Source organism: Paenibacillus glycanilyticus (genome assembly GCF_023715145.1).
Taxonomy (GTDB): Bacteria; Bacillota; Bacilli; order Paenibacillales; family Paenibacillaceae; genus Pristimantibacillus; species Pristimantibacillus glycanilyticus_A.
Map to the genome: position 1 here is coordinate 1 of NZ_JAMBNP010000022.1, position 57,671 is coordinate 57,671.

General features: G+C 50.7%; 59 protein-coding genes, 2 tRNA genes, 1 rRNA gene, 1 other RNA gene and 1 riboswitch (1 of these 64 running past the window's edge). Of the genes, 43 read left to right on the plus strand and 20 right to left on the minus strand.

Annotated features, from left to right (window positions below; genetic code table 11):
* Positions 1-9: 9 nt before the first annotated feature.
* From rrf to M3194_RS30095, 14 genes are all read left to right on the plus strand, one after another.
* Positions 10-126 (plus strand): 5S ribosomal RNA (gene rrf, locus M3194_RS30030).
* A gap of 125 nt (positions 127-251) precedes the next feature.
* Complete coding sequence (locus M3194_RS30035; RefSeq protein ID WP_397334396.1) at positions 252-1,442, plus strand: enhanced intracellular survival protein Eis; 1,191 nt, start codon at positions 252-254, stop codon at positions 1,440-1,442.
* A 166-nt stretch (positions 1,443-1,608) separates the two neighbouring features.
* Positions 1,609-3,066, plus strand: coding sequence for an IMP dehydrogenase (guaB, locus tag M3194_RS30040; RefSeq protein WP_132312688.1), 1,458 nt, complete (start codon positions 1,609-1,611; stop codon positions 3,064-3,066).
* Between the two features lie 237 nt (positions 3,067-3,303).
* Positions 3,304-4,590, plus strand: coding sequence for a D-alanyl-D-alanine carboxypeptidase family protein (locus M3194_RS30045; protein WP_251657803.1), 1,287 nt, complete (start codon positions 3,304-3,306; stop codon positions 4,588-4,590).
* Between the two features lie 178 nt (positions 4,591-4,768).
* Entirely contained in the window at positions 4,769-5,650 is an 882-nt protein-coding gene (gene pdxS, locus M3194_RS30050) for a pyridoxal 5'-phosphate synthase lyase subunit PdxS (RefSeq protein WP_251657804.1), read from the plus strand.
* A 31-nt stretch (positions 5,651-5,681) separates the two neighbouring features.
* Positions 5,682-6,269, plus strand: a complete 588-nt coding sequence (pdxT, locus tag M3194_RS30055) for a pyridoxal 5'-phosphate synthase glutaminase subunit PdxT (protein ID WP_251657805.1) — start codon at positions 5,682-5,684, stop codon at positions 6,267-6,269.
* 35 nt (positions 6,270-6,304) lie between these two features.
* Positions 6,305-7,588, plus strand: a complete 1,284-nt coding sequence (serS, locus tag M3194_RS30060) for a serine--tRNA ligase (RefSeq protein WP_251657806.1) — start codon at positions 6,305-6,307, stop codon at positions 7,586-7,588.
* A 79-nt stretch (positions 7,589-7,667) separates the two neighbouring features.
* A tRNA-Ser gene (locus M3194_RS30065) sits at positions 7,668-7,756 on the plus strand.
* A 247-nt stretch (positions 7,757-8,003) separates the two neighbouring features.
* Positions 8,004-8,348 carry a hypothetical protein gene (locus M3194_RS30070; protein ID WP_251657807.1) on the plus strand — a complete coding sequence of 115 codons (345 nt, stop codon included), beginning with the start codon at positions 8,004-8,006 and terminating at the stop codon, positions 8,346-8,348.
* A 12-nt stretch (positions 8,349-8,360) separates the two neighbouring features.
* Positions 8,361-8,537, plus strand: coding sequence for a hypothetical protein (locus M3194_RS30075; RefSeq protein ID WP_251657808.1), 177 nt, complete (start codon positions 8,361-8,363; stop codon positions 8,535-8,537).
* Positions 8,538-8,559: 22 nt separating this feature from the next.
* Positions 8,560-8,709 carry a small acid-soluble spore protein P gene (locus M3194_RS30080; protein WP_251657809.1) on the plus strand — a complete coding sequence of 50 codons (150 nt, stop codon included), beginning with the start codon at positions 8,560-8,562 and terminating at the stop codon, positions 8,707-8,709.
* Positions 8,710-8,840: 131 nt separating this feature from the next.
* Positions 8,841-9,905 (plus strand): hypothetical protein, encoded by a 1,065-nt coding sequence (locus M3194_RS30085; protein WP_251657811.1) that lies wholly within the window; start codon positions 8,841-8,843, stop codon positions 9,903-9,905.
* A 34-nt stretch (positions 9,906-9,939) separates the two neighbouring features.
* Positions 9,940-10,665 (plus strand): DsbA family oxidoreductase, encoded by a 726-nt coding sequence (locus M3194_RS30090; RefSeq protein ID WP_251657812.1) that lies wholly within the window; start codon positions 9,940-9,942, stop codon positions 10,663-10,665.
* 42 nt (positions 10,666-10,707) lie between these two features.
* Positions 10,708-11,133 carry a NucA/NucB deoxyribonuclease domain-containing protein gene (locus tag M3194_RS30095; protein ID WP_285889657.1) on the plus strand — a complete coding sequence of 142 codons (426 nt, stop codon included), beginning with the start codon at positions 10,708-10,710 and terminating at the stop codon, positions 11,131-11,133.
* 56 nt (positions 11,134-11,189) lie between these two features.
* On the opposite strand, the gene M3194_RS30100 is transcribed toward M3194_RS30095, so the two are convergent.
* Positions 11,190-12,518 carry a nucleotide sugar dehydrogenase gene (locus M3194_RS30100; protein ID WP_251657813.1) on the minus strand — a complete coding sequence of 443 codons (1,329 nt, stop codon included), beginning with the start codon at positions 12,516-12,518 and terminating at the stop codon, positions 11,190-11,192.
* Between the two features lie 132 nt (positions 12,519-12,650).
* Between M3194_RS30100 and M3194_RS30105 the strand changes: the two genes are divergently transcribed.
* The 3 genes from M3194_RS30105 (at position 12,651) to M3194_RS30115 (ending at position 14,964) form a co-directional block, all read left to right on the plus strand.
* The gene (locus M3194_RS30105) at positions 12,651-13,418 is read left to right on the plus strand and encodes a glycosyltransferase family 2 protein (RefSeq protein ID WP_251657814.1); all 768 of its coding nucleotides are present in this window, start codon (positions 12,651-12,653) and stop codon (positions 13,416-13,418) included.
* Positions 13,419-13,523: 105 nt separating this feature from the next.
* On the plus strand, positions 13,524-14,309 hold the full coding sequence (locus tag M3194_RS30110) for a methionine ABC transporter ATP-binding protein (RefSeq protein ID WP_251657815.1): 786 nt from the start codon (positions 13,524-13,526) through the stop codon (positions 14,307-14,309).
* Positions 14,299-14,964, plus strand: coding sequence for a methionine ABC transporter permease (locus tag M3194_RS30115; RefSeq protein ID WP_251657880.1), 666 nt, complete (start codon positions 14,299-14,301; stop codon positions 14,962-14,964). Before M3194_RS30110 ends, M3194_RS30115 begins: the two co-directional genes overlap by 11 nt.
* 4 nt (positions 14,965-14,968) lie before the next feature.
* Here M3194_RS30115 and M3194_RS30120 read toward each other — a convergent pair whose 3' ends face one another.
* The 3 genes from M3194_RS30120 to M3194_RS30130 form a co-directional block, all read right to left on the minus strand.
* Entirely contained in the window at positions 14,969-15,490 is a 522-nt protein-coding gene (locus M3194_RS30120; protein ID WP_251657816.1) for a DinB family protein, read from the minus strand.
* 379 nt (positions 15,491-15,869) lie between these two features.
* The gene (locus M3194_RS30125) at positions 15,870-16,133 is read right to left on the minus strand and encodes a hypothetical protein (protein ID WP_251657817.1); all 264 of its coding nucleotides are present in this window, start codon (positions 16,131-16,133) and stop codon (positions 15,870-15,872) included.
* A gap of 455 nt (positions 16,134-16,588) precedes the next feature.
* Positions 16,589-16,918, minus strand: a complete 330-nt coding sequence (locus M3194_RS30130; protein WP_251657881.1) for a low molecular weight protein tyrosine phosphatase family protein — start codon at positions 16,916-16,918, stop codon at positions 16,589-16,591.
* A gap of 171 nt (positions 16,919-17,089) precedes the next feature.
* Here M3194_RS30130 and M3194_RS30135 point away from each other — a divergent pair, with 171 nt between their 5' ends.
* Positions 17,090-17,812, plus strand: a complete 723-nt coding sequence (locus M3194_RS30135) for an MBL fold metallo-hydrolase (RefSeq protein ID WP_251657818.1) — start codon at positions 17,090-17,092, stop codon at positions 17,810-17,812.
* A 109-nt stretch (positions 17,813-17,921) separates the two neighbouring features.
* Here M3194_RS30135 and M3194_RS30140 read toward each other — a convergent pair.
* Positions 17,922-17,999: transfer RNA gene (locus M3194_RS30140), tRNA-Arg, on the minus strand.
* Positions 18,000-18,283: 284 nt separating this feature from the next.
* On the opposite strand from M3194_RS30140, the gene M3194_RS30145 reads away from it, so the two are divergent.
* Positions 18,284-18,475, plus strand: coding sequence for an aspartyl-phosphate phosphatase Spo0E family protein (locus tag M3194_RS30145; RefSeq protein WP_251657819.1), 192 nt, complete (start codon positions 18,284-18,286; stop codon positions 18,473-18,475).
* On the opposite strand, the gene tadA is transcribed toward M3194_RS30145, so the two are convergent.
* Positions 18,476-18,946, minus strand: a complete 471-nt coding sequence (tadA, locus tag M3194_RS30150) for a tRNA adenosine(34) deaminase TadA (RefSeq protein WP_251657820.1) — start codon at positions 18,944-18,946, stop codon at positions 18,476-18,478.
* Between the two features lie 214 nt (positions 18,947-19,160).
* Between tadA and M3194_RS30155 the strand changes: the two genes are divergently transcribed.
* From M3194_RS30155 to rluF, 3 genes are read left to right on the plus strand one after another with little or no spacing between them, the layout of a single operon-like run.
* Positions 19,161-21,035, plus strand: coding sequence for an ATP-binding protein (locus tag M3194_RS30155; RefSeq protein ID WP_251657821.1), 1,875 nt, complete (start codon positions 19,161-19,163; stop codon positions 21,033-21,035).
* A gap of 17 nt (positions 21,036-21,052) precedes the next feature.
* The gene (locus M3194_RS30160; protein WP_251657822.1) at positions 21,053-21,799 is read left to right on the plus strand and encodes an NAD-dependent epimerase/dehydratase family protein; all 747 of its coding nucleotides are present in this window, start codon (positions 21,053-21,055) and stop codon (positions 21,797-21,799) included.
* Between the two features lie 6 nt (positions 21,800-21,805).
* A complete protein-coding gene (rluF, locus tag M3194_RS30165) occupies positions 21,806-22,507 on the plus strand; it encodes a 23S rRNA pseudouridine(2604) synthase RluF (RefSeq protein ID WP_251657823.1) in 702 nt (233 codons plus the stop codon).
* Positions 22,508-22,615: 108 nt separating this feature from the next.
* Here the strand turns inward: rluF and motB are convergent, their stop codons facing one another.
* Entirely contained in the window at positions 22,616-23,434 is an 819-nt protein-coding gene (motB, locus tag M3194_RS30170) for a flagellar motor protein MotB (RefSeq protein WP_251657824.1), read from the minus strand.
* On the minus strand, positions 23,421-24,218 hold the full coding sequence (motA, locus tag M3194_RS30175) for a flagellar motor stator protein MotA (protein ID WP_251657882.1): 798 nt from the start codon (positions 24,216-24,218) through the stop codon (positions 23,421-23,423). Before motA ends, motB begins: the two co-directional genes overlap by 14 nt.
* A gap of 167 nt (positions 24,219-24,385) precedes the next feature.
* On the opposite strand from motA, the gene M3194_RS30180 reads away from it, so the two are divergent.
* Both M3194_RS30180 and M3194_RS30185 read left to right on the plus strand, forming a co-directional pair.
* Positions 24,386-24,679, plus strand: a complete 294-nt coding sequence (locus M3194_RS30180; RefSeq protein ID WP_251657825.1) for a hypothetical protein — start codon at positions 24,386-24,388, stop codon at positions 24,677-24,679.
* A gap of 24 nt (positions 24,680-24,703) precedes the next feature.
* The gene (locus M3194_RS30185; protein WP_251657826.1) at positions 24,704-25,942 is read left to right on the plus strand and encodes an EAL domain-containing protein; all 1,239 of its coding nucleotides are present in this window, start codon (positions 24,704-24,706) and stop codon (positions 25,940-25,942) included.
* Between the two features lie 5 nt (positions 25,943-25,947).
* Here the strand turns inward: M3194_RS30185 and M3194_RS30190 are convergent, their stop codons facing one another.
* Complete coding sequence (locus tag M3194_RS30190; RefSeq protein ID WP_251657827.1) at positions 25,948-26,466, minus strand: GNAT family N-acetyltransferase; 519 nt, start codon at positions 26,464-26,466, stop codon at positions 25,948-25,950.
* A gap of 104 nt (positions 26,467-26,570) precedes the next feature.
* On the opposite strand from M3194_RS30190, the gene M3194_RS30195 reads away from it, so the two are divergent.
* The gene (locus tag M3194_RS30195) at positions 26,571-27,788 is read left to right on the plus strand and encodes an MFS transporter (protein WP_251657828.1); all 1,218 of its coding nucleotides are present in this window, start codon (positions 26,571-26,573) and stop codon (positions 27,786-27,788) included.
* 120 nt (positions 27,789-27,908) lie between these two features.
* Here the strand turns inward: M3194_RS30195 and M3194_RS30200 are convergent, their stop codons facing one another.
* The 3 genes from M3194_RS30200 to M3194_RS30210 all read right to left on the minus strand — a co-directional run bounded on the left by M3194_RS30200 (position 27,909) and on the right by M3194_RS30210 (position 31,908).
* Complete coding sequence (locus M3194_RS30200) at positions 27,909-28,376, minus strand: C40 family peptidase (RefSeq protein ID WP_251657830.1); 468 nt, start codon at positions 28,374-28,376, stop codon at positions 27,909-27,911.
* Between the two features lie 5 nt (positions 28,377-28,381).
* Positions 28,382-28,540: riboswitch (cyclic di-AMP (ydaO/yuaA leader) on the minus strand.
* A 310-nt stretch (positions 28,541-28,850) separates the two neighbouring features.
* The gene (locus M3194_RS30205) at positions 28,851-29,672 is read right to left on the minus strand and encodes a hypothetical protein (protein WP_251657831.1); all 822 of its coding nucleotides are present in this window, start codon (positions 29,670-29,672) and stop codon (positions 28,851-28,853) included.
* 229 nt (positions 29,673-29,901) lie between these two features.
* Positions 29,902-31,908, minus strand: coding sequence for a M1 family metallopeptidase (locus tag M3194_RS30210; protein WP_251657833.1), 2,007 nt, complete (start codon positions 31,906-31,908; stop codon positions 29,902-29,904).
* A 104-nt stretch (positions 31,909-32,012) separates the two neighbouring features.
* Between M3194_RS30210 and M3194_RS30215 the strand changes: the two genes are divergently transcribed.
* The 5 genes from M3194_RS30215 (at position 32,013) to M3194_RS30235 (ending at position 35,631) form a co-directional block, all read left to right on the plus strand.
* Entirely contained in the window at positions 32,013-32,534 is a 522-nt protein-coding gene (locus tag M3194_RS30215; protein ID WP_251657835.1) for a YwhD family protein, read from the plus strand.
* Positions 32,535-32,637: 103 nt separating this feature from the next.
* Positions 32,638-33,252, plus strand: a complete 615-nt coding sequence (locus M3194_RS30220) for an RNA polymerase sigma factor (protein WP_251657839.1) — start codon at positions 32,638-32,640, stop codon at positions 33,250-33,252.
* A complete protein-coding gene (locus tag M3194_RS30225; protein ID WP_251657840.1) occupies positions 33,249-33,818 on the plus strand; it encodes a zf-HC2 domain-containing protein in 570 nt (189 codons plus the stop codon). Before M3194_RS30220 ends, M3194_RS30225 begins: the two co-directional genes overlap by 4 nt.
* 35 nt (positions 33,819-33,853) lie before the next feature.
* Positions 33,854-35,002: a hypothetical protein gene (locus M3194_RS30230; RefSeq protein ID WP_251657841.1), complete on the plus strand. Its 1,149-nt coding sequence runs from the start codon at positions 33,854-33,856 to the stop codon at positions 35,000-35,002.
* Positions 34,999-35,631 (plus strand): hypothetical protein, encoded by a 633-nt coding sequence (locus M3194_RS30235; protein WP_251657842.1) that lies wholly within the window; start codon positions 34,999-35,001, stop codon positions 35,629-35,631. Before M3194_RS30230 ends, M3194_RS30235 begins: the two co-directional genes overlap by 4 nt.
* Positions 35,632-35,676: 45 nt before the next feature.
* Here M3194_RS30235 and M3194_RS30240 read toward each other — a convergent pair whose 3' ends face one another.
* The 7 genes from M3194_RS30240 to M3194_RS30270 form a co-directional block, all read right to left on the minus strand.
* Positions 35,677-36,399, minus strand: coding sequence for a peptidylprolyl isomerase (locus tag M3194_RS30240; protein WP_251657843.1), 723 nt, complete (start codon positions 36,397-36,399; stop codon positions 35,677-35,679).
* A 123-nt stretch (positions 36,400-36,522) separates the two neighbouring features.
* Entirely contained in the window at positions 36,523-36,855 is a 333-nt protein-coding gene (gene cyoD / locus M3194_RS30245; RefSeq protein WP_251657844.1) for a cytochrome o ubiquinol oxidase subunit IV, read from the minus strand.
* Position 36,856: 1 nt separating this feature from the next.
* A complete protein-coding gene (qoxC, locus tag M3194_RS30250; protein WP_251657845.1) occupies positions 36,857-37,483 on the minus strand; it encodes a cytochrome aa3 quinol oxidase subunit III in 627 nt (208 codons plus the stop codon).
* Positions 37,484-39,460, minus strand: coding sequence for a cbb3-type cytochrome c oxidase subunit I (locus tag M3194_RS30255; RefSeq protein WP_251657847.1), 1,977 nt, complete (start codon positions 39,458-39,460; stop codon positions 37,484-37,486).
* A gap of 30 nt (positions 39,461-39,490) precedes the next feature.
* Positions 39,491-40,453 carry a cytochrome aa3 quinol oxidase subunit II gene (qoxA, locus tag M3194_RS30260; protein ID WP_251657849.1) on the minus strand — a complete coding sequence of 321 codons (963 nt, stop codon included), beginning with the start codon at positions 40,451-40,453 and terminating at the stop codon, positions 39,491-39,493.
* Positions 40,454-40,674: 221 nt separating this feature from the next.
* Entirely contained in the window at positions 40,675-40,983 is a 309-nt protein-coding gene (locus M3194_RS30265) for a hypothetical protein (protein ID WP_251657850.1), read from the minus strand.
* Between the two features lie 127 nt (positions 40,984-41,110).
* Positions 41,111-43,204 (minus strand): transglycosylase domain-containing protein, encoded by a 2,094-nt coding sequence (locus M3194_RS30270; protein ID WP_251657852.1) that lies wholly within the window; start codon positions 43,202-43,204, stop codon positions 41,111-41,113.
* 152 nt (positions 43,205-43,356) lie between these two features.
* On the opposite strand from M3194_RS30270, the gene speE reads away from it, so the two are divergent.
* The 4 genes from speE (at position 43,357) to argS (ending at position 47,120) form a co-directional block, all read left to right on the plus strand.
* On the plus strand, positions 43,357-44,184 hold the full coding sequence (gene speE, locus M3194_RS30275) for a polyamine aminopropyltransferase (protein WP_251657853.1): 828 nt from the start codon (positions 43,357-43,359) through the stop codon (positions 44,182-44,184).
* A gap of 177 nt (positions 44,185-44,361) precedes the next feature.
* A complete protein-coding gene (locus tag M3194_RS30280) occupies positions 44,362-44,892 on the plus strand; it encodes a DNA-deoxyinosine glycosylase (protein ID WP_251657854.1) in 531 nt (176 codons plus the stop codon).
* Between the two features lie 96 nt (positions 44,893-44,988).
* The gene (locus M3194_RS30285) at positions 44,989-45,429 is read left to right on the plus strand and encodes a YwiB family protein (protein WP_251657855.1); all 441 of its coding nucleotides are present in this window, start codon (positions 44,989-44,991) and stop codon (positions 45,427-45,429) included.
* Positions 45,430-45,434: 5 nt separating this feature from the next.
* Complete coding sequence (argS, locus tag M3194_RS30290) at positions 45,435-47,120, plus strand: arginine--tRNA ligase (RefSeq protein WP_251657856.1); 1,686 nt, start codon at positions 45,435-45,437, stop codon at positions 47,118-47,120.
* Between the two features lie 551 nt (positions 47,121-47,671).
* On the opposite strand, the gene M3194_RS30295 is transcribed toward argS, so the two are convergent.
* On the minus strand, positions 47,672-48,802 hold the full coding sequence (locus M3194_RS30295) for a S8 family peptidase (RefSeq protein WP_251657857.1): 1,131 nt from the start codon (positions 48,800-48,802) through the stop codon (positions 47,672-47,674).
* A 366-nt stretch (positions 48,803-49,168) separates the two neighbouring features.
* Between M3194_RS30295 and rpoE the strand changes: the two genes are divergently transcribed.
* From rpoE to ffs, 9 genes are all read left to right on the plus strand, one after another.
* The gene (gene rpoE / locus M3194_RS30300) at positions 49,169-49,747 is read left to right on the plus strand and encodes a DNA-directed RNA polymerase subunit delta (RefSeq protein ID WP_251657858.1); all 579 of its coding nucleotides are present in this window, start codon (positions 49,169-49,171) and stop codon (positions 49,745-49,747) included.
* A gap of 372 nt (positions 49,748-50,119) precedes the next feature.
* Positions 50,120-51,724 carry a CTP synthase gene (locus tag M3194_RS30305; RefSeq protein ID WP_251657863.1) on the plus strand — a complete coding sequence of 535 codons (1,605 nt, stop codon included), beginning with the start codon at positions 50,120-50,122 and terminating at the stop codon, positions 51,722-51,724.
* 133 nt (positions 51,725-51,857) lie between these two features.
* The gene (locus M3194_RS30310; protein WP_285889669.1) at positions 51,858-52,256 is read left to right on the plus strand and encodes a response regulator; all 399 of its coding nucleotides are present in this window, start codon (positions 51,858-51,860) and stop codon (positions 52,254-52,256) included.
* A gap of 339 nt (positions 52,257-52,595) precedes the next feature.
* Complete coding sequence (locus tag M3194_RS30315; RefSeq protein ID WP_251657868.1) at positions 52,596-53,849, plus strand: UDP-N-acetylglucosamine 1-carboxyvinyltransferase; 1,254 nt, start codon at positions 52,596-52,598, stop codon at positions 53,847-53,849.
* Between the two features lie 111 nt (positions 53,850-53,960).
* Entirely contained in the window at positions 53,961-55,325 is a 1,365-nt protein-coding gene (gene rho / locus M3194_RS30320) for a transcription termination factor Rho (RefSeq protein WP_251657871.1), read from the plus strand.
* Between the two features lie 24 nt (positions 55,326-55,349).
* Positions 55,350-56,603, plus strand: coding sequence for a radical SAM family protein (locus M3194_RS30325; RefSeq protein WP_251657872.1), 1,254 nt, complete (start codon positions 55,350-55,352; stop codon positions 56,601-56,603).
* A 109-nt stretch (positions 56,604-56,712) separates the two neighbouring features.
* Positions 56,713-56,910, plus strand: a complete 198-nt coding sequence (gene rpmE, locus M3194_RS30330) for a 50S ribosomal protein L31 (RefSeq protein ID WP_091190789.1) — start codon at positions 56,713-56,715, stop codon at positions 56,908-56,910.
* Positions 56,911-56,991: 81 nt separating this feature from the next.
* On the plus strand, positions 56,992-57,414 hold the full coding sequence (locus M3194_RS30335) for a hypothetical protein (RefSeq protein WP_251657873.1): 423 nt from the start codon (positions 56,992-56,994) through the stop codon (positions 57,412-57,414).
* 61 nt (positions 57,415-57,475) lie between these two features.
* Positions 57,476-57,671: signal recognition particle sRNA large type (gene ffs, locus M3194_RS30340), an RNA gene on the plus strand; it runs 72 nt beyond the window's last position.

Sequence of the window (57,671 nt, forward strand, 5' to 3'; positions counted from 1 at the left end):
ACGCTTACGTTTGGTGGCGATGGCGGAGGGGAACCACGCGTTCCCATACCGAACACGACCGTTAAGCCCTCCAGCGCCGATGGTACTTGGACCGCAGGGTCCTGGGAGAGTAGGACGTCGCCAAGCACGAAGAGCCTGTCGCATGATTGCGGCAGGTTTTTTTGTGTTTATTTGTTTTCTAACGTTGCTCTGTCTTGCTCGGCTATGCCATAATGTGAATATTTACAAGCTAATTCGAGAGGAGCATGTTGGTGAAGAAGGAAACGCGGTTGCTTACGATGGAGCAGTTCGAGGATATGATCGAGCTAAGTCAATTTGCATTCCAATATGAGATACCGGCAGTAAAGCTTGCCGAGTCCCGAGAACGTTTTGAGAAGGAAGAGACAGATCGATGGGGGGTTTACATCGATGACAAGCTGGCCGCTCAACTGGCCGTGCTTGATCTACATACCTATATTGGGGGCAAACGATTCGCAATGGGCGGGATAGCCGGCGTATCCACTTGGCCAGAGTATAGACGCCAGGGCTTGGTTGCCGAGCTGCTCCATCATACTCTTGAGCAGATGAGAGAAAAGGGGCAGACCTTATCATTTCTTCATCCCTTCCTGATCAGCTTCTACCGGAAATTTGGCTGGGAAGTCTATACCGATTTGAAGACCTATCGAATCGAAACGGGGCTTCTGCCGGCAAGAGCACAATACAATGGAACCATTAAAAGAGCGGAACAGAGCTATGAGCTGCTTAATCCGATATATATCGAATATGCCAAACGGGTAAACGGAGCATTGGACCGCTCCGCAGCCTGGTGGAATTACCGGATTGCATCACGCAAGAAGGGACAAACGGTTATCTTTTTGGATACAGCGGGCGAACCTCAAGGATACGTGATTTATGAAGTGAAGAATAGAGAGCTGTTTGTGCACGAGTTTATCGATCTGACAGAGGAAGCGCGTGGTGCTTTGTGGTCTTTCCTTGGCCAGCATGATTCTATGATTGACCGCCTGGAGATTAAGGTAGCTGCGGACGATGGGCTTGCTTATCTGCTGAACAACCCGCGGATTAAACAGGAGATCGAGCCTTATTTCATGGCCCGGATCGTGGATGTTGAACCCTTCCTGAAGGAGTATCCTTTTGAACCAAGCAGCAGCGGATCCGAGACAACGCTTATACTGGATATTAAGGATGAGCATGCCCCGTGGAATGAAGGGTTGTTCGAAGTTCGTATTGCCTCGAACGGATCTGCGAATGTACAGCGGTTATCGGGAGAGACTAACGGAGAGCCAATCCGTACAGGAATTGGAGCGTTGGCAGCTATACTGACGGGGTACAAACGTCCGGCAGAGCTGCTTCGATACGGACAAATTCAAGGTGAAAGAAGCTTGGTGGAGCAATTGGAAAGAAGAGTTCCGGTACGAACAACGTTCCTTCCTGACTTTTTCTAAAGCGCTAACAATTAAATTGCCCGTTATTGGGTATTAAAAGGCTTACTTTCCTGCATTAGGGAACCGTTCCACACATAAACCTTACATCCTTGACAGCCCCTACCCCCTCTGATAATATTGCAATAATATGCGTGAGAGGTATCAAAATTAAGGGAGGAACTTACTCGTGTGGGAAACGAAATTCGCCAAAGAAGGCCTGACATTCGATGATGTACTGCTCGTACCGCGGAAATCTGTTGTGTTGCCTCGTGAATCGGACGTATCTACAAAACTTAGCGAAGGCATCAAACTGAACATTCCGTTGATCAGCGCAGGGATGGACACTGTTACGGAGTCGGCTTTGGCGATTGCTATAGCTCGTGAGGGCGGAGTCGGCATTATTCATAAAAATATGTCGGTTGCTCAGCAGGCAGAAGAAGTTGATCGTGTTAAACGTTCGGAGAGCGGCGTTATTACAAACCCATTCTCGTTGACACCTGATCATCACGTTTATGATGCGGAAGAACTGATGGGCAAATACCGTATTTCCGGTGTGCCGATCGTAGACAACGAACAGAAGCTGGTTGGTATCCTGACAAACCGCGACCTGCGTTTTGTTCATGATTATTCGATTAAAATCAACGAAGTAATGACTCGCACGGATCTTGTAACGGCACCTGTCGGAACGACTTTGCAAGAAGCGGAAGGCCTTCTTCAAAAGCATAAGATCGAGAAGCTTCCTCTCGTTGACGAGAACAATACGCTTAAAGGTCTTATTACCATTAAAGATATCGAAAAAGCCATCCAATTCCCTAATGCGGCGAAAGACAAGCATGGCCGTCTGCTTTGCGGAGCTGCTGTTGGTATCGGCAAAGACACGGCTGACCGCGCAGATGCACTCGTACAAGCAGGTATCGATGTATTGGTCGTTGACTCGGCGCATGGTCATCATATTAACATTATCGAAGCGGTTCGCAAGCTGCGTGCTAAGTACCCGGATCTTACGATCATCGCGGGTAACGTAGCAACGGGCGAAGCAACTCGTGATCTGATTGAAGCAGGCGCATCCGTTGTTAAAGTGGGCATCGGTCCTGGCTCGATTTGTACGACACGCGTTATCGCTGGTATTGGCGTACCGCAAATTACGGCTATCTACGATTGCGCTACTGTAGCTCGCGAATATAATGTACCTGTCATTGCAGACGGCGGCATCAAATATTCCGGCGACATTACAAAAGCAATCGCTGCAGGCGCAAGCGCGATTATGATCGGCAGCTTGTTCGCAGGAACGGCTGAAAGCCCTGGCGAAACAGAAATTTTCCAAGGCCGCAGCTTCAAGGTATACCGCGGCATGGGCTCGCTTGGCGCTATGAAAGAAGGCAGTAAAGACCGTTACTTCCAAGAGAACGAGAGCAAGCTTGTTCCGGAAGGTATTGAAGGACGCGTTCCATTCAAAGGTCCTCTTGCTGATACCGTTCATCAGCTGCTTGGCGGACTTCGCTCCGGTATGGGCTATTGCGGCACTAAAAATCTTGATGAGCTGCGTAACGATACGCAATTCATCCGGATCACAGGCTCCGGCCTTCGCGAAAGCCATCCGCATGATGTTCAAATTACGAAAGAAGCTCCAAACTACTCGCTGTAATTACACGGGTAACGGGCAACGGCAGACAAGAGACTAGGTCTCTTGTCTGCTTTTTTATATCTAAATTTTTTTTAATCTCTACTCATAATCTCTTTGAAACGTTGATTCGCTAAGAGAAGTGGTAGAGTTGTTCCCGCTTATGCCCAAAAGTTGATTCTCTAGCATCGGTTTAACTCTACCTATCCCATGTGTTACAATGAAATTCAAACGACTTAGGGATGAAAAGGGGAGAAAACGTTGAAAGTATTGCCGGTAAGATTACGGTCGGTTGTAGTAGCTTTTGTAGCAGTTTTGGTAGCATTATCTTTGGGAACGTCCTCGGTAAACGCAGCAGGTACGCCGGGCGGCGAATGGGTGGAAAACTCCCTTGGCCTTGAGTTAAGTTCAGCCATCTTGATCGACGCCGACACGGGTCAGGTTGTATATGAAGTAAATGCAGACGAGCCCCGTCCTCCTGCAAGCATGACCAAGATGATGACCGAATACATCGTCCTTGAACAAATTAAGAAGAAGTCGCTTACTTGGGATCAAATGATTACGGTTAGCGAGGAAGCGGCATCAACTCCTCCTGACGGATCTCAGGTTTATTTGGCACAAGGCGAGCAATATAAGGTTAAAGACCTTTACATGGCTATGGCTGTAGGCTCTGCAAACGATGCAACAATTGCTTTGGCTTCGGCTATCTCTGGCAGCGAGCAAGGCTTTGTTGATAAAATGAACGAAACCGCTCAGAAACTCGGACTTACTTCCGCTCATTATACAAGTGCAACCGGTTTGGCTGACACGACAGTGATTTCGGCGAGAGACCAGGCAAAGCTGGCTCAGATCATTATTAAGCAGGATCCGGAATTTTTGGAGTATGCATCTACGACAGAATATCAATTCCGCCCTCGCGATGACAAACCAATCACTAATATTAACTGGATGCTTGGTTCAAACAAGAACAACACCTATCTGAAGGCTTTTGCCTACGATGGCGTTGATGGAATGAAGACAGGTTATATCTCGGCTGCCGGTTATACGTTTACGGGTACAGTTAAACACGGCGACCAGCGTTACATCAGCGTTGTTATGAACGCGAAGTCAAAGGAAGCGCGCTTTAACGAAACCGCGAAGATGTACAACTACGCTTTCAACTCCTTGGAGAAGAAAACAATTGTTGCCGCAAAATCCGTGGTAGAAAAAGCAGAATCGGTTAAAATTAAAAAAGGTGTGAAAAAATCGGTTCCGATCATTACAGAATCCGACATTTCGCTTCTCGTGAAAAAAGGCGTTGAGCCGAAGATCGAGCTTACCGGCTTTGAGCTTAAAAAACCGGAGGAGCTTGTTGCTCCAATCAAAGCCGGCCAAGTAGTAGGTACGGCAACGTACAAATATACCGATGAGCAAGGCAAAGCGCTGGAGAAAAAGGTCAATCTCATCGCCAGCAAAGACGTGAAGAAAGCAAGCTGGTTCGCGCTGATGTTCCGCGGTATCGGCAGCTTCTTCTCGAGTTTGTTTAACGGTATCGTGGATTTGTTCTAAATCTTGTTGCTGACTTGTTCTAAACCGTGCCAGGGAAGGCAAATCAAGGGTTGTCGATTAATGGCCCATCCTGTAAAATAAATGGTTAGAGTAAGCGGAGAGCTTCAACTAAATAAGCGATTAAGCGCATAGCCCCCATTGCGGGGGCTGCGCTCCATTTTAAGGAGGATTTCTAAGCATGGAAACAGGAACTTCGCGCGTAAAACGCGGCATGGCAGAAATGCAAAAAGGCGGCGTCATCATGGACGTTATGAACGCCGAGCAAGCGAAAATTGCGGAAGCAGCAGGCGCAACTGCCGTTATGGCACTGGAACGCGTACCTTCTGATATCCGCGCAGCAGGCGGCGTAGCCCGTATGGCTGACCCTACAATCGTAGAAGAAGTAATGAAAGTGGTATCGATTCCGGTTATGGCGAAAGCTCGTATCGGTCATATTACTGAAGCACGCGTACTCGAATCGATGGGCGTTGATTATATCGACGAGAGCGAAGTACTGACTCCTGCGGACGAAGTATTCCATATCAGCAAGAATGAATTTACCGTACCTTTCGTATGTGGTGCGAAAGACCTGGGTGAAGCACTTCGCCGTATCCAAGAAGGCGCCGCTATGCTTCGTACCAAAGGCGAGCCGGGAACAGGCAACATCGTTGAAGCTGTGCGTCACCTTCGTCTGATTAACGGCCAAATCCGCAAAGTACAAAACTTGTCCAAGGACGAGCTGTACCATGAAGCGAAGGTATTAGGCGTTCCTTACGACCTGTTACTGCAAGTTAGCGAGAGCGGCAAACTGCCGGTTGTTAACTTCGCGGCAGGCGGCGTTGCAACTCCAGCTGACGCGGCACTGATGATGGAACTTGGCGCTGACGGCGTATTCGTTGGTTCCGGTATCTTCAAATCGGACAGCCCTGAGAAATTCGCTCGTGCGATCGTTGAAGCAACTACGCATTTCAAAGATTACAAGCTGATCGCGGAAGTATCCAAGAACCTGGGTACTCCAATGAAAGGCATTGAAATTTCGAAGCTGCATGCAGCTGAGCGTATGCAAGACCGCGGTCTGTAAGAAGCGGTATTTATAGAAAGGCGTGTAGGCGATGAAAATTGGTGTACTTGCGCTTCAAGGCGCAGTAGCAGAGCATATACGCAGTTTGGAGGCGGCGGGCGCGGAAGCGGTCGCCGTTAAACGAATTGAAGAGCTTGCCGAGCTCGACGGTATCGTTATTCCAGGCGGCGAAAGCACGACAATCGGCAAGCTGATCCGCAAATACGGCTTCCTCGAAGCTCTTCAGGAGTTCTCGAAGCAAGGCAAGCCGCTTTTCGGAACATGTGCCGGCCTTATTATTTTGGCGGACAAAATTGATGGCCAGGATGATGCGCATCTAGAGCTGATGGATATGGTTGTAGCGCGTAATGCCTTCGGCCGCCAGCGTGAAAGCTTCGAGACGGATCTTCCGATCAAAGGGATCGACGAACCGATCCGTGCGGTGTTCATCCGTGCTCCTCTCATCAAAGAAGTTGGCAGCAGCGTTGACGTATTGTCCGTATACAACGATGAGATTGTAGCAGCAAGACAAGGGCATCTGCTCGCTTGCTCCTTCCATCCAGAGCTTACGGACGATTACCGTCTGCATGCGTATTTTGTCGATATGGTTAAAGAAGCGACTAAAACAACTTCGAAGTAAAGGTACTTCGTAAGCATTAGAGAGGGGCAACTGTCGTGTTGGACGTGAAATGGCTGCGTAACGAATATGAGCAGGTGGAGAAGGCGCTGAACAACCGTGGCGCTTCGCTCGACCTTATTTCCGGTTTTCCGGAGCTGGACGTGAAGCGTCGGGACCTGCTCGTTGAAACAGATAATTTGAAGAACCGCCGTAATACGGTATCCCAGGAAGTAGCCAAGCTGAAGAAATCCGGCGGCGATGCTGAAGCATTGATCGTAGAGATGCGTGAAGTTGGCGACCGGATTAAAGAGCTGGATGAAGAAATTCGTGTCATCGAATCGCAAGTGGAAGAGCTTATGCTGTCGATTCCGAATCTGCCTCATGAAAGCGTGCCGGTAGGCGCTTCGGAAGAAGACAATGTCGAGATTCGACGTCATGGCGAGCAAACGGCCTTCGACTTCGAGCCGAAAGCCCATTACGACCTTGCGCAGGATCTGGGGATTCTCGATTTCGAGCGTGCGGGTAAAGTAACAGGCTCGCGCTTTACCTTCTACCGTGGTCTTGGCGCACGTCTTGAGCGTGCCCTGATCAGCTTCATGATGGATCTTCACAGTGACCAGCATGGCTATGAAGAAGTGCTGCCGCCTTATCTTGTTAATCGTGACAGCTTAATCGGTACGGGCCAGCTTCCGAAGTTCGAAGAGGATTTGTTCAAAATCAGCGATTCTGACTACTTCCTTATTCCAACGGCTGAAGTGCCGGTAACAAACCTTCATCGGGAAGAGATTCTGTCCAATGAAGAGCTGCCGAAGTATTTTGTCGCTTACAGCTCATGCTTCCGCTCGGAGGCAGGCGCAGCTGGCCGCGATACGCGTGGTCTGATCCGTCAGCATCAATTCAATAAGGTCGAGCTGATCAAGCTGGCGAAGCCCGAGGAGTCGTACGATGAGCTGGAGAAAATGACGGCTAACGCAGAGAAGGTTCTGCAGCTGCTTGGTCTGCCTTACCGCGTACTGGCGCTTTGCACGGGCGATATGGGCTTTACGGCAGCTAAGACGTATGATCTGGAAGTATGGCTGCCTAGCGCGGGTACTTACCGCGAGATCTCGTCCTGCTCGAACGTAGAGGACTTCCAAGCACGCCGTGCGGGCATTCGTTTCCGCCGCGAAGCGAAGAGCAAACCGGAATTTGTGCATACATTGAACGGATCGGGTCTGGCTGTAGGCCGTACGTTTGCGGCTATCCTGGAGAACTATCAGCAAGCGGATGGTACGATTATTGTTCCGGAAGTTCTCCGTCCCTATATGGGCGGACTGGACAAAATCAACCCGCGAGCATAAATAATTTACCATGGGCCAAAAATGCAGTTGATTATGGTTTTTGGCCTGTGGTACAATAGTCTTTGTCAGTTCTTAATACGGAGAGGTACCGAAGCGGTCATAACGGGGCGGTCTTGAAAACCGTTAGGGTGCAAGCCCACGTGGGTTCGAGTCCCACCCTCTCCGCCAGTTTTTAAACAGCATATACATACATAAGATACGTCCGAGACTTAGGTCTCGGGCGTTTTTTGTTTCTGGGGATAACATAATCTGCTGAAGTTGTGTACTTGTGCATAAACCCTTGACCAGCCTTATACACAGCGCTGTGAATAAAGTGGAGAATATGTGGATAAGTCTGTGGATAAGGTGAGTGGCCGAAGCCGAATAATTCGAATCGCATTGCCGCATCTTATAGGTTGTGGAGGTGCTTTTACTAATGGCTAATGACAAGCTTCAAATTGATCAGAATCAGCTTGTGGCTGCTTGGCAGCGTACCTTGCCAGAGTGGATAAAGGATGCGGACAACTGCGAAGTTCTTGCAGATGAAGCGGATCCCAAGGCACTGCGCGTCACAATTAACACGGCAGGACATCAAGCTTATTCCTTTGACTTCAAGGTATGTTATGTGGATAGCCGCGAAGTGAAGGTCGAAGTGGTTGACGTGGAAAAGAACAACGTGTCGATTGACGAACGAACCGATCCGATGCAGCAGCTCATTCAGGATTACACCCGTCACCTGCATGAATGCGCACAAGCGCTTCATCAGTTGACGCATGCGTAGGAGGAACCAATCATGACGAAGGCAAAAGGCTCGCTCGACAAGAATTTGTCCAACGTAGTGGATGATTTGGCGCAAACTCCGGTTAACAGTCATCAAGCTCAGCAATTGAATCAGGATGCTAATGACAGACGCCATCAGGACGCGTTAAATCATGATCAACCGACGGATATGACGCATCAACGCAGTTAACCTTTGCTAGGAGGCGTTCAGCATGAGTAAACCCCAATCTTATCCCGTACCCGAAGGGCAAGAAAACGGAGGCAGGCAGCGTCGAAGCGGCGGTCACCAGCAAGAGCCTCTGTCCGGCTCCAAAAAGGTCAAGCAAAAAAATCATGTGCGGCATAATAACCCTGAGGGCTAACGAACTTCATACTATTGAATGGACAAAATCCCGTTTCCGCATATGGAACGGGATTTTGCTGCTATTATCTTCTAAATGGACGGGTGATGTTATAGAATGGATGTATTGTTTATAAAGGGGGACGAACGGAATTGAAAAGCGTGCAAAAAGTCGCTTCTCTCGTACTCATGGCTGTTCTTCTTGTTATTGCGGGCTGCAGTACGGATCATGCGCCGCCAAAGCAAGCGCTTCAGGACGCGATGAAAAATATGGGAGAGTTGGACAGTTATTCTGCTCAAATGTCTCTTGGCATCGATAATCTTGAATGGCCTGCTCGTAGTGGTGCTGACCAGAACGGCATCGATATGACGACGGTGATAACAGGTATGCTTAAAGGCGCCAAGCTGAATATTAAGATGGTATATGCAAAAGAGGCCAAGCGTACGGATATGGAGCTTAATCTTCAGTTATCCGGGACAACCATTACGATTCCGATGATTGTATCGGGAGAGAAGCTGTATATGAAGCTGCCGGCATTGCCCATGTTTCAGCTTCCGGCATCCGCGGCCGACAAGTTCGTGGAACTGGATTTGAAGACATTGGCCGAGCAGCAGGGTGCGGCAGCAGCCACGCTTGACGCGGCAGCGCAGCGGCAATTTGCTCAGGAGCTTGGTGCGGTTGTACTTAAGCATTTTGACGAGAACACATATTTCAAGAACGTGAAAGCGAAGGATGCCGGCATACCGGATGAAGTAAAAGCGGATCAGGTTGTCCGGTTTACTATGGACGAGAGCAATTATAAGCAATCGGTGGAGATTATTGTTAACGAAATGATTCCGGACTTATTAAATGTAATCGCATCGAATGAAGCTTATCTGGAACTAATCAAGAAGTCCAAGGAAGATGTGGAGAAGATGAAGACGGATTGGGATTCCGTCAAGGCGGCCAAGATTGATTATCTGAACCAGAACGTCAAGGTTAACGAGCTGTCGATGACAGGGGCAATCAACAAGGATAAGCTGCTGACGTACCAAGCGGGTAAAGTAGATGTTGAACTTACGGATAAGGCTAGCGGAAGCGTGTCCAAGGTAGCTGTCCGTTTTGACATGACTTATAATGATCTGAATGGTAATCCGAAATTTCTCTACGAGGTACCGACGGATGCGGTGAAATTCGAGGATCTGATGAAGCAGATGCAGCTTCCATTAGGATTATAACGATTTAAAACGATAAAAAGGATGGTGTTTGTTCATGAAAGTAGAAGTATGGTCTGATTTTGCCTGTCCGTTCTGTTATATCGGCAAACGCCGCTTGGAGGAGGCTCTTGGCCAATTCGAGCATGGCGATCAAGTGGAAGTGGAGTTCAAGAGCTTTGAGCTGGATCCAAATGCTCCAGTTGAGATTGAGCTTGACGTTTATGATTATTTGTCGAATAAATACGGGATGTCCCGCGAACAAGCGATCTCCAATAATGTACAGCTGACTCAGCAGGCAAAGACACTTGGCCTGGATTATCGTTTCGACACGATGGTGCTGACCAATACGTTTGATGCGCATCAGCTGACTCATTTCGCAGCCAAGTACGGTAAGCGTGAAGAGATGGCGGAGCGTTTGTTCAAAGCTTATTTCACGGACTCGAAGCATTTGGGCAAGAGAGAGATCTTGGCGGATCTGGCTGCGGAGATTGGGCTAGACCGCGAAGAAGCGCTGAAGGCTCTCGAGGAGAGCGCTTATAAGCAGGAGGTTCGCTCAAACGAGCAGGAAGCGGGACAACTGGGCGTACGAGGCGTACCGTTCTTCGTCATTGACCGCAAATATGCGGTATCCGGCGCTCAACCAAGCGAAGTCTTTCTTCAGGCGGTATCGAAGGCTTGGGAGGAAAACAAGCCGCTTACTGTCATTGGCGCTGAAGGTGAAACGAACGGAACGGACGATGCTTGTGCAGACGGTTTCTGCGCTCCTAACTCCGATAAATAAGGGAATTAGGCTTTTTTAGATGCAGCAGGAGGTCGCTTTGCTTTGAAGAAACTACTCGCCCTTATATTTGTGGCCATTATGATCTATGTAATACCCCGAATCGACGAATGGCAGGAGCAGCCTTCTGCGGAGCCTGCTTCCGCAAGCGACTATACCTTGGAATTCCCGGTGGACCGTTATCCGGAGACGGCAAAGCATATCCAGGAGGCGATGGCTTCCGGCGAGTCCAAGATCTGTACGATTGACCGGGAGAATGCCGAGGAGAATCGGAAGGAATCGCTCAAGGATATTCCGACCAAAAAAGGCTATGACCGGGATGAGTGGCCGATGGCCATGTGCCAGGAAGGCGGAGATGGAGCGGATATTGCTTATATCTCTCCTTCCGATAACCGCGGGGCCGGTGCGTGGGTAAGTAATCAACTGGATACCTTCCCGGACGGAACCCGGGTCGAATTTATAGTAAAGTAGCAACAAAACAGGCCTTTGCAGATTGCGGTTGTCCGCTATTTGCGAAGGCCTGTTCGTTATGCGGTGGCTGTACCATCACCGAAGGTTACGAGCTTGCCGGTCGTTGGTGCAGCCGGGTCCAGAGATATCGAATGACGGGTATCGAAGATAAAGCGGCTATGTCCCGCGATCAGATCATGGGGCATTACCGCATGGTTCGTGCAGATCAGCACGCAGTCGGCTTGCTTAAGCTGTTCTTCTGTCAGCTCGACGCCTCGCATGATTTCCCCATTTTCAAGCTTGATTTGCGGTACATACGGATCATGATAGCTCACGGCCGCACCTCGATGAAGAAGCGTATGAATAATCGGAAGAGCGGCCGACTCCCGCACATCCGCGATGTCGGGCTTATAGGTAACGCCATAGATGAGGACGCTGGCACCGGCCAGCTTATTCCCATTAGGAAGCTCTTCCTCGATCCGGTCAGCAAGGTAAGCCGGCAAGCTGTCATTGACTTGCTGGGAGAGCTCTATGAAACGGCTGGTTATACCGGCCTGTGCGGCCTTCCATTGGAGGTAAAGCGGATCTACGGGAATACAGTGCCCCCCAATCCCCGGTCCGGGATAGAAAGGACTAAATCCGTATGGTTTGGTTGCCGCGGCCTTAATGACCTCCCACACATTAATGTTTAGATGATCGCATAGCTGAGCGAACTCATTAATGAACGAAATATTGATGAACCGGTAGCTGTTCTCCAGCAGCTTGGCCGTCTCCGCTGTTTCGGTAGAGGAAACCGAGACGACTTGTTCAAACACCTCCGAGTACAGTTCGTTGAGCTTCTCTTCGCAGGCGCTTGTTATGCCGCTGATGATCTTGGGAATATCGGAGAACGCCATGCTTGTGTTCCCGGGATCAATGCGCTCGGGGGAATATCCGATATAGAGCTGCCGTCCGACCGAAAGACCGCTTTTTTCAAGTAAAGGCAGGACTACCTCCCGGGTTGTGCCTGGATAAGTGGAGCTTTCAATGACAACAAGCTGACCTGGCGTCAGAAGCGGGGACAGTCTTGTGCAAGTGTCGATCAAGTATGTTAAATCAGGGCTGTTGTCCGACGATAATGGGGTAGGTACGCATATAATAACGGTATCGGCGCCCGTTAAGGCTGCGTAGTCCGCAGAGACCTGCCAGCGCCCCGTTTGAATAGCCTCTGCTAGATCCGTGTCGGATAAGTCCTGGATGTAGCTTTTGCCCTGCTGAATGGCCGAGATTTTCCGAGTATCATAATCGATGCCGATTACATGGAATCCTTTACGCACGAACATCATCGAGAGCGGCAGCCCTACAAAACCGAGACCGATAATCGCGACCTTTTGTTGCATGACCTCTATCGTATGGTCTTCCTTCATAGATCTATCTATCTCCTTTCGCAAAACCGCGATCCTATTCTACTAAAATATTAAAAAGCTGCTAGAGATGAGCACGACATAAGCCCGTATGCCATGTCCATTTTCACAAAGTTATAGGAGGGTGCGAAGGCGATGAGCGCTGCTGAAGCAAGGGGCGTTACGATTATTACGGCAACAATGCGGCCCCAGCATATCAATCAACTGTTTCAGAACTATTCCCGTCAGGATTGGGAGAATAAAGAGTTGATTATTATTGTGAATAAAGATAAAGCCGGACTCGCGCAATACCAGAACAAAGCGAAATCCTACCCCAACGTGAGGATCTTCCGGATGCCGGAAAGCTCAAAGCTGGGTGCCTGTCTTAATTACGCGGCCTCGCAGGCCAAACACGACTATATCGCCAAGTTTGACGATGATGACTATTACGGTTCCAATTACATCCCAGAGGCAATGGCGATGTTCCAGACGAGCAAGGCCGATATTGTCGGCAAGCTGGAAATATACTATTATTTTCCCCATCGTTCGACCTTAATGCTGCGGAAGAGAAGCGCCACCTGGTATTCCCCCGCCAGCAAGGTCGCCGGGGCCACGATTATGTTCCATAAGCGGGTTTTGGAAAAAGTATCCTTTAATACCGAGGTCCGTCAGGGCTCGGATGTCCGGTTTATTAAGAGGGCATTGCAGCAGAAGTTCCGGGTATACACGACGTCTCCTTATAACTTCGCGGCCATGCGCAGGGCGGATCGCACCTCCCATACATGGAAGATCACGGATAAGAATCTGCTGCGCTCGAAAGGCGCCGTCATCAGAAAAACAGGCGTTTATCGGAAGCATGTAAACCGAAGCATGCAGCAGCTGCGTGCGATTGGGCTGAAGCGCCCGAGTTCCAATGCCCAATAAGCGACGGGCGGCTAAGCTTCTCATTCGGGGAGCTTAGCTTGCCCTCGCTTGTTGATGTTTGCTACCATAAGGGCAAGTTCGCCACAAAGATAATAGGAGAAAGATATGATCACGTTTAGAGAAGTCAGCAAACAGTACAAGGCCGGACGGCAGTGGATAGAGGCGGTCCAGCCTACTTCGCTGCATGTAGAGAAGGGGCAGATCCAGGGGATCATCGGATTCAGCGGAGCGGGCAAGTCCACCTTGCTTCGGATGGCTAATCTGCTGGAGCTGCCGACCACCGGCGAGGTTTACATAGATGGACAAGAGCTTACGGGGTTAAACGCAGGGGAACTGCGGGAGGCGAGACGGTCAATCGGGATGATTTTTCAGCATTATAATCTGCTTAGTAATGAGACTTGCGCGGCCAATGTGGAATTTGTGCTGAAAGCAGCGGGCCTGCCTTCCCGGGAGCGGAAGAGAAGAGTAGAGGAATGTCTTGAAATCGTGGGTCTAGCGGATAAAGCAAAGCAATATCCTGCGCAGCTGAGCGGCGGACAGAAGCAGCGGGTGGCGATCGCCAGGGCGCTTGCGAACAATCCGAAGGTGCTGCTATGCGATGAGCCGACTTCTGCGCTTGATCCGGTTACAACCCTGTCCATCCTGGAGTTTCTCGAGAAAATTAACCGTGAACTTCAGGTAACCATCCTGCTGGTAACGCATGAGATTCAGGTAGCGAGGCGGCTGTGCAGCCGTATTGCCGTAATGGAAAGCGGTGAGATTACCGAGCGGCTGGATATGAACCATCCGGAGATTAAGCCAGTAACGCAGCTGGGACGGTTTCTGTTTGATTCCGCTGAAATGTCGTCCTCTTCTTCTGTCCAGCAGAAAGGGGAGGGTTATCGTGGATAGCATCCTGGCTTTAAAAGCAGAAATCATACGAGCGATAGAGCAGACGTGTGCGATGGTCTCGATCTCGGTTTCCGCCGCGGTTATCGTCGGCATGCCGATCGGAATCCTGCTGTTCCTGACAGCACCGGGCCATTTGCGGTCTAATCGCCTTTTGTACGGCGTGCTCAGCTATATCGTGAACCTTGTCCGCTCTTTTCCGTTTCTCATTCTGCTCGTTGCGTTAATTCCGTTCTCCAGAATGATCGTAGGGACTGCGATTGGGCCTCTGGCCGCTTCGGTTTCGTTATCTGTTGCGGCTATTCCGTTCTATGCGCGGCTGGTGGAGCAGAGTCTGAGGGAAGTGCCAAAAGGGGTTATTGAGGCAGCAGTAGCCTCAGGAGCGCCGATGAAGCATATCATAGGGGGCGTTCTGTTATCCGAAGCCCGTCCGGGACTGGTCTCCGGCCTTACGGTTACGATCATCAGCTTTATCTCGTACTCCGCTGCGGCAGGCACGGTCGGAGGCGGGGGCATTGGCGATTTAGCCATACGTTACGGCTATCAAAGGTTTGATACCGAGGTGATGGTGGCTTGTATTGTCATTCTGGTCGTGATCGTTCAGCTCGTCCAGTGGATAGGCAGCTTCGCTGCCTCCCGGCTGGATAAGCGCAAATAAGCAATTAGTTGTTGAGGTAACGATCCTGAATAATCAACAGATGATTCCGTTCATGTCCGTATATAATATGTGCGATTGCACGTGCTGTTATTGGCGACTGATTCGCAAATTCTCCGGTACGGTTGAATGCGTCGGCAGGCAACTGCTTAAGTAAAAGGAGGGTAGCCAGGCGAACGGCATTATAATTGTCGAGAAGATCTGTAATCGTGAGGCTGTGGAAAGGGTCGCCTTCCATATAAACGTCTTGGTCAAAGCCCGGAAGCGGGGTATTGTCGCCTCTCCCGATGCGGAGCAGGCGGTAGCTCATAATACGTTCTGTGTCCGTTACATGACCCAGAACTTCCTTAAGCGACCACTTGCCTTCGGCATAGCGGTAATCGGCTTGTTCTGCGGATAACGCGGAGAGGATTCGGTTCGTTTCCGCCTGCTGCTCCTCTAGAAGCGTAATCAGGTTTCCTTCTGGAACCAGGCTGATATAACGGTTAATAAATTCGTTATATTCGCCTGCTTGTGGACGTTCGAGCATGAATGGCACCTCCTTAGAATTAATTGGAGTATACCGCCCGCCAAGAATCTTTTCAATAGGAAAAAGGAGCCCTGTTACAGGCCCCTCCTCCGACGGTGTGTTGATTGAATGAGACTTTACATATCGCACTTCACGTATTGAAATCACTCGGGCGCGGCTTACTCACGAACCGTTAGGGCTGAACGTGTTAGGCACGCGTTTTGGAAGTACTCTGCGGCACAACCCCTCGCTTCCATCGCATTAAGTGGCTAGTTAAGATCCCTCAGCAGTTCTTGCACCAAATTGGACAATGGAACCACACCTCACTTCACACCGTCAAAAGTATTATGGTCGGGATAGGGGGCTGCTATGCATACTGCAAAAAAATGATCGCCAGACCTTAATCCCAGTCCCTTAATGCTAATCCGCAGCTGGCACATACCCGGTCTGTCTTCTTCACCAGGAAATCGCATCCTGGGCAGTTCTCGTAGTCGTCACCGCTCACAGCAGGCTCTTCGGCCTTGCTGCCAACCAAGTGGTCGCGGATCTCCTGAATGTTTCTTGCCATCGCGGAGTTGTCGATAGCGCTTTGAATGACTTCATGCAAGATCCAGTAGGCGATAAGTCCGGCGATAAATACGCCAATAATGATAAGTACGAACATGAATTCACCTCGGCAGGTTATTTCTCAAGAAAGGCATTAATGCCTTCAACGCTGTCGCTTACATATACGATGTCCCGCGCGTTGCCTGACCGCACAAGTACAAATAAGCTAGATCCTTTAAGCTGTACTCGCGAGTCGGGGGTATCGAAGCTGTACCCTTTAATTAGATGATGAGGGTCACTAATCTGATTTATGATTACATCCGCCTTTAAGCCATAAACGCTAAGTATATAGGATGGTTTGGAAGAATAATTCATGATGAGAATATAGAGGACGAATGGGATGAACAGAGCAAGTCCAGTCTGAAACAGACGTTTATTTATCTCTATTGTGATCAGTCCTCCCCACTTGGATGATTTTAACATCTGTAATAGTATAGCATGCTCACCAGGAGAAGCGGGATATAAAAAAGCACCGCATGAGTGTTCATGCAGTGCTTGGTTGGGTGTGTGTGGCTAATCCGGAACTTCAATATAGCTGGATACGCTGCTCTTGAGCAGTTCAATGAGCTCCTCGTCCATAAATGCATACTCATCAGGAATGCCGAGACAGATGATCCGTTTGCCGATCAATTCGGATGCGAACTTGGCCTGCAGTCTTCTCAGATGCTTTTTCTCCATGACAAAAATAACATCAGCCCAGCCGACATGTCCCGCCGTTACCTTAATGCGGGCATTTTCTTCTGTTCCGGCCGACCGTACCTCATACGCACTATAGGCTTCAAAAATCTTTTCTGCGGTAAGACTGCGCCACTTGTTCCTGCTGCATACAAATAGCAGCTTAATAAGACCACTTCCCTTTTTGCCTATTCGTTTCCCATCATCATTTGGCCGTCCGTTTCTTCACATTGTGGCATGAGCCGGTCGGGGGCGTCAACGCGTCGATTTGACGCGCATACACGGAGAGATCTATACTCTATTCGTATATTTATGGTTATTCATAAAGGAGGCAGTAAAATGCGTATTGCTGAAGGTATTGAAATGCTGGAGCTGAATTTGGGGCCGATGACGATCTGCCCGACCGTTATATTCGACAAGGATGAATGGGTGCTCGTTGACACGGGTATGCCTGGTTCTGCCTCAGCTATTATAGAGCTTGCCAAGCAGGGGGGCATTGGGGAGCGGCGGTTAAGCACCATTCTGCTGACTCATCAGGATATCGATCATATTGGGGGGCTTCCGGCATTCAAGTCGGATAACCCGGAGCTTGTTGTTTACGCCCATGAGGATGATAAAGCGGTTATCGACGGGAAGCAGCCAATGATCAAGGTATCTCCCGAAAGACTGGCTACTCTGCTCGGATCGCTTCCGGAGGAGGCGCGCAGACAGTTTGAAGCGGCCTTTCTTAAGCCAAGCTCCAACGTGGACCGCTTAATGGCAGACGGAGAGATTCTTCCGTTCGCCGGCGGAGTTACGGTTCTTCACACGCCGGGCCATACGCCGGGGCACGTCAGCCTCTACCATCAGCCAAGCAAGACGCTGATCGCTGGCGACTCGATGGTGATCGATAACGGAGAGCTGAAAGGCCCTAGAGAGGCGGTAACGCCAGATATGGCAACCGCGCTACAGTCGTTGAAGAAGTACGAAGAGTATGATATTAAAACCGTCATTTGCTATCATGGCGGAATGCTTCAAGGGGATATAAAAGGGCGAATTGCTGCTCTGACGGAAGGGATATAAGTTCTTCCAATACAAAAAACGCGCTGATTTGCGCGTTTTTGCTTTTAATATGACTACGTATAAACAAAAGAACCGCACCTTGTCGTGCGGTTCTGGAAGTTCATTGGTATGGCGCGCCACGGCGGGATTCGAACCCGCGACGCACAGTTTAGGAAACTGTCGCTCTATCCTGCTGAGCTACGGGCGCGCAGTATGGTTTATTTTAGCATGGGAGGGTTGGAACATGCAACGCCCTCGTTCCGTCTAGAATATGTCAGATTTTATATCAAAGAAATATATGAACGAGTATGAAACATCTAGACGACTCACACAAAAGATGGTAATTTAGTACTGTTGGTCTAATTCGTGTCGAATCATGCCTGAAAATTGTGATTCCTTGTCGACAGGTTTTTACAAACAGTCAATTGAAGAAAGCGTATAATAATTTTATACCTACATCCATGCATATAAGGAGCGTGCCCCAAAGCGATTATGGACAAAACTGATCTGCTTATACAATTGCAATCGCTGCGGCTGAAGCTTCATGAAATAGCAGAGGCACGCGGTAGCCTGACAGACCCCGATGTTCTAGCGATTAGCGAAGAAGCTGATCAATTGATTGTAGCTCTGCAATATATCCAACGTAACGAAGTTGCCTGTTCTGCCGTTCGCAGAAGCGAATAGTCATTTTCGTTTATTTCTCAAATTTCTGAAGAAATTAGTTAACAGCTCGGCGCATTCGGACTGCAGAATGCCGGTTGTTAATTCTGTTTCATGATTGAAACGGGGCTCCTGAAGCAAGTTCATTAAGGTGCCAGCACAGCCTGCTTTAGGATCGCCCGTTCCGTATACAACCCGTTTCACCCTGGACTGCACAATGGCGCCTGCGCACATCGGACAAGGCTCAAGTGTGACGTACAGCGTACAGTCTAAGAGCCGCCATGCACCAAGCCGCTCACAAGCTTCACGAATAGCGACCATTTCGGCATGCGCAGTCGGATCATGGTTAGTCTCCCGCAAGTTATAGCCCCTTCCGACAATTTCCCCGTCTTTCACAAGGATTGCGCCGATCGGTACTTCGCCTATTTGCTCGGCTTTTTTGGCTTCCTCTATGGCGAGCTGCATCCAGGCCTGATCTTCTTGTTCTCGAATCATATTACCCTCCAATTTAACGATAAAAGCGAACAAAATCGTATTTATTCATCGAACAGATATTCTGTTGTTAACATGTAGTGGATAAAATTGTGGATAACTAATAGAATGTCCCCAAAACTACACACAAACTATTCTATGGGCATGTGGATTAGTTGTTGATAATGTCAATAACTTGTGGATAACTACTACCCGATTTAAAGGATGTGCGAAGCCAGTGTCTTTTAAAGCCAAGTTTTCCATCTACATATTTATGATTGTTCTGGCGATGTTTATCCTTATCGTTATTTTGGACCAATATGCCGCACTTCGCAATATGAATCAAGAGATGGAGCGTCTGATGAAGCAGGCATCTGCCAAGCTTTCCGAATCCTTCGAGCAGCATCCCGGGTGGTCGACCGCTTCCGCGTCCTTCCGGGAGGACCCGGATTTTGAGCCCAACGAAATGCAGCGGGTATTAATGAAGCTTTACCCGGATTTGAAGGAAGTAACCGTATTCCGTCCGGATTCGTCCGCTGTCATGTCCGACGATAAGGTGCTGTTCGGAAGTTACACCATCCGGGATGAAGCCGCGGATATGGTCTATGCGTGGCAGGCTGCCGAGAAAGGCTTCCAAGTACGCGAGGCGAGCCTTAACGGCATGGAATATATTAAGAGCTATTACAGCGATCCTACTCTTGCTCCGTACGTGATTGGCATGGTGTACAACTGCGAGGAATATAACCAGATAATGAGCGTGAAACGAATGGATGCGTTCACGTATGCCGGCATTATCCTGCTATTTGTGCTCATCAGCAGCTATCTGCTAGCCGGATTTATGCTCAGGCCGCTGAACGCGATATTATGGAAGGTTAATGAAGTATCGCTTGGCCGCTTTCAGACGGCGATTAAGGTTAGAGGCAAGGATGAATTCGGCCTCCTGGCGCTCAAGATTAATGCCATGTCCCAGAATTTAAGCATCTACATGGAGAAGCTGCGGCAGGCCTTTGAGGATAACCGGCAGATGAAGGAGTATCTGCAGTCATTTATCGATCATACGAGCGATGCCATTCATGTGGTGGATCTGCAGGGCAAGACCATTCAAGTCAACACCGCGTTTGAGCAGCTGTTCGGATATACCTCGGAGGAGGTATTCGGCGCCGAGATTGAGCTGGTACCGGATACTCACAGGGGGGAAATGCGGCTGATCATCCAATCTCTGCAGGAGGGCAAGGTACTGCCAGCCCAGGAAACGATCCGAATGACCAAAAGCGGCGAGATTATTCCGGTCAGCGTCACCATATCGCCAATACGCGACACGGAAGGCGTCATTCAGGCTTACGCAAGCATCACCCGCGATATGAGAAGCCGGAACCGGATGGAAGAGCTTCTGCGCCGTTCTGAGAAGCTGACGACGGTCGGCCAATTGGCTGCGGGCGTTGCGCATGAGATACGCAATCCGCTTACAACGCTTCGCGGCTTCCTCCAGCTGCAGCAGCATACCGGAAAGATGAATCCGGAGCATACGGGACTTATGCTGTCCGAGCTTGACCGGATCAATCTGATTGTCGGGGAATTTCTGATCTTGGCGAAGCCGCAGGCGACAAGGTTTGCGACGAAGGATGTAAGGGATGTATTCCGAAGCGTCCTGTCGCTGATCGACAGTGAAGGACATTTGCATAATGTGACGTTTACGACTTCTTTTACCGAGGCGACCTGCCTTGTTTCCTGTGAGGAGAATCAGCTTAAGCAGGTATTTATTAATTTGCTCAAGAACGGGATCGAAGCGATGCCGTCCGGAGGTCGAATACATACTCACATGGCCTCGAAGAATGATCAGATTACGATCTCGATTACGGACGAAGGGATCGGCATTCCGGAGGAAATGATTCCGAAGATCGGCAACCCGTTCTTCACCGGGAAGGAAAGCGGCACCGGACTTGGCATGATGATCAGCCAGCGGATTATTCACAGCCATCATGGCCTGATGGAGATTAAGAGCCAGGTTAACGTTGGAACAACCATTACGATTACGCTGCCCGCTTTGAAAGAAGGGAATACGAACGGTATACTAGGTGAAGGATTAAATGGTCAGAACGCAAATGTCGGCTGAGGGGGAATCATCCGTCAATGGACAACAATGCAGACACTTGTACATATAGCTGTTTGATTGCGGGAGCTACGGGACTTGTTGGATCGGCGCTGCTGGCGCAGCTGCTCCATGATCCGGCCTGTCATTCCATTACGATATTAGCCAGGCGGCCGCTTGGGCAGACCGAGATGGATCCGGAAGTAAGAGCGAAGCTGCGCGTTATTATCGCGGACTTCGACCGGATGTGGGAAGCGCTGGATGATGTGTCCGTTGACGTGGTGTACTGCACGCTTGGGACCACGATCAAGACGGCGGGCTCCCAGGAGGCGTTCCGCAAGGTGGACTATGACTATCCGCTTGGCCTCGCCGAATGGGCGGGGCATACAGGGGCAAGGCATTATATGGTCATTACCTCAATGGGAGCCTCGTCATCATCGACATTCTTCTATAACCGGGTAAAAGGCGAGCTTGAGGAGCAGCTGGCCCTTATTCCGATGGAATCCATTCGGATCTTCCGGCCGTCCCTGCTGCTTGGCTCGCGCCAATCATTCCGCCTTGGTGAAACCATTGGCGCGGCGGTGTCGAAGGCAGTACAATGGGGGATGGTAGGCTCGCTTCGGCCATACCGTCCAATTGCTGGCGAAGCCGTCGCCAAAGCGATGCGGACAGCAGCGAAGCAAGCCATGCTGGAGCAGGCAATGGAGAGAAGCGCGGGAGGACAGCCTGCTGTCTATACGTACTCCTCCGATCGCATAGCGGAAATGGCAGCACAGACTACGGGGTGAATTTTCGTGCGTATTAATAAATTTATTAGCGAGACGGGATACTGCTCGCGGCGTGAGGCGGATAAGCTGGTCGACAGCGGCCGCGTTACGATTAACGGAGTCAAGGCAGAGCTGGGCAGCCAGGCAGAGCTTGGCGATGATGTACGGATCGACGGCCGACGGATCGGGGAGCAGAAGCAGCATGTTTACATTGCGCTGAATAAGCCTGTTGGCATTACGAGCACAACGGAGCTGCATATCCGCGGCAATATTGTTGATTTTGTAGGGCATAAGGAGCGGATCTTCCCGATCGGCCGGTTGGACAAGGACTCGGAAGGGTTGATCCTGCTGACCAATGACGGCGATGTGGTGAATCCGATTCTCCGGTCGGAGGGCAAGCATGAGAAGGAGTATATCGTCACCGTTGACCGTCCGATTACGGCCGAGTTTGTGAAGGGGATGTCGAGCGGAGTCCGTATACTCGGCAGCATGACGCTGCCTTGCCAAGTGACAAGAGCAGGCGAACGCGTCTTCCGGATTGTTCTGACCGAAGGGAAGAACCGGCAGATCCGGCGGATGTGCGAGGCATTTGGCTATCATGTAAGGAAGCTTCAGCGCGTCCGCATCATGAATATTCATCTTGGCCAATTGCCTACGGGCAAGTGGCGGGATTTGACGGATGCCGAGAAAGCGGAGTTGTTTGATTCTCTCGACTATAGACCTTCCTAGCTAGCTGCAGGAGCCGGGTCAAAATAGAAATCCCCTGATCGTCAGATCAGGGGATTTGCTTAACTTCATTTCATGCAATCGCTCAACTTCCAATGGCATCGATAGTAGTTACTGCTTTGGCGTAGCGGGAATTTGCTGAGCATTGCCAGAATCGACATACTTACGAATAATCGATACTTCAACGCGGCGGTTCTCTGCGCGTCCTGCGGTTGTATCATTTGAAGCGACCGGACGGTACTCGCCGTAACCGATAGCGCTGAACCTTTCCGGCTTCAGCTTGTTATTCTCGAGCAGTACGTCCATGAAACGGATCGCCCGCGAGGAGCTGAGATCCCAGTTGGATTTGAAGGACTGCGTCCGGATCGGCTGATTATCGGTATGACCGGATACGACAATCTCGTAACCGGTATACGGCTCGAGCATCTTGGAGATCGCCGATGCCAGCTCAATCGAGTCTGATTTGAGGGCATCGCTGCCGGATGCGAACAAGGCGTTGTCGCTGATCGTAATCATAAGCTGGGACTGATTAAGCTTGGTCTCCAGATCGGAGGACAAGCCGTTCTTCTTAATATATTGATCAAGCTGCTTCTTCAGCTTCTCCAGATCTTCCTGTTCCTTCTTGATCAGCTCTTGAAGATTGGACTCCGTATTCTCGTGTTGATCGGTATTGGTCTTCTTCTCGTCATCGATTTTTTGCTGGGACTCTTCGCCGGACTTAATAATCGCCGGATTGTCGAGCACGCCGGCCCCGGTATTAAAAGCCGCGCTGAACGCCTCGCTCATCCGTTCGAATTTTCTGGCATCCGTGGAGCTCGCCGCATACAATACGATAAACAAAGCAAGGAGCAGCGTCAGCAGATCGGCATAAGGGATAAGCCAGGATTCGTCAATATGCTCATCGTGGTCGTCGTGCTTACGCTTTTTCACCGGCGCCAGCCTCCTTCTCCCTCATAGCCGCCCGTTCCGTTGGGGTGAGGAATACAGACAGCTTCTGGTTAATCGCAATAGTCGATACGCCCGATTGAATCGATAACAGGCCTTCCACCATCATCAGGCGAAGCTGTACTTCTTTCTTGGACAGACGCTTCAATTTGTTCGCGAGCGGATGCCACAGCACGTAGCCCGTAAAGATACCAAGCAGTGTGGCGATGAACGCGCCGGCAATGGAGTGGGCAAGCGTCTCCATATCATCCATGTGGCCAAGCGCGCCAATCAGACCAACTACGGCACCAAGCACACCAAGCGTTGGAGCATAGGTGCCGGCTTGCGTGAAGATCAATGCACCGGCTTTATGGCGATCTTCCGTTGCGGAGATATCTTCAAGCAGGACATCGCGAACAAAATCCTGGTCATTGCCGTCAATAATCATGCGCATGCCGTTGCGGAGAAAAGTATCTTCAATATCATCGACTTTGGCTTCCAGAGCAAGAAGGCCTTCACGGCGGGTAATCGAAGCCCACTCCATGAAGCTCTCGATCAGCGCCTCGCGGGGCATGAGCGGTTGTTCCTTGAATGCGATTTTGAACAGTTTGCCTACCTTGGACAGCTCCGACATCGGGAAGGCGATCATAACAGAAGCAATGGTCCCGAGGACGATAATCATATAAGCGGCGGGATTCAACAAATTGCTAAGAGCGGCACCCTTCAGCGTCATGCCGACCAGTACCGCTACAAGTCCTAATATAATACCGATTATTGTGGAATTTTTCATCATGCACCCCGTCCAGTACGTTTTCGACAAGTCTCTAGTTCTTATATCGACAGGTTATCGTATGGAAATTAGACTTTCAGAAATGATTTAGGAGAGAAGGCGTTAATTTTCGTGAAAATGCGGTAAAATGAGTATAGAAGATAAATATGGTAAAGGTGGTTACATCGATGGGAGTTAGACACGCAAGAGAGTATGCCGATATATTGAAAGAACTCACGGAAGCGGTAAGCGAGGTAGAAGGCAGCTATGCCTTTTTCGAGATGGAAGAAGAAGAGTGGGCGGCACTTGGCAACGACGACCGCTATGAAGTCATGGAGGCGCTTGCCGATGATGTGTTCTTTGGATTAGGCGAGCAGCCGGTGATTGAGGTTGGAAAAGGTTCGATTACGTACCATCCGAAGCATCATGTCATTGAAGTGTCGCAAGGAGATAACGTGACGCGCATGATTCGTTTGACATAAAGGTAACAAAGGGAGAGCTTGAGCGTGACGAACGACTGCTTATCAAACACAACGATACCGCAGACACTGCAGCTTGATGGCGAACAGCTGTCTGCCTTCTATCAGCCGATCATCGCGCTGGATACAAGAAAAGTAGTTGGCTATGAGGTGCTTGGAAGAGCCTGCAAGGGGGATAATGTCCGCAGTTTGGGTCCGTTTTTTTGCGATCCGGATGTGCCGGTTGATGATCATATTGCCGTCGACCGGATCCTGCGGGAGCAGGCTTTTCAGAAAATTGCCGCCACCAAGCAGCCGCCGATGCTGTTTATTAATTTGAAGCCGAACTGGATGCACCGGGGGATGCAGTCCGGGGAGCTCTATACGTTGTCCTTATTGGACAAGTATCAGATTGATCCGCGCAGAGTGGTCATCGAGATTACGGAAGAAAGCTTTAATGGCGAGATGGAGGAGCTGCGCGAGGTTATTGATCTGTACCGCTCCAAAGGCTGCTTGATTGCCATTGACGATGTAGGCAGCGGCTTTAGCGGAATGGACCGGATTGCTCTGATTCAGCCCAATATTCTGAAAATCGACATTCATATGCTGAAGCGCAGCGCGAACCATGACGGCTATCTCGGCACGCTCCGCTCTTTCTCGGCGCTTGCTGATCAGCTTGGCGCTTCTCTGCTCGCAGAAGGAGTGGAGACCAAGCAGGACTTGGCGAGAGCAATCCAGGCCGGCGTCCGGTATGTTCAGGGCTTTCTGTTTGCGAAGGCGGAGCCGGATTTCGATCTGCCGTCCCGTTTCTCTGCTTTATTGGAAGAAGAGCTGGAGGCTAACCGTCAGCTGCAGATGTATTCGGAGAATTATTGGCGGTACTTGTCGGACAGGCTGATCGGTAAGATCGACCGGATCGGACACCTCGAGGAGATGGAGGAAGAGGATAACGAATGGATTGTCCGGCTGCTGCAGGAGCTGGAAAACAACTGCATCCGCGTCTATCTCTGCCGGGATAACGGCATCCAGCTCTCATCGAACTATTCGAGGAGAGAGAACGGAGGCTGGCGGCGGGAGGATGAATACTGCGGGGCGAACTGGAGCTGGCGTCCGTATTTTGTCCCGAATGTGGTCCAGTTAAATGAGAACCGCCGTACCATGGTCTCCCGCGCGTATACCGATCTGGATTCCCGGGCATGGATCCGGACCATATCGGTACTGGCGAAACCCGGCATTATACTGTTCGTTGATATGAAGGATCCCGAGCCGGATTATTATCGGATCTAGGGATATTAAGGATTGGACTGGTACACCATACAATGGAACTCTGCCGGTCCTTCCGGGGTCTGTCTTACATACGTATCGTCAATGGCAAAGCCTGCCCGTTCATAAGCGCGAACGGCGCGTGTATTCCAGGTCAGCACCTCCAGATCGATGCTGTTCTGCGGCGCTCTGCGACTCGCTTCCCGGATTAATAAACGAATGAAGTGGGCGCCAATCCCTCTGCCGCAAAGGGAAGGATGGAGGCCGAGTCCCAGACGCGTAACGCCAACAATAGGGAAGAACTGCGCAAAGCCGATCAATTCCTGCTCCTGATTCACGACAGCCGCATATTGCATGCGCCGCAGGACGGGATCGCCGAATTCGATCTCGTCCTTTTGCATCGTCTCCCACGATGGCCACCTGTACAGATCATAAGGCGTTTCATAATGCCATTCGCAAATTTGCCGGGCATGCTCGATTTCCATTGGCAGGATAGTCATGTCCGCCAAGGATGGTTTATAATGTAGCTCATCGGTAAAATTAGACATCGATATACCCTCATTTAAGAATTTATAAGTTTCTTTCCATTATAACATTTCAATAACCGACTACATGAGGATTTGGCGAAGGACAACGAAGGAGAACTTTTACGATGCGGAAATTAATAGCACTTGGCTGTTTGTCTTATCTCGTAATTGGATTAGCTCATGTTGTGGGCGGATCGGTAATGGAGCAGATGCTCGGGAAGTACGACTTGTCTTATGATGACGGCGGGCAGTGGATGATGAATCAGTTCCTGGGGTTTCTGGTCGGTGTCTTGCTGTCTCCGTTTCTTACGTCGAAGGTGGGCAAAAGAGGGGGAGTTCTTCTTTCTCTTGGTCTCCTGACGCTTGGTGAAGCGGCCTATAGTCTGACTCCCGATTCCTGGGGGCTGATGCTGTTCATCGCCTTGTTCGCCGGCTTTGGCTTTGGAATGACGGAATCGGTAATCGGGGCGATGATCATAGAGCTAGCGGAGGAGAACGGGAAGGCCAACGCGATGACTCAGCTGGAAACGTTCTTTGGCATCGGGGCCTTCTTGATGCCAACGATGGCAAGCATATTGATCAAGTATGATATTTGGCAGCTATCCTTCCCGATTCTGTCCGCACTTGCCGGCATAACCTTTATCTTATGGATGACGCTTTCGTTTGGAACGATAGACGACAAGATAGGTTATCACGCGAGAGGAAAGAAGGAGCATGTGGAGCGGGAAGCGGGCGTTCCGCAGGCAAAGGGCTGGTTCGGCTACAAAAGAGCAGCTATTCCGTTCCTGCTACTGTCGGCGTTGTTTTTTGTCATCTACGTTGGCGTGGAGATGAGCTTCTCCAACTATCTGCCTTCCATTATGATCGAACGTTCCGGTATGACGGAGGCGAGCGCGCCTTCAACGCTTAGTCTGTTCTGGGGCACGATGATCCTCGGGCGCCTGTTCGCCGGACGTCTCGCAGACCGCGTCGGCTACTTCCGTTACCTGTCCGTGGCTATTGCAGGGGCATGCGTCATTATACTTGCGATGGGGGCAATCGGCCAGTTAAGCGGGATGCTGGTTCTAGTCGGCTTAAGCGGCTTGTTCTTCTCCGGCGTATTTGGCATCGCGCTCGTATTTGCGAACGGATTGATTCCGGGCATGACAGAGCGGACAACCAGCCTGCTTGTCGCCTGCGGCGGTATAGGAGGGGCTATCTTCCCCAAATTAACCGGATGGATGATGGACAGCTATGGCGCAGACCGGACGGTCTGGATTCTCGGCGCGTTTATTGTCGCGATGTTTGTCGTATTGCTGGCTATGCTGGCTTTGGGCAGGAGGCAGGAGGCAGCAGCCTCCTGATCCGGATTCGAATAGCAGCAAACAATAAAGCCGCATGCGGTTTATCCGATTGGACAAGCAGCGTGCGGCTTTATTGCAGGAATCTTGCCAGCCGCCTCAGGGGGAAGCGACCGCTTGATTCTATTGTTCGTCGGCATATTTTTCAAAAGTACTAGGGTCCATGACACGTCGAGCAGTCACATACCGATTCACATAATAAGAGTCGCTAAGATTGCTGATTGTAACGCCTTTGGAGGACGAAGCATGAGCAAACTTGCCATCTCCCACATAAATGCCGACATGAGATACACCACGACCGTTCGTGTTAAAGAACACGAGATCTCCGGCGATCAGATCACTCTTGGTGATCTTCTTACCTGTTTGCGATTGCGAAGTGGAAGTACGAGGAAGATCGACGCCCATTTTGTCGAAGACATAAGAAGTAAATCCGGAGCAGTCGAATCCTTTCGATGATGTTCCACCTGCAACGTACGGCGTGCCAATTAAATCACTGACAATGCCGTCCATTTTGGAGTCTGCGAAAACGCTCCCGGCCTGAAAAGCCAGCATTAACGCAAGCCCAAGAATAAGTGCTGAAACCTTTTTCAAAGCGGTAAAGCTCCTTCCAATGCCGACGAGGTTAGCTGTGGGGTTCGGTTGAAGGATCCCTATGACTTCTCAGGCGCCGATTCAATTACATTCGGACGTCGAAGTCAATTCACCCAGAGGTGGTTCCCCCGTTTCCAGTACAAGGAATTTGGCAGTGTGTTTTATGTACTTGGTAACTATTCGGTAATTTTCGCACATCTCCTCCCCAATACGGCAATTTCTAATAATTCTCATGGAACCTTTTGACTAAATGATGCGGAAAAGCTTGTATCTTGCGGCTCATAGGCTCCGATTAGGACGCGCAGACTAGCAGATAAGCCCTATTTCGATTTACTAACTCTTTACTATGTGGATTTGCTAGCCAATATGTTGATTTATTTGGAGAATGGAAGACAAGCCAGCCCGAAAAAACGCGAAAAACCCGCGCTGCGACTAGGTCGCAAGGCGGGCTTCCTCTATAATTATGAGAAAATTTTAAACTTCTTTTGACCTTAATATGTCGTATTGGGAGGCTAGAGTCCATACCTTCATTAAGGTACGGACGAGATGATAGCCCTGATGGACAAGGAGAGCGATAAAGCCGGCCCATACCAGGGATAAGCTGGTCACAAACAATCCGATTCCCGAACCGATGCCCCACATAACCAAGGATAATCCGGCGAATGGAAGCAAATTCTTAACGGCAGTGCCAAGCGATTGGAGGATGCCTCCGCTTCTGCCGGTGGTTGCGCCAAGCTGCATGGCAAGGAACAGCAGATGGAGCAGAATCCCCCATAAGAGCCATCCTCCCGCGGCGGGCAGCGTCTGCTGCAGCAGAGAGCTAATCGTTCGGCTGTGCATTAACGCTTCGAGACCCTTTGGCGCCAGCCACCAAGCCGGAGCAAGAACAAGTAGTTTCTCGATCCAATAGAGCAGGGTGACCGGCTTCCAGGCTTTTCTGACGCCCTGCAGGAACTGCGTTCCTCCAGCATCGGTCGAATGCTGCAGGGAGTAGAGCAGACCTGCGTTAAACAGGGGGGAGAGCAGCATTCTAGCGGCGAATAGTCCGCCTAGCAGCCATAAGTATGGGGTTAGCAGATCGGTCTTCATAATCTGGAACTGTGCTTCACTCAAAAACAACTGGACGGCTGACTTGGAAGGGGAGTGATCCGGGAACCGCTGCAGCAGCGGGGAGACAACCGAATCGATGAACCGGTAGAGGAAGAACCCCCAGAGCAGCTGGTACAGGAAAAGCAGGATAACGATATAAAAGTGCTTGATCGCGAGCCGCCAGCCTTGCTTCATATGATTTTTCATTGAAATCCCCCTAAAAAGAATTGCGAAGCAATTCTTACTTCGAAAGCATGAACCTAAAGAATTGCGAAGCAATTCTTACTTCGAAAGCACGGACCTAAAGAATTGCGAAGCAATTCTTGGCAAAGAATTTATAAGTTTCGATCAAGCTGGAAGAACAAATTCTTATTAACGATAAAACCTACCTCTAGACGCGGTCGCTCTTCTCCGAAAGGCCTCGATAGAGGTTTTCTCACCAGCCCAACAATCCGAGCAGACCGTGAATAACGTTAGAGGTGCCAAGACTCCAGCGCGTACGCGTCGCTTCCGACAAGTCTGCCTTCATATAGTCGTTAATATGTTTATTGTCGAGTACGTTTGTATGCTGCGGATCGATCGCTACCCACTCAAGCGGGGAGCTGTGAACCACTTTATATTCAATGGATGCTTCCGTCGGATCCCAGGTTTTTGGAACAATGGTGCCGTCTTTGAACTTCAACACAACCGGAATTGGCCCGTTATAGCCGCCGTTGCGCTGAATGAGGACAACCGATTCATACATCCGTGTCCCCTCCTGGTCGACAGGACGGACATGAATGGATTCCACCGAAACATCTGCCATCTGGTTGTCATAGACGTACTGGTCGAAGTAATTGGTCCACTTCTGCTTGCTCACCTGCTCAACCACTCTCTGGAAGTCGGCGCTTGTCGGATGCTTGAACTTGTATTTCTGGAAGTAGGTTCGCATAATCTTTTGCATCATTTTCTCGCCGACCTGCTTCTCGATGCCGATCAATACGAGCTTCGCCCGCATGTACACGTTCTCGGCGTAGACATTGTTGCTCGGATATGCCCAGGACGGCTGCTTCAGCGGAGCGGGGGCGGTCATATAGCTGGCTTCCAGCGGAAGGTTCGCCTCAAGGCCGTATTCACTTGCCATTACTTTATCCTCGGCATAGGAGGTGAAGCCTTCATCCAGCCAGGCTTCCTCGAATTCATTCGAGGCGACCATGCCATACCAGTATTGATGCCCGACTTCATGAACGACCGTCCGCTCAAGGCTATACCCCGGATTGCTCGTCTCTGCGGCGAAGGCGGTCACAAGCGTCGGATATTCCATCCCTCCGGAGCCGTTCGCTCCCTTAGGAGGGACAACAACCGATAAGGTGGAATACGGATATTCGCCATACCATTGCCCGTATTTGGACAGGGCGGATTTGGCGGCATGCATATAGCGGTCCTTCAGCTCCTCATGGGCGGGATCCAGATACAGCTTGATGCGGACTCCCGGAATGCCCGGTCCCGATAAGGTATCTTCATAGTAGATGAAATCCGGTGAAGCGGCCCAGGCGAAGTCATGCACATCATCGGCATAGAATTGATAGATGGCCCGGCTGCCCTTTTTCTCCATGGCCTTGGTCTGGAAGCCGGTTGCAGCTACGATATAGGATTCCGGAACCTGGATCTTGACCGAATAAATGCCGAAGTCGCTGTAAAACTCGGAATTGCCATGGTACTGGTGGGTGTTCCAGCCCTCGGTGGTACGGCCCCTTGTACCCGCTGTCTCATAAACGGCCAGCTTAGGGAACCATTGGCCTGCCATCACGTAATTGCCGGAGTAACCCATGCGGGCGAATACTTCCGGCAGCTTCACTTCAAAGCTCATTTGGAGCGTAACCGTCTTGCCTGGCGCCACCGGAGCGGGAAGCTTAAGCTTGGCCAGCGTGAAATCATTCGGATTGTTGTCATCGGGTTGCACGTAATGCAGCCGCGGAAGCAGGCTTTCTCCTTCCATCGTCTCGAGCGTCAGCAGCTTCATGTAGCCCTGGCTTGCTTCGGTTGCCTTATCCGAACGCAGCTTGCCGCCAGATTCCTGCATGAACGTGGTTTTGTCTGACATGAAGGCATTCGGATAGAGATGGAAGTACAGCTCGGACACCGTCTTCTTGCCAGGATTCGTCCAGGTGACGGTCTGCTGTCCGTCGAGATACCGGATGTCATCGCGCAGGGAGACGTTGGTGTGGTACTCAGCAACGCGTTTGCTGAGCGCCTGCGGCTTAGGCTCTACCTTGTCAGGCTGGGACGAGGCAGGCGGCTTGGCCGATTTTGAGGCAGAATCGGTCGCTGCTTTGGCGGCGGGGGCGAATGCATAGGTATATTGGGATTGCCAAGCGCGGCCGAAGCCCTGCTGGATGGAGATGCCGAGCAGGACGGCGGTAAGCGTAAACAAGAGCAAACGTTTGACGTAGCGTGGAGACATGATACAATTCCCTCCCGTTGACAAGCATCTACAGCATGTATATGTTTGCTTTTCGCGGATTATTAGCTAAAATGGAATTATTGTACGGGGAAGGTGGAAGAGCTATGACGGAACAGCAAGGACAGCCGGCGGAGCCGGAAAAGAAAGAGAAGAAGTCGCTCTCGCTTAACGTAGTGAGCAACAAACAACATAAAGGCTTTGGAGCCGGAACGATAGATTTAAGCGCCGTATCTTGCGTTATTATTGATGGAGGCACAGCCTATATCGATGACGGCGCGATGCACGCGAAGAGCAAGGTGGAGCGGGGCATCAAGTTCACTCCGAATAAGGAAGACTGCCCGAACGGCCGCAAATGCTGGATCGTATGGACAGCCGTAGAACGCGGTGATGAGGGCTCCTATTATGCAGGGGCAACAGCATGCGAGATGTGGATTGATACGGAAGCGCGCCGCGGCTGGAAGATTCTCGCCGATCACGTGAATAAGCTGGATTCTGCGATTAAACGCAGGTACAAGCTGGAGGAGCTGGATGCCGGCGAGAAGGCTGCATACCGCAAGCTTCTGATTGAGCATAATGAAGAATGGTGGAACAACTCGCCGGAGGCTCTTAAGGAAGCATTGGCGTAACCAGGAAAGACCAACCTATAACCGGGGATCGTAAGGCAGGCTGCCAAGCGAATCTCCGGTTTTTTATTGGACTTTATTAGATAGAAAAAATATTTTCGAAGAAGTGCAGGGGTTGACGGTTAAGTCGTCGTCTATTATAGCGGGAAGGGAGGAGAGCGATATACAAGACGAACAATGGATCACAGCCATCAAAAACGGCGGTCCTGCGGCGTTTCAGACTTTTGTAGACGAATACGGGCCTTATATCTATCGAACAGTGTACGCCGTGATCCGTTCGCCGCATGATGCGGAAGACGTGACGCAGGAAGCACTGCTGCAAATCTATCGCTCCCTCCCGGAGTTCCGAATGGACGGCTTCAAGACGTGGATTACCCGCATTGCCGTCAATAAGGCGATTGATTGGAAGAGAAGCCGGATGCGCAAGCCTGAAGAGTTAATGGACAGCCTGATGGGGCTTGAGGCAGAAGGGAAGATGAATGACCACGGCTTGCCCGTTGAGGCAGCTGTGATGGATCGTGAAGAGCAGCGTCAGGTACGGGAGCAGGTCGATCAGCTGCCGGACAATTATCGCGAGGTCGTGACGGCTTATTATATGGAGAACAAATCGTATGAGGAGATCGCGGTGCAGACGGGTCTCGAGAAGAAAAGCGTAGAGTCAAGGCTTTACCGCGCGCGTAACTGGATTAAGCGGCACTGGCGGAAGGAGGACTTCGAATGAACAAGGATAGGATGGGCGGACATTTCTCGGCGGTAGAGCTGACAGCTTATGTCCGGGATGAACTGACCGAGCAGGAGCGGGATGTCATTGAAGGACATATTGCAGATTGTGAGCCGTGCATGACGCTCTTTATGTCTGCTGTAGAAGCTATCGAAGCTGCGGAGCAGGAGCCGGCAGCACGGGAAGCGGGTACGACAGCCAAAGGCAAGGTGACTGTTCCTGTGCCCGACATGAAAAAGCTGGGGCAGCGGGTCATCGATGTCCTTCTTGCCGAATTGGCAAGGAGCAAGCCGGTTATGCGGGCGGAGCCTGCCCGCCGCCAGTCGTTCCTGCAGCGTCCGGCCGTTCACTTCGCTGCGGCTGCGGCTATTACGCTGCTGCTGCTTGGCACAGGGACGTTCAGCGGCATCTCCGAAAAGCTGGGAGAGCTTGATGCCGATTCCATACCCGCTGAGCACACGATCGAGAAGGGGGCAGAGCAGCCGCAAGGGCCGACATGGTCGGACCGGATGGTTACCCGCACTTCTTCCTGGTTCGATAAGCTGGAGAAGGATCGTTTTAAATAAGCAGGAAAATTTTTGCAAAGGAGAGGAATGACGATATGACAAAAAATCCGGTAGTCGCTTTATTGCTGTCTTTTATCCCGGGCGTCGGGCATGCCTACTTGGGGCGGCCGTTTCGATGTCTGCTGTACGGAGGAGGATTCTTTGGCTCCTTAATGCTGTTGTTCATTGCTATACAATCCGGGGGCGGAGGAGACGACCTTGCCTTCTTCTTCCTCTTCATAGCCGCTCTCAGCTGGCTTATTAACATGATTGACATGGTCGTAACGCTGCTGTCGCCTAAGCCTCCGGTTGTACCGTACAACGAGCGTGGAGATATCCCGTTTGATCCGGGTTATATAGCGTTTGAACAACAGCGGGAGAAGACAAGCACGGTTATGCTGTCTCTTATTCCCGGTTTAGGCCACATGTCGCTTGGTCTTATGCAGCGCGGCATTACCTTCCTGGTTGCATTCCTTGGATTGTTTGCCGTTGTGGTCTTTATTAGCGTCGTAACGAATGCCAGCGCGTTCCTTGTCTTCTTGCTCGGCCTGCCGGTTATCTGGATCTACAGCATCTTTGATGCGATCCAGCTGCTCCACCGGAAGCAGCGCGGGGAGGAGCTTAACGACCGTCCGCTGTTTGAAGAGATTGAGAATCATATGGGCACCGGCAGGAAGAACAAAGTGCTTGCCGCAATTCTGTCGCTCTTCCCCGGAGCGGGACATCTCTACCTCGGCCTGCAGAAGCGGGGGCTTCAACTGATGGGCGGCTTCCTTATCGCGATTTATCTGATGGATTCGCTGCGACTCTCGATCTTCTTGTTCCTGATGCCGCTGCTGTGGTTCTATGCTTTCTTTGACTCGATGCAGCAAATGTCGCGTTATGAGCGCGGGGAGCTGAATGATCAGGCGGTTGTTGCCCAGCTCGCTCCTTATCAGAAGTGGATCGGGATCGGCCTGTTGCTGCTTGGCATTTATTATTTGGGAGACCGGGTGATGGGCAACTATATTTCGCAGACCTGGCCGGGAATTTATGCGGAGTATGCGAAGCTGAAATACAATTTGCCAACCGCGGTTGTTGCATTCCTGATGATCGCTCTCGGATTCCGGTTAGTGTTTGGCAGCGGCAAAAAATCCTATTCCGCACCTGAGCCGCTTCCTCCTCATCCGGTTGATGTATTTAGAGAGAAGGAGGGCGAGCAATGAAAGAATGGCGAGTAGGCTCGTTATCTATGGGGGTTACGCTGCTCCTGATCGGCATCGCCATTGCTATATCCATTTGGAGCGGATTGGATGCCCTGAACATGCTGCTGTGGGTGGCGCCCGTCGTCTTCATCCTGCTTGGCACGGAGCTGTTAATTCACCTTAAGCTGTCCGGAAAAGAAAAGCCGGTCATGCGCTATGATTGGATGAGTATGTTCTATGTGGCCGTAATCGGGGCAGGCAGTCTGCTAATGGCTTCCTTTGCTTCGACGGGGCTGCTCGGAGAAGTGAGAGATCAGCTTCAAATGACGGAGCGGACGGCCATTGTTCAATCCGATCCCGTTACGGTACCGGCAGGCATCAAGAAGATCGTGGTGCAGTCGCTCCGCCCTGTCCAGCTGGATCAAGGGGAGAACCGCGCTGTGCAGCTGCTTGGCCAGGTGCAGTATTGGTCGCCAAAGCCGCTGGAGCAGCCGGATCAGATGGTGGCGACAAGTACGGTCGGCAGTACGATGTACGTATTGATCAATGGTTTCGAGCACAAGGATGGCGTCATTGGATCGGAGAACATCAATCAGGAGCTGACGCTTGTCCTGCCGCAGGAGATCGAGATAGAGAAGCGGGGCTTCTAAAAAATAAAGGCAGTTCCTCTGATCCTAAGAGGAACTGCCTTTTTGTTATTTCACTTTTTCCGGTTCGGCAAAAGTCAGGCCCTTCGTATCGACCGTTGCCTTCTTAATCGCCATCGGTTTAACCGGAGTGGAGCCTTCGCCCGTCTGCTCGGTCTCCTGGTTAACGATCTCATCGACCGTATCCATACCTTCCGTGACTTTGCCGAACGCCGCGTAATCGCCGTCCAGCGATGGGGCATCGGCTACCATTACGAAGAATTGGGAGCCCGCGGAATCAGGATCGCCGGAGCGTGCCATCGAGATAACGCCGCGTGTATGCAGCAGATCGTTCTGGAAGCCGTTGCTCATGAATTCGCCTTTGATGGCGTAACCGGGACCTCCCATACCACTGCCTTCCGGATCTCCGCCTTGAATCATAAAGCCAGGGATAACGCGGTGGAAGATCGTGCCGTCATAGAAGCCCTTCTTAACAAGCGACACAAAGTTGTTAACCGTATTTGGAGCAATCTCCGGATACAGCTCGACTTTGAACGTTTTGCCCGTATCCATCTCGATCGTGACGACCGGATGCTTCTCGGGACCAAGCAGCTTGTCCGGCTGAGGCGGATCGGTTGCTTCCGGGGATGCCGTAGCGTTAGTGCTGCCGGAACCGCTGGCGTTGTTATTGTTTGTGCTGGTTTTGCTGCCGCCGCCGCAGCCGGCCATAACCAGAAGTACGACTGCCGTAAGCAGTACAAGAAGCGGCAGGCGAATGTTACATTTGAGCATGAGTAAGAATTCCTCCTTATGAGGGTAGTTGTCCTATAGTCCTACCGATTATCATAACATAGTGGTCAGATTGAAAAAAAGCCCGGGCCTCTCCTTAGGAGAATGCCCGGGCTTATTGCGGTTTTAGCCTACTGTGTTATATGCCATAATCCAGATCGATCCCGCAACGACGGTGATCAGAATAACAATGCCGAAGATCAGCGCCATCACGTTGTAACGCGGCTTCTTCTCTTCGCGAAGATGCATGAAGAAGAAGAGCTGAACGAGGAACTGCAAGATAGCCATGATCAGAATAAAGATCAGGGTAGGTGTTTTCTCCATCATGTCGTTTAATACGACAACAAGAGGCAGAATGGTAAGCACAATCGAAAGAACGAAACCGATGACATATGATTTCATTGAGCCATGGGACTCATGCTCATCATGTCCATGTCCATGCGTGTTAGGGCCCGCCATCCTACATCACCCCCATCAAGTAAACGACCGTGAGGACGAAGATCCACACAACGTCAAGAAAGTGCCAGTACAAGCTGATAATCGTAACTTTACGCTTGGTTACCGGCGTAATGCCGCGTCTGCCGATCTGAATCATCAGCCCGATCATCCAGCATAGACCAACCGAAACGTGAAGTCCGTGCGTGCCAACAAGAGTGAAGAAAGCGGACCAGTACGCGCTGGTGCCGATTGTTACGCCTTCATCCACCATTTTGATGAACTCGGATACTTCAAGGAAAATAAACGATGCGCCAAGCAAGGCGGTTATGATCAGCCAGCCGATCAGACCCTTTTTGTTGCCTTTATGCATCTGAAGCACGGCAATACCGCTTGTAAAGCTCGAGGTGAGCAAGATGAATGTCTCGGCGATAACGCCAGGCATTTCGAACATCTCATGCGGTGTAGGACCTCCGTTGGTGCTGTTATGCAGCACGGAGAATGTTGCGAACAATGTACCGAACAAAATAACGTCGGTTATAAGAAACATCCAGAAGCCAAGAACCTTTATCGATTCATGATCGTGATGATCATCATGGTGGCCGTGGTCGTTATGACCATGACCGCCATGAGGCGAAGCTGTGTGTGCCATTTAGCGACCCCCCTTTAACGCTGCTTCAGTACGTTCGATCTCATCAACCGGAATGTAGAAGTCCGTGTCGTAATCGAAGGAACGGGCAAGCAAGCAGCAACCAACGCCGATCAGGCCCGGAATGATCATCCAGTTCCAGTGCCATACGAAGCCGAAGCCGGCAACGAAGAAGCACACGGACATGATAAACGGTATACCCGAGTTTTTCGGCATGTGGATTGGTTCCAGCGGCGCGAGCGGTTTTGGCTTAACGCCTTGCGCACGGCGCTGTTTCTCTTCCCACCATTCATCCGAGCTTGTTACCTCGGGAAGACGTGCGAAGTTGTACATTGGAGCCGGCGATGGAATCGACCATTCGAGCGTACGGCCTTCGCCCCATGCGTCTCCGGATTTTTCTTTCTTCAGGAACTTGATGCTGTGGGCGATTTGCCATACTTGGAAAATGAAGCCCAGACCCATGATGAAGGCGCCAACCGTCGATACGACGTTAAGCGGCTGCCAGCCCATGTCGAAGTTGTACTCGTTGAAACGGCGCGTCATACCCATCAAGCCAAGCGCATATTGCGGCATGAAGCAGACATAGAAGCCGATATTCCATAGCCAGAAGGCCCATTTGCCAAGACCGTCATGCAGCTTGAAGCCGAACATTTTCGGCCACCAGTAGTAGAGGCCCGCGAAGTAACCGAACACAACGCCGCCGATCAATACTTGGTGGAAGTGAGCGATCAGGAAGTAACTGTTGTGGAACTGGAAGTCAGCAGGTGCAACCGAGAGCATGACCCCCGTCATACCGCCGACGACAAAACACGGAATAAACGCGATCGTCCATAACATCGGCTGGCTGAAGGTGATCCTTCCTCGGAACATCGTAAACAGCCAGTTGAACACTTTTACGCCGGTTGGTATCGCAATAAGCATCGTCGTGACCGCGAAGAACGCGTTGACGTTGGCTCCGGAACCCATGGTAAAGAAGTGATGGGCCCAAGTAAAGAATGAGAAGAAGCTGATCGACATAAGCGCGAACACCATGGACTTGTAGCCGAACAGTTTTTTCTTCGAGAAGGTCGATACGACATCCGAGAATACCCCGAAGGCCGGCAAAATAACGATATATACTTCCGGGTGACCCCACATCCAGATGAGGTTGATATACATCATCGGGTTGCCCCCGCCGTCAAGCGTGAAGAAGTGGGCACCGAGGTAACGGTCAATGAACAGAAGGAACAGCGTAACCGTCAGAATCGGGAATGCGAACATAATAGTAATGGAAGATGACAGAACAGACCAGGTGAACATCGGCATTTGCATCAGCTTCATGCCTGGCGCGCGCATCTTCAGAATCGTAACTACAAAGTTGATACCGGATGCTAGGGAACCGATACCGGAAATCTGTATGCCCCAAATATAGAAGTCTTGGCCTAGACCGGGACTGCCGGAGAGCTCAGATAATGGCGGATAAGCCAGCCAGCCTGCATCAGGCGAGCCGCCGATAACAAACGATACGTTGAACAGCATGGCACCAAAGAAGAAGAGCCAGAAGCTGAGAGAGTTCAGATACGGATAAGCAACGTCGCGCGCGCCAATCTGCAGCGGCACAACGATATTGAACAAACCGAACATAAGTGGCATCGCCATGAACAAGATCATGATAACGCCGTGCGTGGTAAAGATCGCATTATAGTGTCCTGCGTGCAGGAACTCGAGATTTGGCACCGCAAGCTGCGTCCGGATCAGAAGGGCATCGACGCCCCCGCGGAACAGCATGAGAAGCGCTGCGATAACGTACATGATACCGATTTTTTTATGATCGACGGTTGTCAGCCATTCGGTCCACAACCAGCGCCATTTCTTGAAATAGGTAAGTGCGATAACAATCGCTACCGTGGAAAGACCAATTGAAACCTGGGCACCCAAGATGAGCGGATCGCCGGTGATGAAGAAGTCATTCATCAGGAAGTCCATTAAATCCTTAAACATAGTGCATCTCCTTTCCCTACATTATTATTCTTAGTTCGCATGCGAAGAGTGCTCGGTACCTTCCGTGCTGGAGGTATCGTGGCTGCCGCCTTCTTCGTCTTTTACAGGACCGGATTTCAGGCCATGCTCGTGGGCAGCGGCACCGTTTGGACCTGCATACTGCAGAACAACCTTATCGAACAATCCTTCAGGGAAGGCAGAGAAGAACTGCTCATCCGAAGAACCCGGCTGCTTCAACTGCTCGAAGCCTTCGTCGGTCAGTGCAGGAGCAGACGATTTCACGTTATCTACCCAGGATTTGTAGTCAGCTTCGGAAGTCGACTTCACATCAAAGGTCATTTTCGCAAATTGCTCGCCCGTGAAGTTCGCGCCAGTACCGAAGAACGTGCCTACTTCATCAGCTTGGAGATACAGGGTCATAGCCATGCCGCTCATTGCGTAGATCTGGCCGCCAAGCTGCGGAATCCAGAAGGAGTTCATCGCTTGGTCCGCGGTTACTCGGAAGCGGATTGGCGTATCTTCAGGGATTTGTACATAATTGACTGTCGAAATGCCTTCATCCGGATAAGTGAAGAGCCACTTCCAGTCAAGCGATGTTGCTTCGATCGTGATCGGCTGCTTTGCCGACTCAAGCGGTTTGCTTGGCTCAAGATCGTAAGTGTATTTAATCGTAATTCCAGCCAGGATGGCGATGATGATGATCGGAATCGCCCACCAGATCGTCTCCAGCTTTGTGCTGTGCTCCCAGTTTGGCTGGTAAGCAGATTTGTTGTCTTTCTTGTCGCGATAACGCCATACGATTATCGCAGTCAGGATCAACACCGGCACGAGAATAATCGCACACAGTAATACGGTGATCCAGATGAGATCTTTTTGGGATTCGCCGATCGGTCCTTTAGGATCGAGGACGAAGTATTGGTCGCCGCAGCCGGAGAGCATAACGGCCATCAGCATAATCATCAGCGGAACCAGAAAGCGAATATACTTTCTCATGATTTGTTTCAACTCCTCAAGAATGCTTCTTGTCATTAAGATTAGCAGAAGTCGCTGAAAATAACTGCCGGCTTAACAATTACGACAATAATTCGTCTTTTTTCTGTAATAGAATCTTCACCATATCGACAACTGTTTGAATCTTCCTTGGAAACAAAACACAAAAAAGCCGCCTCTCGTCAATATTGACGAAAAGGCGGCTCCTTAAAAGCAACTAAAAGTTACAGATTATGGTTAGATTGATCATCGCTCTGCTGATCTTCCATCGCTTGATGGAGTCTTGCGTGAACAAGGCCAATCGCCGTGCCAATAACGTAAATGAACACGCTGCCGACAAGGCAGCCAATGCCAACCATCAAAGTGGTGTTCTTATCACTAAAGTGGCTGATGTTAATGAGACATAACAACACACCTACCGTCAAAGCCGTCCAGGCAAATACCGTCATTAAGGTAACGAGTCGTTTCACGCTTGCAGCTGTCGCTTCCGAATCCGACTTCACATTGCTAACTGTTGCAGTTTTCGTAGCCATCCGAAACACTCCCATAAAGTTTGTAAGTGCTTACTTCTTGATCCTACTATACCACAGTATACGGCGTTTGTTCAAAGAAATTTCACTTTTTGATCAAATTTCAGACAAATTTAACGAAAGAAACCCGCTAATTCTTCCACCAGCGCTTCAGATCATTCCACCAAGAACGGCTGCCGTCCTTCGTATTGTTGTCTGCAGGAGCATCCTTTGCTGCCGGTCCGCCGCATACTTCGGTAGGCTCGGTGCCGGATACAAACGATTCCAGCCGCTTATTCGCGCAGGTGGCTGCTGCTAGCTTGCCGCTCGTCGGATCAACATATACATTCACGACGCCGTCCGGAATCGGGAAGATCTTGGGCGGAATGGCCGATAACGCCTGCTCGGTAAACTTGGCGAAGATAGGGGCCGCGCGGTGGGCTTCGGTCACGGTAAGCTTCCGGTTCTTGTCATAGCCGACCCAGACGGCCGTTGCAAGCTCCGGCGTATATCCAACCAGCCAGGCATCTGTCGACGTTGTTCCGGTTTTGCCGGCTACAGGCCGTTTGATCAGGGATGAGACGCGGTTAGCCGTACCGCCGCTTTCAAACACGCTTTCCATAAGACTGGTCATCACGTAGGCCTCTGCCGGATTAATGACCTGCTCTTCCTGCCGCTCCGATTCATATATAATATGTCCGTTCCGGTCGGTGATGCGCAGGATTGCAACGGGTTCTACTTTGACGCCGCCGTTCGCAATGACGGAGAAGGCGGAAGCCATCTGAAGCGGACTAACCGGGAAGGTGCCAAGCGCAAGAGACGGCACGGGATTCATCGGGCTCGTAATGCCAAGCTTTCTGGCTGTCTCGATGACGCGGTCGGCGCCCACCGTCATGATCGTGTTTACCGCATAGATATTGTCCGAGCTTGCAATGGCCGTACGCATATCAATGAAGCTGTTGAAGTATTTGTCATTGTAGTTGCGCGGCTCGTACGTTTTGCGCCCTTCATCATATATAAACGCAGTGGGCTCGCTTTTAAACCGGGTGACCGGCGTCATGAAGCCGCTATGCAAGGCCGTGAGATACAATACGGGCTTAAACGACGAGCCCGGCTGCCGGGTTTCGGCAAGCGCGCGGTTGAATTGGTTGGTCTTGTAATCGCGGCCGCCGACCATCGCCTTAATGTAGCCGTTGCGCGGATCAATGGCGACAAGCGCCGCCTGCTGCTCCTCGCTGCCGGACAGTCCGTTCTTGACGGCATCCTCGGCCGCGCGCTGCGAGGCGGGATCCAGCGTCGTGTAGATCGTAACGCCGCCTTCATTAAATAGCTGCTCGTTAATACCCAGCTTATCAACGGCTATGTAGCGGATATAATCCCGGAAGTAAGGGGCAAAGCCAGCCTGCTCTCCGGAGCCTAACGGTTGAAACGTTAATACTTCCTTGTAGGCTGCATCCGCTTGCGCCGTTGTAATGTCGCCCGATTCGGTCATCGCGCGCAGAATGGTCAGCTGGCGGTCCTTCGCGTTTTTCATGTCCATAAAGGGCGAGTAATATTTGGGTCCTTTCGGAATGCCGGCCAGCATGGCGCTCTCGGCAAGCGTTAATTGGGAGGCATGCTTTTTGAAATACAGCTGAGACGCCGCTTCAATTCCGTATGCGCCGTGTCCGTAATAAATCTGATTTAAGTAGAGGCTCAGGATCTCATCCTTAGAGTAATTCATCTCCAGTTGGACGGTGTACATGGCTTCCTTCAGCTTGCGCTGCCACGTTTTCTCGTGGGTCAGATACAGATTGCGGGCGAGCTGCTGCGTCAGGGTGCTGGCGCCTTGCTTGGCCGACATGGTCTCCACATTGACCAATACGGCCCGGGCCATCCCTTTCATATCAAAGCCTTGATGCTCGTAGAAACGGTGGTCTTCAATCGCCAGCGTTGCTTCTACCAGATAAGGGGAAATCTCATTAAGCGGTACGGAGCTGCGGTTCTCCCCCGTATGGAACGTATCGATAATCTGTCCCTGCAGATCAAGCATGCGGGAGGACTGACTGATCGACGTGACCGGAAGAGACTGAAAACGCAAATAAAGCAGCATGGACACCATGCCAAGCACGATTACCGCGGAGATGGCTGCGGTCCATCGCAAGCTTTTTTTAAACCTCATAACATGAGGAAGAAAACGTTCGGTTATAATAGGAAAAGCATATTTGCGGCGCGGCTTGCCCGGCCTGATCTGCTGCTTCTTCATGGTGGTGCTCCCTTCGCAAGAACGACCTTTTCCTTAGTATGGAAAAACGAGGGTTGTGATATTCATGTGAAGAAGCCGGAAAAGGTTGATTTTTCGCTCCGAACTACTATAATACATGGAGAACCATTGACGGAAAGAAGGGATTTATCGATATGGAATTGTGGTATACAGAAAAACAAACCGAGAACTTCGGCATCACGGCGAAGATTACAAAAACGTATGTAAATGAACAAACTGATTTTCAACAGCTCGATATGATCGAAACGGAAGAGTTCGGCACCATGCTGGTTCTCGACGGAATGGTCATGACTACCGTTAAGGATGAATTCGTTTATCACGAGATGGTAGCCCATCCGGTACTCTTCACGCATCCGAACCCGGAGCACGTGCTTGTAGTAGGCGGTGGCGACGGCGGCGTTATCCGTGAAATCATGAAGCATCCAAAAGTGAAAAAAGCCGTGCTCGTCGATATCGACGGCAAGGTTATTGAATACTCGAAGAAATACCTGCCAACGATTGCAGGCGAACTGGACAACCCTCGCGTTGAAGTTCAAGTGAACGACGGCTTCATGCATATTCATGATCATAAAAATACGTATGACGTTATCATGGTTGACTCGACGGAGCCTGTTGGCCCTGCGGCAAACCTGTTCACGCGCGGCTTCTACCAAGGCATCTACGAATCGCTGAAGGAAGACGGCATCTTCGTAGCACAAACCGACAACCCTTGGTTCAAAGCGGACCTGATTCAAAGCGTAAACAAAGACGTAAAGGAAGTATTCCCGATCGTTCGCGTGTACGGCGCTAACATTCCAACATACCCAAGCGGTTTGTGGACCTTCACAATGGGCAGCAAAAAATATGATCCTCTCGAAGTGGATGAGGCTTCGATTGCCGACATCCCAACAAAGTATTACACGCCGCGCATTCACAAAGCGGCATTTGTACTGCCTAAATTTGTAGAAGACCTTGTGAAGTAATTATTTTATTGTAGTGCTGCTTGTAAAGAGACGACCGTCTGCCTTCAGCTTCTGTAAGCTGCGGGGAGAACGGCGTCTCTTTTTTGCGTTCGCGCCTTTTTTATTTCCGGTGCCGCTGGTGTAAAATACGTAGAGATGGTTTTGCATCGTGAATTTATGGATGAGGAGAGGGTTGAAGTGGAAGAGGCGGAACGCATATATTCTTTCCCGCCCGTTATCGACGAGCGTGCCCGGGTTTTGGTGCTGGGGACGGCGCCGAGCGTAAAATCGCTGGAGCATCGGCAGTTCTACGGTCATCCCCGCAATTATTTCTGGGGGATGGTATACGGACTGTTCGGCGCCGGAGCGCCGGATGAGGACTACGGGAAGCGGCTTGCTTTTTTGCAGGGGCATCATATGGCCGTATTTGATGTCATTGAATCCTGCGAGCGCCCGGGGAGTCTCGACGTGAATATCAAGAACGAGGTGCCTAACGATCTGCCTGCCTTGCTGGCGAAGTATCCGGGCTTGAAATGTTTCGCATTTAATGGAAGCAAGGCGTACGATACGTTCCGCAAATATTTTCGCGATCATCCGGCGTTTCGGGATATCGCACTTCTGAAAATGCCCTCCACCAGTCCGATTCCTACTCAAAAGATGCGAAATCTGGAGGATCGGATCGAGGCTTGGAAGGACGTTTTGCCGTATCTGGAGCTACAAGAAAGATAAGCGAAACGCCGGAATAGCGCACAATCGTTGAAATTACGGGGCTTCCTGTATATAGTAGTAACATACGAGAAGACTGGAGATATAGGAGCTTTTATCATGCAAGATAGAATGGCGGTCAAGATTACGCTGACAAGCACGCAGGATGGAGAGTCCGTCGTACATGCATATACTGGAGAGTGGTTCCGCAAGGAACGGTCGGTCTACATACGTTACGAAGAGCCGGTAGAGGGAGATGCTCCTCCAATACGGACACTTGTGCGTTTCCGGGAGGACGAGCTGTCGATCACGCGCCGCGGCGTTGTTGAGTCGGAGCAGCTGTTTGTCCCCGGCGAATTGCGAAGAAGCGGCTATTACCGTTCCCCCTATACATCGTTTCAGATGGAGACGGCTACCGCATTTATAACGCTTAAGGGAGAGGGAGGCCACAAGCCGACCTCCGCAGAACCGCCATGTACCATTGAATGGCAGTATGAATTATGGATGAACGAACATTTGTCGGGTCGGTTCCATAACCGGCTCCATATACAGGAGGAGTAGGATTAATGAGTACGAGTACGAACGTGTTGGATCAAATGTACGAGAAGGTGAAGGAAGCCATTGCGGATGCGGCGGTAGCCGGCGGTCTGGCGGCACGCGAGGAGCTTCCGGCATTTGTGCTGGAGGTGCCGAAGGATAAGGCGCATGGCGATCTGGCAACAAATGCGGCGATGCAGCTGACCAAGCTGGCGAAGAAAAACCCTCGTCAAATCGCCGAGACGATTATCGCAAACCTGAACGGCGAGAAATTCGGCATCCAATCGGCCGAGATTGCAGGCCCGGGCTTTATTAACTTCCGCATGGACAAAAGCTATTTATATTCCGTTATCGGCCAAATTACTGCTGCGGGAGACAACTACGGCCGTACAAACGAAGGATCGGGACAACGCGTTGAAGTCGAGTTTGTAAGCGCGAATCCGACGGGCAGCCTTCACCTTGGCCATGCGCGCGGCGCGGCCGTTGGCGATGCGCTGTGTAATGTACTGGACTTCGCGGGCTACGAAGTTACTCGCGAATACTATATTAATGATGCGGGCAACCAGGTGAACAACCTGGCACGCTCGATTGAAGCGCGCTACCGCCAGGCGCTGGGTCAAGAAGCTCAGATGCCGGAAGACGGCTACCATGGCGAAGACATCGTTGGCTTTGGCAAGCTGCTTGCGGAGGAGAAGGGCGACAGCCTTCTTTCGCTGCCTGATGAAGAACGCTTCACGTTCTTCCGCACATTTGGTCTTGAGAAGGAACTGGACAAAATCAAGAGCGACCTCGGCCTCTTCCGCGTTAACTTCGACATCTGGTATAGCGAAACATCGCTGTATGAGAGCGGTCAAGTTGAGCAGGCGCTAGACGCGCTGAAGGAAAAAGGGCAGGTCTATGAAGAGGAAGGCGCGACTTGGCTGTCGACGATGCCTTATGGCGACGATAAGAACCGCGTTCTTGTGAAAAATGACGGCTCGTACACGTATTTGACGCCGGACATCGCCTATCACCGCGACAAATTCAGCCGCGGCTACGACCGGATGATCAACATCTGGGGCGCCGACCATCACGGTTACATCCCTCGGGTGAAGGCGGCGATGGCGGCGCTTGGCAACGATCCGGACAAGCTGGTGGTACTGATCGCGCAGATGGTAAGCCTGTTCCAAGACGGCGAAAAAGTGAAAATGTCCAAGCGTACCGGCAAAGCCGTTACGATGCAGGACCTGATGGACGAGGTTGGCGTTGACGCGATTCGTTACTTCTTCACGATGCGCAGCATGGACTCGCATCTGGATTTCGATATGGACCTTGCGATCTCGACTTCCAACGAGAACCCGGTCTTCTACGTGCAATATGCGCATGCCCGCATTTGCAGTATCTTCCGCCAGGCCGAGGAGCAAAGCATTGCTCTCCTGCCTGTCAGCGACATCGACTTCGGCAAGCTCTTTTCCGAAGCCGAATTCGATCTTCTTCGCAAGCTCGGCGAGCTGCCGCAGGAAGTATCGGAAGCTGCGGCTCAATACGCGCCGCACCGCCTGATCCGCTATGTGTATGAACTGGCTTCCCAGTTCCACAGCTATTACAAAGCGGAGCGCGTCATTACCGAAGACGCTGCTCAGACGCAAGCGCGCATCGCTTTGCTCGGCGCCGTACGCACGGTTCTCGCCAATACGCTCCGCCTTGTTGGCGTATCGGCTCCGGAGCGTATGTAATCCGCTTCCGTCAGGCATTCCGCAGCAGGCGGTTGATCGCCTGCGCATAGCAAAGCCGCCAGTTAACGCTGGCGGCTTTGCTGCATTTCGCGGCTATTCGTCCTTGCTGGCGCTACCTAACTTAATCATGCTCGGCTTGAGAAGTTTATAAGCGCGCAGATGTCATAGGATTTAATATTTCCGAATCAAAGTATCTTTCTTCTCTCAACTTCTAGTTAGCCGTCAGTGATTCTCCGGTACATTGTACGGAATACAGTAAATTCCAGCCTTTGAGCAAAGAAACGCATCTTACATTGTATTTAATGCAGTATATTCACTCCAAAGCGGCACTATTTAGTCATTACCCCAATATTGGCCTAAACTAGGCTAATATCCTGCATGAAATACAGCGTAGCAATCGCTGCCCGCTTAAAAAAGAAGCCGTTCCGGGGAAATCCCGGGAACGGCTTTTATTTCGCCTCAAAACAGGACCGATGAGGGAGATACATGGTTCGCCGTCAGTCTACCCAACGGCAAACAAAGTCCTTCGACTTTACCTCATCGGTCCGCCATCATCGGTCCGCTGCCCCCAGCATCTTCATCACATCAATCTCCCCGGTATACCGGGGAGCCTTTGTGCTTCGAAGCGGCAGGTACGACTTTTTCAAGATCGATTTAATCTCCGCGGGTGACAATCCCGGCTTATGAGCCAGCAGCAAAGCGATGGCTCCGCTGACATGGGAGGTAGCCATCGACGTTCCGCTCATCTCGTGATATTTGCCGCGGAGCCAAGCGGAGAAGATTTTATCGCCGGGCGCATAAATATCAATGAAGGTCCCCCGGTTGCTGAAGGGGGCAATGCGCCGCAGCTTGTTAGTTGCGCCGACCGATATCGTTTGCGGATATCGGGCCGGATAATCGACCGACCGGCGCTTGCCGTCGTTGCCTGAAGAAGCAACAACAATAACGCCGGCATTATAAGCGTTGTTTATCGCGTTGAGGAGAGCTTTGCTTCGCGTTTTCATGCCAAAGCTCATGTTAATAATATGGACCCGGTTGCGGACGCACCAGTCAATGCCGAGAATAATGTCGGATACAAACGCGCTTCCGTTATGGTCAAACGCTTTTACCGGGAGAATTTGTGCCCGCGGCGCAATGCCGATCATGCCATGCACCTGGTTGGCTGCTGCAATTGTTCCTGCGATATGAGTGCCGTGGCCATTGTCGTCATGAGGCAGCATGCTGCGGTTAAGCAGATTAATGCCGCGCGACAGCGACTGGCGGAGATCGGGATGACTAAAGTCCACGCCGGTATCGATGACGCCGATTTTGATGCGGTGTCCGGTCGTTGTGCTCCAGGCAAGCGGAGCTTTGATTTGCTGCACGCCCCAGGGGATGCCTTTTTCCAGTGGCATGGTTTTGGCTGCTGTGTGAACTTTAATGCGGCGGTCGTTCTCAATCCATACGCCGCCGGAAAAACCGGATAAAGTTGCTTCGACAGGGAGCTGACAAGAAATTGCACGTATGATTCGCATTTGTTTAACCGGCTTCAGTTCCGGGGATGTTGTCGATGCTTCTGACCATTCCTGCAGAAACCGTCGATAGTCCCCCTGCTGCTGAAATCGGATAATCCGATTTTTTGTCGTTTGGCCCGTGCAAGCCATCGTGTCCTTCAACCATTGGAGAAAAGCGGTGATGTCCAATTACGCGTCCCCTCCCGACGGACGATGCTGAACTATTGTATGAAGCGGGGGGTTCGGCCGCATGAGCAACTTGCCTTTTTTCAGATAATTAGGCGTGGAGCCGTGTCAAAAACGCTCGGAGGACATAGGATGAAGTAAGAGTTCTCAACAACTCTTACCGCTCCGGTCCGCATCTCTCATGCGTTGTCCGGATGGATACAGTCAAAGCGAAGGGACAGCCCTTCGCTTTTTTCTTTTTGCGGAAAATTCAGGTATATGGAAGCAGCGCGAGGGTGGCTTGCTTTTTTGAATAAAATAGGTTTTACTATACTTTGATAATGGTTATGATTACGAAAGTATGAAGATAGCAAGAAGGGATGTGTCCATATGAGCAGCGGCAATATAACATTAAAGCTCGATCCTGAGCGGCTGAAAGAAATGCCTATGGTCGACTTGGCGTTTGAATTGCTGAAGTCAGCCAATACGCCTTACTACTACCGTGACCTGATGATGGAAATTGCGAAGGTTCGCGGACTGTCTGCGGACGGAGTTAACCAAGTAATCGCTCAAGTATATACGGAGATCAATATTGACGGCCGATTCGCCTGCGTAGGAAGCAATATGTGGGGATTGAAACGCTGGTATCCCGTTGAGAAAAACGAGGATCCGATCACGAACGCGAAGCGCCCTCGTATCATTAACGACGAGGACGATGATGAGGATCTGTTCGCGGATGAAGAAGATGATTCGTACGCGGCGGATGAAGAAGATTACGATTCTTACGATGAAGATCGTGAATTCGGCGAAGCGGAAGCAGAAGAAGAAGTCGATGAAGAAGTTGGCATCGAGGACGAAGAGCTCGAAGAAGAGGTTGACGAAGAGCTTGATGCCGATGCTGAACTGGACGATGAAGAGTCGGACGAAGAAGATTTCGAAGAAGATGAGGAAGAAGAAGAAGAGAAATAATCGTCCTCAGCTTGACCGTGATTACGCTTGACAGTCCGCATACGGGCAGAGTAAACTATTGCATGGGCTTTAAGATTCGGTTAACGTACCGCATAAGCAGCAATGGCTTACCTTCCCTTTTTTGAAGGATACAAGCCTCTGCGGATATAGCTGTTGCCGCGCTCTTGCCGGCTAGCTAACGTTTAATAATATGCCAAATGAAAAGTGCCCCGTGAAGACGGGTGTCACTTTTTTTGTTTGTAGAAGCAAGTTAAGGACCTGATTTGTTCATCCATAAACTGGACAGAGAGATAAAGCGACTGCTAATCCATGTTTATTGGGCAAATGGGAAAACCTAAACATAACCAGAGGAGCATGGAGGGTATTAACACAGTGACGAAATATATTTTTGTAACCGGGGGCGTCGTTTCATCGCTCGGCAAAGGGATTACTGCTGCATCACTCGGTCGTCTGCTTAAGAACAGAGGTTTGAAAGTAACGATCCAGAAATTCGACCCGTACATCAACGTTGATCCGGGGACAATGAGCCCGTACCAGCATGGCGAAGTGTTCGTAACAGACGACGGCGCGGAAACAGACCTTGACCTTGGGCATTATGAACGGTTTATTGATATTAACTTGACGAAATACAGCAGCGTAACAACGGGCAAAATTTACTCGAACGTTATTTCCAAAGAGCGCCGCGGCGAATACTTGGGCGGAACGGTTCAAGTTATCCCGCATATCACAAATGAGATCAAAGAGCGTGTATACCGCGCCGGCAAAGAGGCCGGATCGGACGTTGTAATCACGGAAATCGGCGGCACGGTGGGCGATATCGAAAGCTTGCCTTTCCTTGAAGCTATCCGCCAGATCAAGAGTGATATCGGACGCGACAACGTGATGTACATTCACGTTACACTTATTCCATATATTAAAGCGGCGGGCGAAGTGAAAACGAAGCCTACGCAGCACAGTGTAAAAGAACTCCGCAGCATCGGCATCCAGCCGAACGTGATCGTGTGCCGTACAGAGCATGCGCTGTCGGAAGATTTGAAACGCAAAATCGGCTTGTTCTGCGACATCGACGCGAATGCCGTTGTGGAATGTATTGATGCTTCCACTTTGTATGAAGTACCTCTTATGCTTCGCGAGCAAGGCCTTGACGATATCGTTGTGAACCATCTGAAGCTGACAACGAACCAACCGGACATGACGCAATGGGAAGAGCTTGTGAAGCGCGTGAAGTCACTGCACAAAACAACCGAAATCGCGATTGTCGGCAAATACGTTGCGCTGCATGATGCTTACTTGTCAATCGTTGAAGCGCTTGGCCATGCCGGTTTCGATGCGGATTCCGACGTGAAGCTTCGCTGGGTGAACGCTGAAGAAATCGATGACGAGAATGTGTCGGAGGCGCTGAAAGGCGTGCACGGTATTCTTGTGCCAGGCGGCTTTGGCGATCGCGGTATTGAAGGTAAAGTATCGGCTATCCGTTATGCCCGTGAGAAGCAAATTCCGTTCTTCGGGATCTGCCTTGGCATGCAAGTTGCGGTTATCGAGTACGCGCGCAGCGTAGCCGGCCTGTTCAACGCGAACAGTGCCGAGATTAATCCGTCGACGCCATATGCGGTAATCGATCTTCTGCCTGACCAGAAAGACATTGAGGATATGGGCGGCACTATGCGTCTTGGCCTCTACCCATGCAAGTTGAAGCCGGGTTCGCTTGCGGCTGCTGAATATAACGATGAGCTTGTTTACGAGCGTCACCGTCACCGGTATGAATTCAACAATGAATACCGTGAGCGCATTGAGTCGGCAGGTCTTCGCATTTCCGGCACGTCGCCGGACGGCCGTCTGGTGGAGATGGTGGAGCTTCCTGAGCATCCGTGGTTCCTTGCGGTACAATTCCATCCGGAATTCACATCCCGCCCAAACCGTCCGCAACCGCTCTTCCGCGGTTTTGTACGCGCAGCATTGAAATACTCCGGACAGTAAGAACAGCTGTTCTAACATCGAATATTTCATTTTTTTTGTTGGAAAAGCAGGATATTGTATCTCTCCGCGCGAATATATTAACGATTATGGAAGAGTTGACCAGTTGTCGGTCGAGTCGCGGGAGGTAAATATCTTGGAGAAGAAGAAGCTATTGATCGTTGATGATCAGAATGGCATCCGAGTGCTTCTAATGGAAGTGTTCAGCAGTGAAGGCTATAATACTTTCCAGGCTTCAAACGGTAGGCTGGCGCTAGAAATAGTGAAAACCGAGAATCCTGACCTCGTTCTGCTTGATATGAAGATTCCGGGGATGGACGGGCTTGAAATCTTAAAGCATGTGAAGGCAATTAACCGTGATATCAAAGTCATTATGATGACTGCTTATGGCGAGCTCGATATGATCAAGGAAGCGACTGATCTCGGAGCTGTCATGCATTTCACGAAGCCGTTTGATATTGATGAGATGCGGATTGCGGTTAACATGCAGCTTCACGGCGGCAACTCCAATAGCCGCTTTGCGGTAGGGTCCTAAGGGGCCCTTTTTTTTTTAGCATTAATCATTTTTGACAAATAGGGCTTTAGAACACGCTGGTTAAATTAAAGCTTTCTCAGTCTTTGCCTACTTCTGTAAGTGAAATACCATTCCCTGTCCCGATATGGTATAATGGCTCAGACTATAAAGTCTAATAGAACTGATACTAGCTTATTCATGATTATTATCGCCTCTTTACAGGGGCATTAACGAAGCAAACTGTACAAAATAGAAGCACGGGATTATGAGCCGCCCATCACGGCGAGCGTGTCAGTATGAGCTCGCACCATTAGGCGGTTTTCCTATGTTTCTTCTTACATTTCGGGAGGACTATATTTGATGGAGAAATTGATGATACGCGGTGGACGCCCACTGCGAGGCACCGTCCAAATAAGCGGAGCAAAGAACAGTGCCGTCGCTTTGGTTCCGGCTGCAATACTGGCTGAATCAGAAGTGGTATTGGACAATTTGCCCCATTTAAGCGATGTTGTCGTATATAGTGAGATCCTGCAAGACCTTGGCGCCGTCGTAAGCTGGCAGGGTGATGTGATGAAGATTGATCCTTCACGGCTTGAATCAAAGCCAATGCCTAATGGGAAAGTGAAGCTGCTGCGCGCTTCGTATTATTTGATGGGTGCCATGCTTGGACGTTTTGGGGAAGCGATTATTGGATTGCCGGGAGGCTGTAATTTCGAGCCGAGACCGATTGATCAGCATATTAAAGGCTTTGAAGCTTTAGGAGCTACGGTTACCAATGAGCACGGCTCGATGCGTATTCACGCCAAAGAGCTGCGCGGTGCGAAAATTTATCTCGATGTTGTAAGTGTCGGCGCTACGATTAATATCATGCTTGCGGCCTCTCGGGCCAAAGGTTCTACGATTATCGAAAATGCGGCAAAAGAGCCTGAGATTATAGATGTAGCAACACTTCTGAATGCGATGGGTGCCCGAATCAAGGGTGCAGGCACGGAGACGATTCGCATTGAAGGGGTAGACAGCATGCATGGCTGCCGCCATTCCATCATTCCGGACCGAATTCAAGCGGGTACCTACATGATTGCGGCTGCTGCAACACGCGGTGACGTAACGATCGATAACGTAATTCCGAAGCACATGGAAGCCATGACGGCCAAGCTTGAAGAAATGGGTGTTACGGTTCAGGAGATGGATGAGTCGATCCGGATTATTGGCGCGCCGGAATATACGGCAGTAGACGTAAAAGCCCTTGTATATCCGGGCTTTGCGACTGATCTTCAATCGCCGATGACAACGCTGCTCGCTCAAGCCAAGGGTGTCAGCATTTTGAGCGACTATGTCTACAGCAACCGCTTCAAGCATGTGCCGGAGCTGAACCGGATGGGCGCGAATATTCGCGTTGAGGGCCGTTCGGCCATAATCGAGGGCGGTGAGCTGTTTGCGGCGAAGGTCAGAGCGGCTGATCTGCGTGCGGGTGCTGCGCTTGTTATTGCCGGTCTTACCGTGAAGGAAGGAATTACGGAGATTACCGGCGTAGAGTATATCGACCGCGGTTATGATAATCTCGTTGACAATCTGCGGATGCTTGGCGCGGATGTTTGGCGGGAGTCCGAGTAATTAAGTTGCAAGAAACTATCGATTTGGCGCTTTTTCTAGGAGACCTACGAATAGAAGGCGCCAAATCGGGTATATAATGATAGCTAAAACTGAATATAAAGTGGTGAGAATATGACAGATCTTCAGATCGGTGATCTCGAAGAAATGAAGCTGACCGAATTGTACAAATTGGCAAAGCAGTATCAAATTCCGTACTATGGCCAGCTGAAGAAGAAGGAATTAATTTTTGCAATACTACGGGCGCAAGCGGAAAAAAGCGGCCTCATGTTTATGCAGGGCGTACTTGAAACCTTGCCGGAGGGTTTTGGATTCTTACGGCCGATTAACTATTTGCCGAGCAAAGAGGATATTTATATCTCTGCTTCCCAGATTCGAAAGTTTGACTTGCGTACCGGCGATCTCGTATCCGGCAAATGTCGGCTTCCGAAAGACTCGGAGAAATATTTTGGTCTCCTCCAGGTAAATGCCGTAAACGGCACCGACCCTGCGCAAGCGGCCGAAAGACTTCATTTTCCCGCTCTAACTCCTCTTTATCCACAGAAAAAACTCGTGCTGGAGACGGCATCTTCCAAACTTTCTACACGGATTATGGATTTGCTTGCACCTGTTGGTCTTGGCCAACGTGGACTGATTGTAGCGCCGCCTAAAGCGGGCAAAACTTTGCTGCTCAAAGAAATTGCAAACAGCATATCGACGAATCATCCGGATATCGAGTTGTTTGTGCTGCTTATTGATGAACGTCCGGAGGAAGTAACGGATATGCAGCGGTCCGTGAAGGGCGAAGTTATTGCCTCAACTTTTGATGAGGTGCCGGAGAATCATATTAAAGTCGCTGAGCTTGTGCTTGAGAGAGCACTGCGGCTGGTAGAACACAAGAAAGACGTTGTTATTTTGCTCGACAGCATTACCCGTCTTGCCCGTGCTTATAACCTGGTTGTACCGCCATCTGGACGTACGCTTAGCGGCGGTATCGATCCGGCGGCTTTCCATCGTCCGAAGCGCTTCTTTGGCGCAGCCCGGAATGTGGAAGAGGGCGGAAGCTTGACGATTCTCGCGACGGCGCTTATAGAGACCGGATCGCGTATGGATGATATCATTTATGAAGAATTTAAAGGTACGGGCAATATGGAGCTGCATCTCGACCGCAAGCTTGCAGAACGCCGTATCTTCCCGGCGCTGGATATCCGCAGATCGGGTACGCGCCGCGAAGAAATGCTTTTATCAAAAGAAGAACTGGATAAATTATGGGTTGTGCGCCGCAATATGACCGATACGCCTGACTTCGTGGACGGCTTCCTGAAGAAGCTTGCCGATTCGAAGACAAACGAGGAATTCCTGATGTCGCTTGACACATCGGAAGACAAACCGGCTCCGCAGCAGCGGACAAGTGCCGGAACGGGCACGACGGGTACGGGGCTCAAGAGCAGCGCAGCAACCGGAAGGCGACCAGCGCCGCGCACGACGCACGGCTCCTAGTGCCGCCGGAAGGAGGACATCAAGATGAATCTCGTATACGCGGATGAGAATGGCAATGTGTTTGATCATCCTGACTATATTGCGCTTGGGCGCAGCGGCGATATGATCGTCGAATTAATGGAAGAAGAGCTGATCCCTCTGCCAAGAGGGGCTACGCTTGTAGGTTTGCCGCATACTCGGCCGGTCTTTATGGACCCGGATACCGGTGAGATGAAAATGCTCTCCGGCAACTACCAGGCCGTAGGCGCTTTGCTGCCGCAGGGCTTTACGCGGCTTGCGCTTCCAAGCTATGTAAAGACGGATAAGAATGAGAAATTCCCGCTGTTTGGCTATACCTCTGTCGTCTGGAAAGACGGCGAGTTTTACGTAGCGGCGGAGCAGAGCGATGATCCTTATAAGTGGGATCCTCTGAACTGTGACCGCGGCGAAGTCCGCAGGCAAGTCGAGCGGCTGACAAGCAAATACCCGGAGAACCGGCTGTACAAGCATTTGTCAAACTGTGCGCTTGGCTACGAATGTCTCACTTCATCTAATACGTTCCTGCAGCGCTGGGAGGGCGGCGTACCTGTCTCCTACTCCTGTAACGCGGGATGCTTTGGCTGTATTTCCGAGCAGCCGGATGACAGCGGCTTTGTAGCTCCTCAGACACGCATGAACTTCAAGCCTACGGTCAACGAAATTGTTGAAATTATGCTTGAGCATCTAAAGACGCCGGAATCCATCATCAGCTTTGGACAAGGCTGCGAAGGCGAGCCTTCCACGCAAGCCAAGATTATTGTTGAAGCGATGAAGATCGTTAGAAGCCAGACGAATCAAGGCTATATTAATATTAATACTAACGCAGGCTTGACCGATTTTATGCGCGCGATCGTCGACGCGGGTCTGGATCTCATGCGCGTCAGCACGATCAGCGCTCTTGACGAGCATTATAACGCTTACTACAAACCGCGTGCCTATACCCTTGCTAACGTAGAGAAATCCTTGAAGTACGCAACGGATAAAGGAGTATACACATCCATTAATTATCTCATTTTCCCTGGCGTAACGGACCGTGAGGAAGAGATTGAAGCCATGATCGGGTTTGCGAAGCGGACGGGTCTGAAGCTGATCCAGATGCGTAACCTGAATATTGATCCGGAGAGCTATTTGCAGCTTATTCCGCCGGCCAAAGGCGAGATTTACGGGATGAAGCAGATGCTCGAAATTTTCCGTGAAGAGCTGCCTGATGTGGTCATCGGCTCGTATACGCATCTCCCGCCGGCAGCCGCACGCAAGTAGCTGGCAAAAACATCGGCATTGCATGCTTGTAATGGTCGTGCTATAATCCGTGGTGTGTGATTTTAACTCTGGACCCGCATGTGGCTCAGGGCAGAAAGAGGTGAACGAGATGAAACAAGGTATTCATCCGACATACCACGTATCCAACATCACTTGCGCTTGCGGTAACACTTTCGAGACTGGTTCGATCAAATCGAATCTTCGCGTAGAGGTTTGTTCCGTATGTCACCCGTTCTTCACGGGTAAGCAAAAGTTCTTGGATGCAGGCGGTCGCGTCGATCGTTTCAAAAAGAAATACGGCATCTAATCTCAATATCTGCCTAGGGTTTATCTGGCAGAATAAGAAAACCTCCCTTAGCCATCCTATGGTTAAAGGGAGGTTTTTTGATTGCTTACCAAAAAGATGCTGCGCCGCAAGCTGCGCTTAATATTTATGGGATTTGCTATACCTGCTCTTATAATCGGCAGCCTTGCAGGTTGTGCCGCTAACGGCCATCGCACCAATGACCAGAAATCGGAGACCTACGGCCACGATGGTTATATGGGCTATTCTAACAGTAACCCCAATCTGCCTAACAAGCTGACTTTCCTTAATTATGATTCGGACAGAAAGCTTATTGGCCAAGTGCTCCAGCCGATTGAGGGAATCAAAAACAGCCGGGTATCCTTTAACGGGGAGGAGTTGAACGTGCGTATTACAGCAAATTCAAAACTGACGGATGCTGAGGTTGGCGCGCTGCAAGCTAAGGCACAGCAGGTTGTGCAGTATAATATGCCCCGTTATCATGTCAACGTGAAAGTAACCCGCTAATTCTAACGTGCCATTATCCTACGGTTGCGATTTGTGCTGGGATGGGCTATACTTAGTTTTGCCGTGCTAGATGGGGAGTTAGCGGTGCCCTGTAACTCGCAATCCGCTTTAGCGAGGTTGAATTCCTGTCTGAGGTTATGTGATGCAGGGTTTGGCGCTTGCAATCAGTGTTGACAGTTGGGTCCTCCGCAATGGACGCTTGTGAACCCGGTCAGGTCCGGAAGGAAGCAGCCGTAAGCAAGTTAGTTCATGTGCCG

Excerpts from the sequence above, each read along its gene's own strand:
- M3194_RS30190 (WP_251657827.1), bottom strand. The coding sequence starts at position 26,466 with ATGTCTAATTTTACCGATGAGCTACATTATAAACCATCCTTGGCGGAC.
- M3194_RS30285 (WP_251657855.1), top strand. The coding sequence starts at position 44,989 with ATGCAAGATAGAATGGCGGTCAAGATTACGCTGACAAGCACGCAGGAT.
- M3194_RS30225 (WP_251657840.1), top strand. The coding sequence starts at position 33,249 with ATGAACAAGGATAGGATGGGCGGACATTTCTCGGCGGTAGAGCTGACA.
- M3194_RS30210 (WP_251657833.1), bottom strand. The coding sequence starts at position 31,908 with ATGTCTCCACGCTACGTCAAACGTTTGCTCTTGTTTACGCTTACCGCC.
- M3194_RS30100 (WP_251657813.1), bottom strand. The coding sequence starts at position 12,518 with ATGAAGGAAGACCATACGATAGAGGTCATGCAACAAAAGGTCGCGATT.
- M3194_RS30110 (WP_251657815.1), top strand. The coding sequence starts at position 13,524 with ATGATCACGTTTAGAGAAGTCAGCAAACAGTACAAGGCCGGACGGCAG.
- motA (WP_251657882.1), bottom strand. The coding sequence starts at position 24,218 with ATGAAAAATTCCACAATAATCGGTATTATATTAGGACTTGTAGCGGTA.
- pdxS (WP_251657804.1), top strand. The coding sequence starts at position 4,769 with ATGGAAACAGGAACTTCGCGCGTAAAACGCGGCATGGCAGAAATGCAA.
- cyoD (WP_251657844.1), bottom strand. The coding sequence starts at position 36,855 with ATGGCGGGCCCTAACACGCATGGACATGGACATGATGAGCATGAGTCC.
- M3194_RS30075 (WP_251657808.1), top strand. The coding sequence starts at position 8,361 with ATGACGAAGGCAAAAGGCTCGCTCGACAAGAATTTGTCCAACGTAGTG.
- M3194_RS30125 (WP_251657817.1), bottom strand. The coding sequence starts at position 16,133 with ATGTTCGTACTTATCATTATTGGCGTATTTATCGCCGGACTTATCGCC.
- M3194_RS30215 (WP_251657835.1), top strand. The coding sequence starts at position 32,013 with ATGACGGAACAGCAAGGACAGCCGGCGGAGCCGGAAAAGAAAGAGAAG.
- rho (WP_251657871.1), top strand. The coding sequence starts at position 53,961 with ATGACAGATCTTCAGATCGGTGATCTCGAAGAAATGAAGCTGACCGAA.
- M3194_RS30070 (WP_251657807.1), top strand. The coding sequence starts at position 8,004 with ATGGCTAATGACAAGCTTCAAATTGATCAGAATCAGCTTGTGGCTGCT.
- M3194_RS30180 (WP_251657825.1), top strand. The coding sequence starts at position 24,386 with ATGGGAGTTAGACACGCAAGAGAGTATGCCGATATATTGAAAGAACTC.
- tadA (WP_251657820.1), bottom strand. The coding sequence starts at position 18,946 with ATGATTCGAGAACAAGAAGATCAGGCCTGGATGCAGCTCGCCATAGAG.
- M3194_RS30195 (WP_251657828.1), top strand. The coding sequence starts at position 26,571 with ATGCGGAAATTAATAGCACTTGGCTGTTTGTCTTATCTCGTAATTGGA.
- M3194_RS30080 (WP_251657809.1), top strand. The coding sequence starts at position 8,560 with ATGAGTAAACCCCAATCTTATCCCGTACCCGAAGGGCAAGAAAACGGA.
- rpmE (WP_091190789.1), top strand. The coding sequence starts at position 56,713 with ATGAAACAAGGTATTCATCCGACATACCACGTATCCAACATCACTTGC.
- M3194_RS30235 (WP_251657842.1), top strand. The coding sequence starts at position 34,999 with ATGAAAGAATGGCGAGTAGGCTCGTTATCTATGGGGGTTACGCTGCTC.
- M3194_RS30135 (WP_251657818.1), top strand. The coding sequence starts at position 17,090 with ATGCGTATTGCTGAAGGTATTGAAATGCTGGAGCTGAATTTGGGGCCG.
- qoxA (WP_251657849.1), bottom strand. The coding sequence starts at position 40,453 with ATGAGAAAGTATATTCGCTTTCTGGTTCCGCTGATGATTATGCTGATG.
- argS (WP_251657856.1), top strand. The coding sequence starts at position 45,435 with ATGAGTACGAGTACGAACGTGTTGGATCAAATGTACGAGAAGGTGAAG.
- M3194_RS30145 (WP_251657819.1), top strand. The coding sequence starts at position 18,284 with ATGGACAAAACTGATCTGCTTATACAATTGCAATCGCTGCGGCTGAAG.
- M3194_RS30315 (WP_251657868.1), top strand. The coding sequence starts at position 52,596 with ATGGAGAAATTGATGATACGCGGTGGACGCCCACTGCGAGGCACCGTC.
- M3194_RS30205 (WP_251657831.1), bottom strand. The coding sequence starts at position 29,672 with ATGAAAAATCATATGAAGCAAGGCTGGCGGCTCGCGATCAAGCACTTT.
- M3194_RS30270 (WP_251657852.1), bottom strand. The coding sequence starts at position 43,204 with ATGAAGAAGCAGCAGATCAGGCCGGGCAAGCCGCGCCGCAAATATGCT.
- rpoE (WP_251657858.1), top strand. The coding sequence starts at position 49,169 with ATGAGCAGCGGCAATATAACATTAAAGCTCGATCCTGAGCGGCTGAAA.
- M3194_RS30230 (WP_251657841.1), top strand. The coding sequence starts at position 33,854 with ATGACAAAAAATCCGGTAGTCGCTTTATTGCTGTCTTTTATCCCGGGC.
- M3194_RS30090 (WP_251657812.1), top strand. The coding sequence starts at position 9,940 with ATGAAAGTAGAAGTATGGTCTGATTTTGCCTGTCCGTTCTGTTATATC.
- M3194_RS30255 (WP_251657847.1), bottom strand. The coding sequence starts at position 39,460 with ATGTTTAAGGATTTAATGGACTTCCTGATGAATGACTTCTTCATCACC.
- pdxT (WP_251657805.1), top strand. The coding sequence starts at position 5,682 with ATGAAAATTGGTGTACTTGCGCTTCAAGGCGCAGTAGCAGAGCATATA.
- M3194_RS30160 (WP_251657822.1), top strand. The coding sequence starts at position 21,053 with ATGGACAACAATGCAGACACTTGTACATATAGCTGTTTGATTGCGGGA.
- M3194_RS30265 (WP_251657850.1), bottom strand. The coding sequence starts at position 40,983 with ATGGCTACGAAAACTGCAACAGTTAGCAATGTGAAGTCGGATTCGGAA.
- M3194_RS30325 (WP_251657872.1), top strand. The coding sequence starts at position 55,350 with ATGAATCTCGTATACGCGGATGAGAATGGCAATGTGTTTGATCATCCT.
- speE (WP_251657853.1), top strand. The coding sequence starts at position 43,357 with ATGGAATTGTGGTATACAGAAAAACAAACCGAGAACTTCGGCATCACG.
- M3194_RS30105 (WP_251657814.1), top strand. The coding sequence starts at position 12,651 with ATGAGCGCTGCTGAAGCAAGGGGCGTTACGATTATTACGGCAACAATG.
- qoxC (WP_251657845.1), bottom strand. The coding sequence starts at position 37,483 with ATGGCACACACAGCTTCGCCTCATGGCGGTCATGGTCATAACGACCAC.
- M3194_RS30240 (WP_251657843.1), bottom strand. The coding sequence starts at position 36,399 with ATGCTCAAATGTAACATTCGCCTGCCGCTTCTTGTACTGCTTACGGCA.
- M3194_RS30120 (WP_251657816.1), bottom strand. The coding sequence starts at position 15,490 with ATGCTCGAACGTCCACAAGCAGGCGAATATAACGAATTTATTAACCGT.